Genomic DNA, 57671 nt, shown 5'->3' with positions numbered 1-57671 from the left:
CAGGCGGCGGGAGTTCGCGGCGCACGGCTGGGCCGAGGAGGACGTCCCGGACCCGCAGGACCCGGCGACCCGGGACCGCTCCTGCCTGGACTGGTCCGAGCCGGAGAACGAGCCCCACGCGCGCGTGCTCGCCTGGTACCGAGAACTCATCGCCCTCCGGCACGACCAGGCGGACCTCACGGACCCCGACCTCTCGGACGTCAAGGTCGCCTACGACGAGGAGGGCCGCTGGCTGGCGTTCCGCCGGGGTGACGTCCGGGTGGCCGTGAACCTCGGCAAGGAGACCGCGTCGATCCCCCTCGGCACCGCTCATGTGCGCGTGCTGGCGGCATGGGAGCCGGTCGAAGTGCCGGGCGCGGACGGGCTGTTGAGCCTGCCGGGCGAGTCGTGCGTGGTGCTGACGCAGGAGTGATGCGGTACTGCTGCTTACGCGGTGGTGAGCGCTGACGCGGGAGTGATCCGTGGCGCTCACGCGGCAGGGATCACCGACACTGACGCACGAGTGATCAGTGATGCCGACGGGAGTGTGTGCTGACGCCGGAGCGGTCAGGCCTCGTCCCGTAGCTCCGTGACCCGTTCGAGGAGGATCGCCTCCCACGCGCGGTCCAGCTGGGAGCGCAGCGGCGGCAGCGGGTCGCTGCCGTGTCCCCGGAGGCGGTCGGCGAGGCGGATCAGGGCGTCGCAGCGGGCCAGCCACAGGCCGCGCAGGCAGGGTCGGGCGCCGTATCCGGCGAGGGTCGCCGCGCGGACGGCGGCGGGGGCGCCGACGGCGCGGGCGAGACCGGCGATGTCCTCCGCGGGGTCGCCGGCCAAGGCGTCGGCCCAGCCGAGGACGCCGCGTACGCGCCCGTCGGCGCTCACCACGAGACGATCCCCGGTAAGGCCGTGGTGGACGAGAACGGCGGCCCCGGACTGCGCCCCGAGCTGGACGGCGGCGGGCTCGGTGAGCTGGTGGAGCCGCGCGGCGTCGAACTCGTCGGCCGCGCCCAGCTGTTCGGCGGCCCGTGCGGCGGCGGCCCGCAGCCCCTCCAGGGAACGGGGCGCGGCACGGGGGACCCCGAGGGCCTCGGCCTGGCGTACGGGCACTTCGCGCAGCCCTGTGAGCAGCCCCGCCAGATCGGCCTCCCCCACGGCGGAGACGTCGTGCCGCTCGCCGGAGCCGCCGGGAATCAGGGTGTCGAGCGTGTATGTCAGACCGCTCGCCCACTCGCCGTGCGCGATGCTCGCCGGGACGGCGACCGGCAGGTGCGGGCGGACCACGTCCCGCAGGCGCAGCTCGCGCCGCTGGCGTACGGAGGCCTCGCGGTCCGGGGCGAGGCGCAGCACATGGCGCGTGCCGACGTACCAGGTGGCGGGCTCCGCGCCCGTGCCGACGGGCCGGATATCGGATCTGCCGCCGTCCGGGAGCAGGGAGCGGACGAGGCGTCGCACGGTGTCCGCGGTGGGTGTCGTTGCCTGGGTCATGGTCGTGCCGTCGCCGTTCGGTGTCCCGGTCTCCGTAGGTCAAAAGGGCTACGGTCAGCATCCTGCCCGGACAGCGGGGGCGACGCGAGCCGGTGAACAGCACTTTCCGGGGCAGCCACCCGACGACGGAATCAGCTCTCCAGCGCCAGCCGCGCCCCCAGAAGCAGCAGTACGCCTCCGGAGACCTGGTCCAGCCTGCGCCGCACCCCTGCACGGGACAGCACCGTCTTCATCCGGCCCACGAACCACACGTACAGGCCGTAGTAGCCGACCTCGAAGACCGCCCAGAGTGCGGCGAGCCCCACCATGGCGGGCAGATGCGGCGCTCCCTCCGGCACGAATTGCGGGAGGAAGGACATGGCGAAGATGGCCGCCTTCGGGTTGGCGAGATTGAGCAGGAGCCCGCCCCGGTAGGAGGACCAGCCGCTCTTCTCGACGGCTTCCGCTCCATCCGCGTCCGCCGCGCCCTTGGCGTGCCGCGCCTGCCACAGCGTCTGCACACCGAAGACGACGAGCACTACGGCGCCGACGATGCGCATCACGTCGTACGCCACTTCCGATGCCGCCAGCAGCGCCGTCAACCCGAACGCCGCGAAGATCCCCCAGAGGAAGACACCGGTTTCGTTGCCGAGCACGGTCAGAAAGCCGGAACGTCTGCTGCGGATCGACTGCTTGATGATCAGTACGGTGCTCGGACCGGGCGAGGCGGCGATGAGCAGACAGGCGCCGAGGAAGGCGAGCAGGGTGCTGAGCATGGGGCCATCGTCGCCTGCGGGCGGGTGCGGGGCCAGTTCTTTTCCCGGGCCTGGCCGGTCGTACGGGCGCAGTGACTTTGACGGTGGTTTGGGCGGTCTTCGGCGGCCGTACACCGCGCTGTCGGCCGTCCGACAGGCTCCCTTCACCGTCAGCCGCGAGTCCTCCCAAACCCCTTGTGGCAGTGGCATCTACGCGCAGAGACTACGGGAGTTCACGCGTCCCCCTCCTCCTCCGGAGCCCCGATGAACCACCCCAGACCGCAACGTCCACCGTTCTCGCGCCGTGCCGCCCTCGCCGGTCTCGCCTCAGCCGCGCTGGCCGGTACGACGGCGCTCAGTGCGGACGCGTCCGCCGCGTCCGCGGGCTCGAACCGACGGACCGTCCGTTTCGCCACGTTCAACGCCTCGCTGAACCGCGGCACTCAGGGCGCCCTCGTCGCGGATCTGTCCACGCCGGACAATCAGCAGGCGCGGAACGCCGCCGAGACGATTCAGCGTGTCGACCCCGACGTTCTGCTGATCAACGAGTTCGACCACGACGAGGACGGCGCGGCGGCCCGGCTGTTCCTGCGCAACTACCTGGCCGTCGGCCAGAACGGGGCGAAGCCGGTCCGTTATCCGTTCAGCTTCACCGCACCCGTGAACACGGGTGCGGCCTCCGGCGTGGACCTCGACGGCAAGAACGGTGCCGTCACCACGCCGGGGTCCGATGCGTACGGGCAGGACGCGTTCGGGTACGGCTGGTTTCCGGGGCAGTACGGGATGCTCGTGCTCTCCAAGTACCCGATCGATGTCCGGGCGGCCCGTACGTTCCAGCACTTCCTGTGGAAGGACATGCCCGGGAACGTCATGCCGCCGGGTTACTACAGCGAGGCGGCCCGGGCGATTTTCCGGCTCTCCTCAAAGAGCCACTGGGATCTGCCGGTCCGGCTCGGCCCCGGCCGGTCCTCCACCGTCCACTTCCTCGTCTCGCATCCGACTCCGCCCACCTTCGACGGCCCGGAGGACCGTAACGGCCGTCGCAACCACGATGAGATCCGCCTCTGGGCGGACTACATCGGCGGTCGCCGCCGCAGCGCGTACCTCTACGACGACAAGGGCGTACGGGGCGGTCTGCGGCCCGGGGCGCGGTTTGTGATCGCCGGTGATCTGAACGCCGACCCGCACGACGGTGACAGCTACGACAAGGCCGTACTTCAACTCCTCGACCACAAGGCGGTCAACCTGCCCGCCACGCCTCCCGCTGCCGCAGGCGGCGAAGAGGCGGCCCGCCTCCAGGGCGGCGCCAACACCTCCCACACCGGCAACCCGGCTTACGACACCTCCGACTTCAACGACAACGCCCCCGGCAACCTCCGCGTCGACCACGTCATCCCGTCCCGCGGCCTCGTCCCGGTCGGGAACGGCATCTTCTGGCCGACGTCGGACGATCCGCTGTACCGGTTGGTCGGCGGCGGCACGACGGTGCCGACGTCGGACCACCGGCTGGTGTGGCAGGACGTACGGCTGGGCTGAGGGCAGAGGGCGAGACACGGCACGGGCGGGCGTTGCAGAGGCGGCTCGAGACCGCCCTGCAACGGCAACGGCAACGGCCGTACGTGTCAGTGCTGTTGAGGCTTCTGTGGCGTCGCCTCACTCGGGCGTACGACCACGTACCCCTCACCCTGCAGCACCAGCTGCACCGCCTCCCCCGAGCCGCCGCGCAGCATCGAGCCGATGGACTGCGAACGGTGCAGGGACGTCTGGAGGTTGGCGGTCCAGCCGACGATCGCGTCCGTGTCGACGTACACCGGGTACTGCGGCGAGACCGGGATGACCAGCGGATTGCCCTCGCAGACGAGGCCGAGCCTGCCCTGCCCGGTGAAGACGCTGTTGAACAGGCCGCCGCCGGTCATGCCCGCGCCCTTCACGGTCTTGATCTCGTACTGCAGGGAGGCGTCGAAGCACAGGACGTTGCGCCCGTTGACGGTGAAGACGTCACCCGGGTCGATGTCCACGATGAAACAGTTCTGTGCCTCCTGCGCGAACCAGGCCTCTCCCTGCCCGCGGACCGCCATGAGCGCCAGCCCCTCCCCGGTGACGGCGCGCTTGAGCATGCCGCCGACTCCCTGGCCCTTGCGCTCGAACTGCAGGTTTCCCCGGTAGGCGATCATCGCCCCCTGTCGCGCGAGCATTTCGCCGTTGATCATGTATCGGATCGACTTGGCGTTCTGCACGCTCATGCCCACGGTGGTGGCGGGCTGCACCATGTACTCGCTGGAAAACAGATCACCCTTCATTCGGGCATCGTGTCCCGGACGTGCACGTTCCGCCAAGAGTTATTGCCACGACGCGCCGCAGGAACGCAGACGTACACGCACCGCGTGAACGAAGGGCGGGGCGGCCGACGCCCGCTCGCGTCGGCCGCCCCTGTGGGGGGTGGCGGTCTGTGGCTGCCAGAAGGTCAGCAGCAGGTCGTCATGAGGCCCTTCAGAAGGTCAGCTTCCAGCTGTTGAGCCTGCCGGTGTCGGCGGAGGCGACGTCCTGGACGCGGAGCTTCCACGTGCCGTTGGCGGTCTCGCTGGAGGCGTTGACCGTGTAGGTGGTCTTGACGTCGTCGGCCGAGTCCGAGCCGCTGGACTTGAGGCGGTACGCCGTCCCGTCCGGGGCGATGAGGTCGAGTACCAGGTCACCGCGGTAGGTGTGGGTGATGTCGACGCCGACCTGGAGGGCCGAGGGCGCGGTGCCCGTGCGGCCGGTGACGGCGATCGGGGACTCCACGGCCGAGCCGTTGTCCGGGATGGAGAGGGCCGAGGTGCTGGTGAAGGTGGTGCCCCCCGTGGAGCCGCCGGTCCCGCTCACCGCCTGCACCGTCTTGGCCGCGTCCGCCAGACCCGCACCACAGCCGCCCGAGCAAGTACCGGGCAGAGCACGCGAGTTGGTCTTGATCGCGGACTCGATCTGGGCCGGGGTCAGCGAGGACTTCGCCGACTTGGCCAGCGCCGCGAGGCCCGCGACGTGCGGGGCGGCCATGCTGGTGCCCTGGTAGTAGGCGTACGACTCCGAAGACGGGCCCTGCGCACCGGAGTTCAGCGTGGACAGGATGCCGTTGGCGGTGGTGGTCCTGGTCTCGCCGCCGGGGGCCGCGATGTCCACGGTCGAGCCGAAGTTGGAGTAGTAGGTCCGGGAGCCGGCGCGGTTGAGCGCGGCCACGGAGATGACGTTGTTGCAGCTCGCCGGCGAGTAGTTGGCCGCGTTGGCGTTGCTGTTGCCCGCCGCGACGACGACCGTGGTGCCGCGGTTCACGGCGTTGTTGATCGCGGTCTGGGTGGCGCTGGTGCAGGCGCCGCCACCGCCGAGGCTCATGTTGATGACCTTGGCGACGTTGGTGTTGGCGGGCACGCCGGAGACGGTGCCGCCGGAGGCCCAGGTGATGGCGTCGATGATGTCGGAGTCGTAGCCGCCGCACTTGCCGAGGACGCGCACCGGGGAGATCTTCGCGTTGTACGCGATGCCGGCGACGCCCTTGCCGTTGTTGGTGGCGGCGGCGATGGTGCCGGCGACGTGGGTGCCGTGCCAGGAGGAGGTGCTGCCCTCGGCCTGGTCGCACTCGCCGTCCGCGTACCAGTCGCCCGGGTCGGCCGGGTTGCTGTCACGTCCGTTGCCGTCGACCGCGACGGCGGGGTCGGCGATGAAGTCGTAGCCGCCGACGATGTTCGCGGCGAGGTCGGAGTGGGTGACGTAGCCGGTGTCGATCACGGCGACGGTGACGCCACTGCCCGTGCTGGTGTCCCAGGCGCCGGGCACGCGCATGCCCGCGGTGGACTCGAACAGGTCCCACTGCTTGCTGTACTCGGTGTCGTTCGGGTCCGCGAGGGGCTTGTTGAGGCGGTCCGGTACGACGTACGCGACCTGCGGGTCGGCCTGGTACTCGGCGACGACGTCGGCGACCGCGGCCTTGCTGAGCTTCTTGCCCAGGTCGACGAGCGCGGCGCCGGTGCCGAGGCGGCGCTGGAAGTCGAGGTTCTCGCCCGCGTCCTTGCCCTTGGCCTCGGCGTCTTCGGCGGCGTCCTTGTTCGACTTGGCCTCACTGGCGCCGGACTTGTAGCCGACGATCAGCCGCTCGGCGGGGGCGGCCACGGCGGAGGCGGCGGCCGTGGTCTGCTCGGCGGCGGCAGCCTTGGTCTGCCCGGTGGGGACGGCGGCGGCCGAGGTGGCGGTGCCTGCCAGCAGCGTCGCGGATATCGCGGTGACGGATATCAGCGTCCGTCTCGCGGAGCGTGAAGTACGCAAGAGTGTGTGCCTTTCGGGGGCCGGCTCCGGGGCGAGCGCCCAGCGCGACGCGACGGAGCAGCGTTCGAATCGCTTCGTCGTCGAAGCGGCGGGGGGTGCGATCGAAAACACGGGTGCGATCGGAAAGACGCGGTGGCCGGCCAGGCGCGAGCGACCCTTATGGGGGTGACCCATGAGTCAGCTGTGTTCGAACAATAGGCGGGGCTGTGATTCTCCGGATACGGGGAAAACCCTCGATCCCCGCTGGGGATCCCCCTGCGGGCCGCCCGGTTGAGGACCGGAAGACACCGCTTTCCGCCCCTCGGTCCGCTCTCGTCCCGTCGCGGCGTTCTCGGAGCGGCCGGTGCGGTCGGTCTCGGCGCCTTGTTCACGGCGTGTGGCGGTGAAGGAGTCGAAGGCCGTGACTGCGTCACAGCGAACCGGTGCCTGTGTCAGGCGTCGGCTGAAGCGAGGAACTGGGTGGCGGCGAGTTCGGCGTAGAGCGGATCGGCGGCCACGAGTTCGCGATGGGTGCCGACGGCCCGTACCTCACCCGCGTCCATGACGACGATGCGGTCGGCCATGGTGACCGTGGACAGCCGGTGCGCGACGACCAACACCGTGGTCGTACGGGCGACATCGGCGACGGTGTCGCGCAGCGCTGCTTCGTTGACCGCGTCGAGCTGGCTGGTGGCCTCGTCGAGCAGCAGCAGCCGGGGTCGTCTCAGCAGAGCGCGGGCTATGGCGACCCGCTGACGCTCGCCACCGGAGAGCTTGGTGCCGCGGTGACCGACAAGGGTGCCCATGCCGTTCGGCAGCCGGTCGACGAGACCGTCGAGACGAGTGGTCTTCAGCGCGCGGAGCAGATCGTCCTCCCCGGCGTCGGGATTGCCGAGCAGGAGGTTGTCGCGGAGGCTGCCGGAGAGAACGGGCGCGTCCTGCTCCACATACCCGATGGCGGACCGGAGCCTGGACACATCCCAGTCCGCGAGGTCCTGGCCGTCCAGTGTGATCAGGCCCTCTCCAGGGTCGTAGAACCGCTCGATGAGGGAGAAGACGGTGGTCTTGCCCGCGCCGGACGGCCCGACGAAGGCGGTCATGCCGCGCGGCGGGACGGTGAAGGTCACTCCGTGGTGGACGTACGGCAGGTCGTCGGCGTACCGGAAGCGGACGTTCTCGAAGGCGACCGCGGCGGGTTCGGCGCCGGGCAGGGACAGCGGCGCGGGTGCGCTCGCCGGCTCGGCGGGCAGCCGCCGGGCCTCCTCGATCCGGGCCAGGGCCGCCGCACCGGTCTGGTACTGCGCGACGGCGCCGACGACCTGCTGGATCGGCGACATGAGATAGAAGACGAACAGCAAGAAGGCGACCAGCGTGCCGATGTCGATGGCACCCGTCGCGACCCGCGCCCCGCCGACCGCGAGCACGGTGATGAACGCGACCTGAATCGACAGACCGGCCGTGTTCCCGGCCAGCGCCGACCACTTGGCGGCCTTCACGCTCTGCCGCCACGACTCCTGGGCGGCGGCATGCACGGCCTGCTCCTCCCGGTGCTCGGCCCCGGACGCCTTGACGGTACGCAGCGCGCCCAGGATCCGCTCCAGTGCGGCACCCATCGCACCGACCGCGTTCTGCGCCTGCCTGCTGGCCCGGTTGATGCGGGGCACGATCACCCCGATCACCACGCTCGCGCCGATCACCACGCCCAGGGTGACGGCGAACAGCACCGGGTCGACCAGACCCATCATCACGAGCGTGGCGAGCAGGGTCAGTCCGCCCGTACCGATGCCGACCAGCGAATCCGTGGTGACCTCGCGCAGCAGTGTGGTGTCGGAGGTGATCCGGGCCATCAGATCGCCGGGTTCGCTGCGGTCGACGGCGGAGATACGCAGCCGCAGCAGATGCGACACCAGCGCGCGCCGCGCCCCGAGCACCACGGATTCGGCGGTGTACCGCAGTACGTAGCCACCGAGCGCGCCGATCGCGGCGTTGGCGATCACGAGTGCGGACATCGCCAGCAACGCTCCGGTGATGGCCCGGTCGTGCTGCAGGTCGTCGATCAAGCCGCGGGCCACCAACGGCAGTGCGAGCCCGGTGGCGCCGGTCATCAACGACAGCACTGCCCCGCCGAGCAGCGCCCAGCGGTGCGGCCGCACATAGCCGAGCAGCAGCTGCCACGGCGGCACGGCGGGCGGGACGGACGGCTCGGAATCCGGCACGGCGCTCCCCCGTCTTGCATTGATGACACCCTGACGTGGGTGGAACTGTAGCCGTACGCTGGTCGCCACTGACAAGACGATTTACGACGTACGACGAACTCGACGGCAGCTGGTGGCGATCGGGAGGTCACGGGGGTGGAAGGGCGCAGCCCTGCACGGGTTCGCAATGAGTTGGTGGCCGAAGTCGTCGACGTATTGCAGGAGTCGGCCACGGTCCGGCATGGGAGCAGTGTCGAGTTATGGGTGAGCATGCTGGGCCAGGAACTGGCCACGCCGGTGGAGCCGTTACGGAACGAGGCGCTGCGTCCGTGGCTGCTGCGTCTGGTGGAGAGCTGCACTCAGATCTCTGACGGCTTGTCATGTCTGGTGCGCTGCCTGAGATATGTCGAGCAGCAGTCCGTCGCCATCGCCTCGTTGCGACGTCTGGTGGACGAGTGGGAGGCGGTGGATTTCTTCGACGGCGCGGACCTGCATCCACTGCGGCCGGTGCTGCGCGAGATGCGGTCGTCGGCGGGGCTCGCGGCGATGGTGCGGCGGGCCAGCCGGTCGCGTATCCAGGAGTTGCCCGAGTGGTGCGACACGGGCTGGGCTGTCTTCCTGCGGCTGGCCGGGGACAATTCGGCCGCGAACGAACTGCCGGTGAGCATGGCGTTCCTGGCGCTGGCCGCCGATCAGCTCGTGGAGGACGGGCAGGCGGAGTCGGCGGAACTGCTGCGCCGCTGGAACCGTGGGCAGGCCCGCGCGTGGGGGCTGGAGGACAAGATGGCGGACTGGCAGCGCGGTGGCGTCGTCCAGGCGCCGCCCTCCCTGGTGCCGGCCTATCTGATGATCCAGTTCGAGCCCGATGGTGTGGACCGCGACCGTTACTACCTCTCCCACTGGCGGCAGTCGGACGCGGAAGGCTGGCATCCCGTTCCGGGCGAGACGCTGCACCTGCACCGCGACGAACTTCCCGGCGAGGTCGAGCAGCTCATCGAGCAGACCGAGGAGCGATGGGCGGACCTGAGGCAACCGGTCGTCCTCGAGTTCATCCTCCCGTGGGAATTGCTGGGCGAGCCGGTGGAGTGGTGGCACAAGGAGTCGTCCTCGCCGTCTCCGACACCGCTGGTGATGGACTACGCCGTCCTGGTCCGTAGCTTCGAGCGGCTGCGCAAGGCGGCCTGGCACCGGCCCTGGCACAAGAAGTGGCGTCACCTCAAGGAGAAGCCGGCGGACAGCCACTCGTACTGGAACCGTCCCGGCCGGTCGCACTTCCACCTTGAGCTGGAGTTGAAGGAGGACGAGCACGCGGTGTGTCTGGTGCTCAGCCAGCCACCGGGCACCGAATCGCCGACCGGCCAGCAGGAGTACATGGCGGCTCTGCGCGCCGGCATACCGGCGATGATCTGGCATCGCGGCGACTGCGACGACCCTGCTTTCAAGGAGGCGGTCGCCGACATCGTGCAGGACAGGGGGCTGGCCGGCCTGGTGGAGCGGGCCGGAAAATGGCGCAAGGAAGCTCTGGCGGTGGGGCCCGAGGGCTGGGACAACCACGTGGGGCGCCATCTCGCGATCCTGGTCGACGACCCGGAGCGCAGACCCGGTGCCCCCGGACCGGACCGTGCGCCGGTGAAGCCTTGAACGGCCGGCACGGACGCACATCCGCGGCCCGCGCACACGGCGAAGGAGGGGTCACGCCGTGAACCAGCATGCCTCCACTGCCGCACATGTGTTCCACCCGGACGCCGTGACCCCAGGCATGCCGGGCATGCTTTTGCGCACGCCTCGCATGAGCCCCCGCACGCACTTGCCCGGAGAGCGGACGCACTGCGAGGCTTTGCCTGTGGACGTCACGCATGCCCGCGGTCTGCGGGACTCCGCGAAACTCTCACCGTCACTTCGACGCTTTGAGAGCACCCATGCACGATGACGACGGGCAGCGGCCGGCACCGGCCACAAGGGCACGGCGGGAAGCCGCACACGTCCTGAGCAGGCTCGGCCGGCCGAGCGGACAGGAGCCCGCGGAGGCGGTCCTCGTCATCGACACCCACCTGACGATGAAGCTGTGGGACCGAGCCGTCGAGGAGCTGGCCGGTGAGCTGGATCGTACGGAGGGCTTCTCCCAGGTGCGGGTGGTGCGCCTGTTGGGGACGGACGAGACCGATCCGGCGCAGGTGCGTCTGGAGGAACCGCTCGGCGACGCCGTTCGGGTACGCCGCTTGGTACTGGTGCTGACCGACGGGCTGGCCGCCGGATGGAGATCGGGCGCGGTACTGCCCCTGCTGCGCGCATGGGGGCGAACGTGCTCCGTCGCCGTGGTCCACATGCTGCCGCAGCAGCTGTGGTTCCGTACGGGGCTCGACGTCTCCCGCGTGCGGATCCGCGCCCCGCGTGCCTGGGCGGCCAACAGCGAGTTGGACTGGGAACCGCGCGTCGCGCCGGTGGAGTTACCCGACACGAGTGAGCGCGACACCGAGGGGGACGACGCCGATGCCGTCGTCGTACCGGTCCTCGCGCTGACCAACAGCTGGGCGGCGGCCCTGACGCGCCTGGTCTCGGGGCAGGAGCCGCACTGGCTGGACCTGTCCGTCATTCAGGCCAGGGAGTGGAAGCGCAGGCCCGACGCCGCGCGCGCCCTCCCCTGGGCGGAGTACGTTCCCGACCCGCAGAGCACGGTGCCCGCGGCGGAACGTGTCTCGGACTTCCGGGCGGGCGCCTCCCCCACGGCGTTCACGCTCGCGACCCGGCTGTCCGCCGCGCCGTTGAGCCTTCCCGTCATCCACCGGATCGTGGAGACGACTCCGGGCGCGGGCCCGGTTCATGTGTCGGAACTGCTGATGAGTGGTCTGGTCCGGCCCGGCCGGGTGTGGGGCGAGGGCCCGGCGGATGTGGCGTTCACATTTGCTCCGGACATCCGCGAGGAACTCCTGGCACTGGGGCGTCGGAGTGACACCGCGCGGATTCTGCGTGACGTACGCGCGCTGCTGGCAGGGGACCAGGAGGAGGAAGCCGCCTCGCCTCTTCCGCCACCCGCCGAACCGCTGGACACCTTGGCGATGCCGCGCGTGAACAGTCGCAATATCGCATTCCTGCGCGTGGAGCTCGCTGCTCTGCGGGCGTTGAACGGTCGCTATGCGCAGCGTGCCGCCATGTTGGCCAGGGTGCTGCACTGGCACGATCGGCGATACGCGGTCAGCCTGGAGAAAACACCACATATTTCGACGGGCCCCGCACCGTCCGGGTCGGGGGCAGCTGAACACGGTGCTCCCCCCATTTCTCGTAACGTTTCTGAAGGAGCATCGGAGATGTCGACTAGGCCCCAGGGAACGGTGGAGGGGGACCGCACATCACAACCGCGCGTCTGGGGAAATCTGCCGCCCCGGAACCCCAATTTCACCGGCCGCATGGCGTTGCTGGAACAGCTTGACGAGCGTCTGCGGGAAGGCACGACCACGGTTCTGCCGGAAGCGATTCACGGTATGGGCGGTGTCGGCAAAACGCAGCTCGCCATCGAGTACGCGTATCGCCACCAGTCGGAGTACGACATCGTCTGGTGGATTCCGGCGGAACGGCCCGGTCAGATCGGGCAGGCACTGGTGGAGCTTGCCGGGCGCCTGGGTCTGGAGACCAGCACCGAAGCCAACATCGCCGGTCCCGCGGTCCGCGAGGCGCTGCGCGAGGGGCAGCCCTTCTCCCGCTGGCTGCTCATCTTCGACAATGCCGACAGTCCGGAGCAGGTACGTCACTATTTCCCCACCGGCGGCAACGGAACGATCCTTGTCACCTCCCGTAACCGACGGTGGGGGCTGGTCGGCGGATCCCTCGAAGTGGATGTGTTCACCCGCGAGGAGAGCAAGGAACTGCTGCGCCGCTCCGGGCCGCTCCTCGAGGACGACGAGGCCGATCGGCTGGCCGAGGCGCTGGGAGACCTGCCTCTGGCTCTGGAACAGGCTGCCGCCTGGCGGGCGGAGACGGGAATGCCCGCCTCCGAATATCTGCGGCTGTTCGAGAGCAAGCGCACCGAACTCCTCGAAGTGGCCCCGCCGCCGGACTACCAACTACCTGTCGCCGCGGCGTGGAATGTCTCCCTCGACCATCTGGAAACGCGCAGCCCGTCAGCCCTGCGGCTGTTGCAACTGTGCTCCTATTTCGCCCCGGACCCGATCTCCCGGTCCATCTTCTCGGGCCTCGGGAACAGCAGCATTTTCCCCGAGCTGGACGCGACGCTGAACGATCCGATGAGGCTCGCCCGGGCGATAAGGGAGGTGAACCGCTACTCCCTGGCGCGGATCGACCATCGCACGAATTCCATTGAGATGCACCGCCTGGTGCAACTGGTGCTGAACAACCGCATGACCCCCGAGGAGCAGTCCCGCATGCGCCATGGCGCCCACACCCTGCTGGCCGCCGCCGACCCGAAAAGTCCGACCAGTCCTGCCAGTTGGCCACGGTACGCGGAGCTCTACGGTCACGTCATCGCCTCCGACGCGATCAAGTCCGACCAGCCATGGGTGCGTCAGCTGGTCATGAATATCGCCAATTACCTCTACTACTGGGGCGACCACGGGGTGTCGCTCGACTTCTCCGAGCAGGCCTGGGAATCCTGGCGCACCATTTTCGGCGAGGAGGACCAGCAGACACTTCTCATGGGGCACTGGCTCTGCTTCGTGTACCTGATCGTGGGCCGCTTCGACGACGCGGCGAGGCTGGTGGCGCAGCTCAGGGAGATCTACGTGCGGACCGCCCCCGCCGACGGCGAGGACGCCCGAGAGGACGCCCTGGACGCGATGAACCTCGAAGCCGCCGTACGCCGCGCCGAAGGCAGGTTCGCCGCCGGGGCCGAGCTGGACGAGATCGCGTACGAGCGGGCCCGCAGGGCCTTCGGGGAGGACGACCCCAGCACCCTCAACACCGCCCACAACCTCGGGGTGAGCCTGCGTCTGACCGGTGATTTCCGCCGGGCCCTGGAGCTGGACCAGCACACGCTGGCACTCAAGCTGCGGGTGTTCGGCCGCGACGATCAGCGGACTCTGATCACCGAGAACTCCGTCGCCATCGACGTGCGGGAGATGGGGGACTACGTCGGTGCGCGGGCGCTCCAGGAAGCCGCACTGGATGCGTTCCGCGATGTCTTCGGCAGCGGAAACCCCGCCACCATCGATGTGATGCGCCAGCTCAGCGAAGCCTGCCGCAAGGCGGGCGACCACGCCCGCTCTCTCGAACTGGCCACGGAGGCCTACGGAAGGTTCACCCGGCGCTACGGCGACGCCCACCCCCAGTCTCTGTCCGCCGCGCTGGCCCTGTCGGTGGCCCTGCGCCAGAACGGCGACCTGCAGGCGGCCCGCGCACGAGGCGTCAACGCGTGCAAGGACTACCGCGAGGTCTACGATCCGAACCATCCGCATGTCCTCGCCTCGGACGTCAACCTCGCGGTCACCCTTCGGCTGCTCGGCCAGCCGGAGGAGGCGCACCGCCTGGACGAGACCGCTCTCGCATCCCTCACCGAGCGGCTCGGCACGGCTCATCCCACCACCCTCAACTGTGCGATCAACCTCGCCAGTGATCTCGCCGCTCTCGGCAACCATGCCGAGGCCCGCACCCGGGGCGAGACGACGCTGCCGCTGTGCCTGTCCACCTTCGGCCCGGACCACCCGACCACGTTGGCGTGCTCGTTGAACCTGGCGATGGACCTCATCGCCGTCGGTGCCGAGGAAGAGGGCACCGCACTGCGCCGGGACACTCTGGAGCGGATGGAGCAGGTTCTCGACGCCCCGCGGCTGCGAGCCGACCCGGGCACCGCACACCCGGCCACGCTGCAGGCCAAGGAAGGACAGCGGGCCAACTGCGACATCGACCCGCTGAGGCTGTGAAGGCCCCGGCCCTAGCCCTGGCCGCCCAGCCACTCCGCGAGGCGTACGGGGTCCGGGGCCCGGCCCGTGGCGGCCTCGATCGCCTCGTGCACGGCACGGGCCCGCTCCGGAAAGCTGAGCAGTAGGCGGGAGGCGGCATTCCGGACCTGCCCCTCACCGGCAAGTGCGCGCCCCAGACCGACCCAGGCCGCCACGGGTGCGCCCTTGCCGGAGAGCTGCGCGACGAAGGCGGCTCGGGCTCCGGCCCGGTCGTCGTGGGCCAGCAGGACGTCCGCCACGGTGACGCCCTCGACACCAGCGGTGGCTCCGGAGCCCTGGGCGGCAGCCTGCCCCCGGGCCCCGTCGGGCTCGCTGAGGCGATGCCGGATCAGGACGGCCGCGCTGTCCAGGAAGCGGACCTCACTGTCCGGCACCAGTTCGGGCTCGGCGGCGAGGCCGGCCGGCGCCCGGTCATCGCCCCGCTGCCAGGCCCGCACGGCCTCCTCCACGGCTTCGGCGGGAGGCCGCAGATGGTGCGCGCGCCAGCGGGCCCGGTGGTCGGCTGCCGCTTCCCGGGCCAGCTCCGACTCGGCGTCCGGCACCGGGTCGGCCAGCCACAGGGCGCACTGCTCGCGCAGCCCCTCGATCACGTGCCGCCCCAAGGGCGTCAGCCGTTCGTGACCGCGCACCAGATTCAGCGTGGACCACACCTGCGCACGCCACAGGGCGAACTCGAAATGCGCCGGCGAAGCCTGGGCGGCACCAGCGGCGTACCGGTGCACGCGCCAGAAACGGGTGACCCCCGTGAAGGCGTAGATCCCCTGCAGCAAGCCGCTCAGCGGGCGAGGATCATCCCGCCAAGGGGCGTAGAACAGCTCCTCCGGATCCTGCGCGGCCTGCGGGGCCTGGGCGTTGATCAGCGGTTGCAGGTGGATCAGGCCGCCCAGCTTGGTGTGCTGGAACTCGTGCACCAGCGTGGCGGCGAGTTGCGGCACGTCGTCCGGACAGGACGCTGTGACACCGCCGAACGCGTCCCCGGCCGTCTCACTGTGCGGCCGGAACCTTTCCCTCGCCGGCGTGGGAACCAGCGACAGCAACCCTCGCCGCATCCCCTCGGCGCTCTCCGGCTCGTCCCGCAGCAGGATCTCCCACGCCTCGGCGAGCATGCCGTCCCATGCCCCGGCCTCGGCGGCGGACAGGAGCCGCGGCCCGCTCGGACGGGGGAACGTCCGGTAGGGGTCCAGTTCGTCGAGGGGCAGGCGCTTAGGACGTTCTCCGGTCTCCAGTACGACGCGGCGTACCGCATGCCAGTCAGGGCTGTTCGCCTCCGCGTCCCGCGGGACCAGCACCTGGCCGCTCTCGGCGCTTATTCTCAACTCCCCTTGCCGCGCCTCGACTTGGGCCACGCTCCACGGCGCACGCGCGGGCAGCACCGCGCACCCCAGCGTCGGCAGCGGCACCAGGCCACGGCGCACCGGCACGGCCAACGAGAAGTCCAGACCGGCCCGGGCTCCGGCTGCGGCGGCCAGCGCCGACAGGTGCCCGAGCACCACCCACAGGGGAGCGTCCTCCGAGACCTTGCCTCGCATCTGACGCAGCGCGAGGGACACCCACATGCCCGTGGGCGGGGACATCAGGACGTCATCGAACACCGCCGGTGCCTGCCGCTGGACGCGTTCGAGGAGGGACCAGGCATCCCGGTGCGACAGCGCCGTCCCGGACGCCTGCGGTGGATCGCCTTCGGAAACGCCCTCATCGAGGGCCCTCAGAAGCAGCAGCCGGCGGCTGCGCTCGGCGGCCAGTATCTCCGCGACCGCGGCGGCGTCGCCCTCGCCTCGGGCAAGGGTCTGTAAGCTCACCGCCGACAGCCGGTGGAAAGGCAGGTCCGCCCGGGCCGCGGACTCATCCGGCATGGGTACTCTCCAGCACCGAGCCGATCCGCTCAGTCGAAACGTGACGGGTTGTGCCCCGACTCCGTGATGGACTGAGTGTTGTCGATGTGGTGCAGCAGCCGCTCCAGCGACTCGGCGATGGCCGTGTTGTCCATGGAGCGCAGCGCTTCAAGAGAAACCCCCGAGAGATCTACGAGACCGGACTCGACGGCAGGCAACGATCGCTCCACGGCTGCCAAGTCCCCTCCCGTAATTCCATGTCCGCGCGGTCCGTGCCCTCATCATGATGACCCAGCAGGGCTCAAGCCGAAACCCCGCGACCAGGCCGCCCCGCGAGATCGAGTCAGCCAAATCGCCGGGCCAGTCGGGCCGCCTCATGGTCGACTCGGGCCACTTCGGAGGACGGCCCCTCCAGCAGACGTACGGCCTCCAGGAGCTGATCGAGCGTGCCCGGATAGCGCAGACAGGTGCGCACGATCCCGTAGACGTCCATCCTCAGCCGGGGATCCCTCGGGCTGTTCGCCGCGATCTCCGCGCTGATGCTGTCGAGCAGCAGGGCCATGCTGTTCGCGTTGCGCAGCGAGGGAAGCGCCACCAAGGCGTCCACGAGGTCCGTGAGTTCTAGCAGCGGCACGTCGGGAGGCATACCGGTCAGACGGGTCAGACGGGTCCCACCTGCGACCGGCCCGGAATGTACGGGGTCTGCCGCAGACCCGAGCCGCTCACGCGCCGGCAGGCCGGCGTACCGGTGGAACCGCTCCAACTCGGCGGCGGACAGCACGTCGTACCAGTGCTCGACGCGGCTGGCAGCCAGCCTCCCCAGGCCGTCCGAGCGGTGATGGGCGCTCACCACTCCGATCACGGCACCGTCGCACCACACCACGGCACCCGACATTCCCTCCCAGGGGGAGCGCTCCGGTTCGCTGTCATCTCGTGGGGCGGCGACGGCGAGTTCAAGGGTGCCCTCGCGGCGGTTGGACAGTACGGAGACCGTTCCCGTGACGTGGCAGGAGTCCCGGTACTGGCTGGGAGCGCCGTCGTCGAGGAGGCGCATGCTGTCCTGCCGCAGTTTGAACCGGGGGAAGCCCACCGCGCTGAAGGGCAGCACCACGTCGGCATCGGGCACCGCGGCATAGCGAGGCTGCTCGGTGCCGCCGGGCGCGGGCGGCGCGCCCGTGATCTCGAGCAGTGCGACATCGGCGGCCTCGGCGAAGAGCACGACGTGGGCGTCGGCGGTCCACTCCCCCGGCCGGTCGGCGTCGACGCGCACCCGCACCGACGTCGCCGGCCCCTCCACCACGTGCGCCGCCGTCAGCACGCACCGCTCCGCCACCCGGTAGCCGGACCCACGCCGCCCGGACCGTCCACCGGGCCTGCTCACGAGTACTTCGGCGACCCGCACCGCCGCCAAACCCTGTGCGCTTGCCTGTGCCTGAGCTGACATCGGGCCGGCTCAGCGCTCGCGTTCCGCTTGTTCGCCGCTCACCCGTGGCCGCGCCCCGGAATCACGAAGGCGAGGCTCCAGGGTCAACGTGACCCGATGGGTGGTGCTGTTCCCCGTATGGCCGACGGCGCCGGCCTCCACGACCCAGAAGCGAACCCTGCCCTCCGCCGTACCGGACCGCTCCACGACGAACTCCGCCTCGAGCTCGACAGAGCCCAGCTCGAAGCGCAGCTCCTCGTCGCGCGCGGCGGACATGGCGGCGGTGAGTTCCGTACGCAACTGGGCGATCATTTCCGCGAGTTCAATCACATGCCCCCTTTACCCCCGGCGTGATCCCAGCACGCGTGGGGAGACAGCGAGGCATGGCACGACCCGGATGGCCTTTACGTCAAGGACGGATCGGCCGCATGGGCGTCGGCCGATCCGTCCTGGGGCTCTGGTACCGCCGGTGGTGTCGTCGCCTCCGTGGCCTCCGTCGCCTCCGTCGGCAGTTCGGCCCAGACGATGCGGCCGGACCCGTGGGGTGCGTCCCTGACGCCCCAGTCGCTGCTCAGCATGCCGACGAGCAGAAGCCCGCGGCCACCTTGGTCGTCGGGCTTCGGCTGTCTGCACGCGGGGAGCGTACGGCTGCGGTTCTGGTCCTCGACCTCGACATGGAGCCGGTCCCCGGCGGTGCGGAGTCTGCACACGATCAGGTCGCTCTCCGTGTGCGTGAGCGCGTTGGTGACCAGCTCGGAGGTCACCAGTACGGCGTTGTCGCAGGTCTCGCGGCTGATTGCCCATTCGCTCAGCAGCAGCCGCACGTTCCTGCGGGCCTCGGCCACCGAGACGGGGACGGCGGGCAGGCCGAACACGCCTGCCTTGTGGAGGAGTTGGTCACCGGAAAGTCGGCCCAGGGACTGAGGGAAGGAGGGCGAAACCATCGCCGTACGCCTTTCGTCTGCAGAGCACAACACTCCTGGTTGCGACCCTTGATCCCCCAACTGGGCTGCACAGCCCCTTCGTTCATCGGACTGGGGCCGTACGACCACTGTGACACCTGCCAACAACGTCCCGCAACCAGCAAGTTGAAAATTGCAATTTGTAGGGCGCAGGCCGCCCCAGTCGCCGATGATCGTGACAGACTGCAATGCGTTGGCCCGGACTACGGGTGAGGAGGTAAGGCGTGACCTCGGAAACCGACTGGGGCGGCGCGCCTTCCGTCCTGCGCATGATCCTCGGCAGGCAGCTCGAGGAGCTGCGCAGTCGGGCCGGTCTGACGTACGAGCAGGCGGCCACGGCGATCGGGGTGAGCCACTCCACGATCCGCCGGATGGAGTCCGCCAAGGTGGCCCGGCTCAGGCTCGCGGACGCCGAGAAGCTGCTCCAGGTCTATGGCGTGAAGGACCAGCAGGAGATCGACACCTTCCTGAAGTCGGTCCGCGAGGCCAACAAGCGCGGCTGGTGGCACACCTACCGTGACGTACTGCCCGACTGGTTCGCCGCGTATCTGAGCCTGGAACAGGCGGCGTTGCAGATCCGGGCGTACGAGGCGCAGTTCGTGCACGGACTGCTCCAGACCGAGGCCTACGCGCGCGCTCTGCTCGGCGCCGGCAATCCGCACGCTTCGGAGGAGGCCACCGAGCGCCGGGTCGCGCTGCGTATGCAGCGCCAGGAACTGCTGTCCCGTCCGAACCCGCCCCGTGTGTGGATCGTGATGGACGAGACGGTGCTGAGGTGGCCGGTCGGAGGACCCGAGGTGATGCGCGCCCAGGTCGACCACCTGATCACGCTGAACGCGCTGCCCCATGTGACCGTACAGATCATGCCGTTCAGCAACGGTCCGCATCCGGCGATGCGGGCCGGCGCCTTCCATCTCTTCCGGTTCAGGGCCAGGGAGTTGCCCGACATCGTGTATCTCAGCGGCCTGGTGGGCGCTGTGTATCTCGACAAGGCCGACGACGTCCTGGTCTATCGCGAGGCCCTGGACCGGCTGGGCGCGCAGTCGACGCCCGCCAGCAGGACCGAGGCTCTCCTCGGTGCGATACGCAAGGAGCTCTGACGTGTACTACCACCACATACACAACGGCATGCCGGCCCGTGATCTCGGCGCGCAGGACTGGCACAAGCCGTGGAGCGACGACGCGGGCGGCGCCTGCGTCGAAGTGAAGAAGCTGGGCGACGGAAGGGTGGCGGTGCGTCAGTCCACCGACCCGGGCGGCCCGGCGCTGGTCTTCACCGACCGCGAGATCACGAGCTTCCTGACGGGCGTGAAGGCGGGCGACGCCGACTTCCTGTTCTGATCAACTCCGGGCCCTGAAACGCCCCTGTCTGAAGGACCCGTCTCAAACACCTCCGTCTGAAACACCTCTCTGAAACACCCTTGTTGACCTACGACTTGACAGGAGGGGCCGCGTTGTCCGACAACGGATGGCCTGCCGACCGAATCGACACCGAGAGCGCGCACTCCGCGCGTATCTACGACTACATCCTCGGCGGAAAGGACTATTACCCCGCCGACAAGGAAGCCGGCGACGCCATGTCGCGGGAGTGGCCCGCCCTGCCGGTCCATATGCGGGCCAACCGCGATTGGATGAACCGTGCCGTGCGCTGGCTGGCCAAGGAGGCCGGGATACGCCAGTTCCTCGACATCGGCACGGGCATCCCCACCTCCCCCAACCTCCACGAGATCGCCCAGTCGGTGGCCCCCGAGTCCCGCGTCGTCTACGTGGACAACGACCCCATCGTCCTCACCCTCTCCCAGGGCCTGCTGGCCAGCGCGCCCGAGGGCAGGACGTCGTACATCGAGGCCGACTTCCAGCACCCGGAGGCCATCCTCGACTCCGCCGAGTTCCGCGAGACCCTCGACCTGTCCAAGCCGGTCGCGCTCACCGTCATCGCAATCGTCCACTTCGTCCTCGACGAGGACGGCGCGGTCGGCATCGTCCGCCGCCTCCTCGAACCACTCCCCTCCGGCAGCTACCTCGCGATGTCCATCGGCACCGCCGAGTTCGCACCCGAGGAGGTGGGCCGCGTCGCACGCGAGTACGCGGCGCGCAACATGCCCATGCGGCTGCGTACATTCCCGGAGGCCGAGGAATTCTTCGAGGGCCTCGAACTGGTGGAGCCGGGGATCACGCAGGTCCACAAGTGGCATCCGGACGGCAGCGATTCGGAGCCCATCCGGGACGAGGACATCGCTATGTACGGGGCGGTGGCTCGTAAGCCCTGAGCTACGTCCGGCCCTGACTGCAGGCACCGTTGAATGTTCCATTCAGCATCTCTAGCATCACTTGGTGGGTCCATTCACCCACTGAGGAGATCCCGTGCTCTTAGCCACTCGTGTCAGAGGTAGGAGACGGACGCGGCGACCGGCAATGCTGGTCGCCGCGCTGCTGACGGCCGTGGGGGTGACGGCCCCGCCGTCGTCGTCGGCGGCGGAGCTGCCGCCGAGCGCCGTTCCCAAGGTGTGGCCGACTCCCCAGAACATCAAGGCCGGTTCGGGTCGACTCACCGTGCCCGACCGGGTCGTGGAGGTCGTCGGTCCCCGGACCGACCCGTCGGCACGACGGCTCGTCGAGGCCGTTCTGCGCGACGCCGGAGCCGACAAGATCATCACCGCGAGCGCCGGGGACAAGCCCCCCGCCGCCGGGCTCACGGTCTACGTGGGCGGCCCGGACGAGAGCAACGCCACCGGGAAGGCGCTGAAACGCCTGGGCGCCGAGCCGCCGACAGGCCTGGCTTCGGGCGGTTACGTCCTGGCGTCCGGGCGCAAGGACGGACGGGCCCTCGTCGCCCTGTCCGGCGTCGACACCACCGGCACGTTCTACGCGGCCCAGACCCTGCGCCAGCTCGTCACCAAGACGCGCGGATCGCGTTCCGTACTCCCCGAAGTGGCCGTGCGGGACTGGCCGGCAGCCGCGCTGCGCGGGGTCATCGAGGGTTTCTACGGGACGCCCTGGTCGCACGCCGAGCGGCTGAACCAGCTGGACTTCTACGGTCGTACGAAGCAGAACGTCTACGTCTACTCGCCCAAGGACGACCCGTACCTGCGGGCGAAGTGGCGCGACGCCTACCCGTCCGCCGAACTGGCCCGGATCGAGGAGCTGGTGGACCGGGCCGACGCCAACCACGTCCGCTTCACGTACGCCCTGTCGCCGGGACTGTCGGTCTGCTACTCCTCGGACGCCGACATCAAGGCCCTCACCGCCAAGTTCGACTCGCTGTACGACGTCGGCGTGCGCTCCTTCGCGATCCCGCTCGACGACATCAGCTACACGAAGTGGAACTGCGACGCCGACGAGAAGGAGTTCGGCACCGGTGGCGGCGCGGCGGGCACCGCCCAGGCCCATCTGCTCAACAAGGTGTGGCAGGACTTCTCCGCCGACCACTCCGGCCTGCAACCGCTGGAAATGGTCCCCACCGAGTACTCCGACCTCGCCGACTCCCCCTACAAGAAGGCGCTGCGGGAGAAGCTCGACCCCTCCGTGGTGGTGGAGTGGACCGGCGTCGGCGTGATCGCGCCGAGCATCACCGCCGACCAGGTCGAGCAGGCCCGCAAGGTGTACGGCCACCCGATCCTGATCTGGGACAACTACCCGGTCAACGACTACGTCACCAGCCGCCTGCTCCTCGGCCCCTACACCGGCCGCGAACCCGCAGTGGCGGCGGCGGCAACCGGAGTGACCGCCAACCCCATGGTCCAGGGCGAGGCGAGCCGGATCGCCCTGTTCACCTCCGCCGACTACCTCTGGAACCCGGACGCCTACGACTCCCGTAAGTCCTTCCTCGCCTCCGTCCGCGACCTCGGCGGGCCCGCAGCGGCGAAATGGCTGCGGATCTTCGCCGAGAACAACTACTCCTCCCAGCTCGACGCGACCGAATCGCCCACGCTCACCCCGCTCATCGACGCCTTCCGCAAGGCGTACGAGCAGGACAGCGGCCTCGACCAGGCCGCCGAGGCGCTCAGGGCGTACTTCTCCGACATGGCCGCCACGCCCCGCGAACTGCGCGCCCGGCTCGACAACTCCGGCTTCCTGACGGAGACATCCGCCTGGCTGGACAAGCTCGGCCACTACGGCAGGGCGGGACAGACGGCCGTGGACCTGCTCCTGGCGAACAAGCGGGGCGACACCGACGCGGTCGCCACGTACTGGAAGAAGCTCAGGGCCGAGCGCAAGGAGCTGGACGCGATTCCCCAGCAGGTCTCGCCGGGAGTGATGGACCAGTTCCTCTACACGACGGTGATCGAGAACGCGCCCGACCCTGGCGTCGACATCTCCTTCGATCCCGGTTCCCTCGCCTTGAAGCCCGGCACGACCGCGACGGTGACCCTGGCTCTGACCGACAAGCGGTCCACGTCCGCCCGGACGGTCTCCTGGAAGCTCGACGTACCCGACGGCGTAACCGCCTCACCCGACGAGGGCAACCTGACCGTCCCCGCCGGAGGCAGCGCCTCCACCACCGTCACCTTCACGGCGCGAGACGGCGCCGCAGACGGGGTCCGCTCCGTCGTGGCGACGGGCTCGGCGGACGGCACGGCCGTCCTGGACCGGGCGATCCCGGTCCAGGTCGGCAACGGCACGGGCACGCCGCGGGCGCTGACGGCCAACTTCAGCAGCGCTTCCGTGAGCTCGATCGACCTGGACTCCGGGAAGAGCACCAACATCTCGGTGGGCAACAACCCGGGTGAGGTGATCCTCAGCGCGGACGGGCGTACCGCCTACGCCGCCAACCAGGGCTCGAACTCGGTCAGCGTCATCGATGTGGCGCGCGGCACGGTCACCGCCACGGTCGCCGTGGGCCGCGTCCCCGCCGGGCTCGCGCTCACGCCGGACGGCGGCACGCTCTGGGTCGCCAACTATTCCGACAACACGGTCCAGCCGGTGGACACCGCCGACCTCAAGGCGGGCACCCCCGTCCCGGTCGGCTCCGGCCCGGAGAACATGGCGGTCACGCCTGACGGCAGGACGCTGTACGTGGCCGACATCCACGACAACACCGTGACACCGGTCGACCTGGCTGGCCAGAAGGCCGGCGCTCCCATCCCGGTCGGCCCCCGCCCCTTCAACGTGGTGGCCGCACCCGACGGCAAGACGGTGTACGTGTCCAACTCCGGTGGTTCGACGGTCACTCCGATCGACACGGCCACCAACGACACCGAGCCGACGCTCCTGGTCTCCGGCCAGGCCTACGGTCTCGCCCTGTCCCCCGACGGACGGACTCTGTGGGTCAGCCCCAGTACTGGCGACACCGTCACCCCCGTGGACACGGTCACCGGCATCCCCGGCACCACGATCAAGGTCGGCAGGTCCGCCTTCGACGTCGCCCTGGACTGGAACGGAGCCAAGGCCTACGTCACCACCGCCGACGGAAACGTCCTGGTACCGGTCGACACCTCGTCGGGCACCACCGGGTCGCCTCTGGCCACCGGCGCCTATCCGCTCGCGGTGGCGCTCACACCCGTACCTGTGGAGTAGCGGGCGTCAGCCCTCGGAGCCGCCGGGGACGCTGGCCGAGACGTAGACCAGCGGGCGTCGGCCGGCGGTCTCGCGAGCCTCGCCATCGACGGCCCGAGTCAACCTCAAGAGTTCCAGGTTCGGGCTGACACGCTCTCCCCCTAGCTTGGCCGAGGACAGAAATGACAATCCTCAACGGGGAGTGACCTGATGAGCAAGCTTCATCGTCTGGCCGGAGCCGCAGCTGCATCTGCGATCATGATCGGAACCCTGGCAGCGTCGCCTGCTGCTGCCGTCACCCCGCCCGAACTACCTGTCGCCGTCCAGGGCGCATGCAGCGGCACGGCCACCGACAGGGTCTCGGTCGTCGTCGACAAGGGGTACATCAGGACCCATTACTACAAGTCTTCCTCCGTCGTGAAGACCGTGAACCGGGGTGCATCCTTGGCTTTCTTCGAGGGCGTCAGGAACAGCTACGGAAATGAGTGGTTCAAGGTTCAGTACTCTGACCGCACCAACGACTGGTGTGGCTGGATCTACACAGGTTCCGTCTGGTGGGAGGACTGAGCTGGCCTCAGACGCCATCCGCTTATCGATCATGGGGTGGTCTGGTCGAACAGCGTTCCTGATCGGGTGATCACGTGAGAGCCGGCGCATGGCAGCAGGGCCTCTTGGTAGCTCGGGGGTGCGAACCAAACCAAGCACCAGGAGGCCCTGCTGTCTCAGCCTTTCGCGCTCGCGTGCGTGGAGTCCAACTCGCCTTCCCGGTCGTGTGACTGTCTCGCTATCGACGCGGTCCGCTATGTGGCCGACAATGGCGTCAAGTGGGCCAACCTGCCCGCGGGCTTCCCGCCGTATCGGCGCGTGCACCTGATGTAGGCGGACGGCGGTTATGCCGGGCCAGTCATCCGCTGCGTGACCGTCCCCCGCGCGTAGCGCCGTCCGGTGTCGATGCCGCCCCGGCGAGGGCGGTGCGCTTCCGGACCACCGTCCTGCGATGCGGGCAGGAGCAAGTCCTTCAGTTCCAGCTGGGTTCGGCGGGCACGCGGCAGCGCACCTGCTTCCCGATTGCCGAGCGCCGTACGTGCCATCCCGGTGCGAGCAGGTCGACCAGCCCGAGCCCACGCCCGGTCTCCGCCTCCGCGCTGTCGAGCGGTGTCGCCCGGCGCCTGGGCAGGGTGCAGGGTTCCGGGTCATGGACGTTCACCGCGACGACGCCGTGCGACGTCGCGTACACCTCGACCACTAGCGGCACGTAATCGCCGTACGCACGCACCGAGTTGCCCACGAGTTCGGAGAGGACGAGTTGCGCGGAGTCGACGGCGCCGACCTCCACGCCCTGTGCCAGCAGTTCGGTACTCGTCAATTGCCGTACTTGGCACAGGTTTTGAGGCGAGGCGCAGATGTGTGCGGTGAAGCCGTGGGGGCGGGAGCGCAGGTAGAAGCCGGGGATCGTTCGTGCAGGGGGTGCGGCGGCTGTGGCGGCGTCGAGGAGCGTGGTGAGGGGAGGAGTGGGGTGCATGGCGTTGGCCTCCTTGGCGGGCGGTTGGAACTGCCCCAGCTTCAGCCACACGTGAGACTTTCTCCCTCAGGTAGAAAATTTCCAACCCAAATGAGTGAAGTTCTCGCGACGGTGTGCGATCTCCTCACGAGCGTTGCCAGACTCCGCACATGCCCAACTCACCACTCGTACCGACCGTTCGACGCCGCCGACTGGGCGCGAGCCTGCGGCGCCTTCGTAATGAAGCGGGGATGACGCTCGACGCCGCTGCCGGAGCGATGGGCTGGAGGGCACCGAAGCTCTCGAAGATCGAGGGTGCCACCCAGTCAATCAGGCCCGCAGACGTGAGTTCCCTGCTGACCGTCTACGGCGTGAACGACACCAGGGTCAGGGACGCTCTGGGCGCCCTGGCACGGGACGCCGGGAAGAAGGGCTGGTGGCAGACGTACAGCGCGATCGTCTCTCCCACCTACGCCGACTACATCTCCCTCGAAACGGATGCCGAGACGATCTGCGCGTGGTCCCCGCTGGTTGTGCCGGGCCTGTTGCAGACAGCCGCCTACGCGCGCGAGACGATCGCCGGCGTGACCACATCACGCACGCCGGAGGAGGTCACCGCTCTGGCGGAGGTACGAATGGCCCGGCAGTCCGTACTCTCCCGTCCGGGTACGGCTCCGGAGCTGTGGGCCATCGTCCACGAGGCAGCACTGCACCAGCGCTTCGCCGTGCGTCCCCCGACCATGCGTGAGCAACTCCAGCGGCTCCTCGACGTGGCGGACATGCCGAACGTCACCGTCCAGTTGATGCCGCTGAACTCCACCGCGCACCCTGGCGTGGTGGGCGGCTTCACCCTGACCGGATTTCCCCAACCCATGCCATCTGTAGTGCTCTTGGAAAACCTCAGCGGCGCGACGTACGTTGAGGGCGACGACGCGACGCCCTTCGCCAAGGCCTTCGAACGCATCCGTGCGACGGCGCTTCCCGTGGAGGACTCGCTCGCGAGGATCGCCGAGTTGGAAGAGGGCCACCGGAAGTGACCGACCCCAGGGCTACGCTGTACGCATGTGACCTCACCGGGGCGATATGGCGCAAGGCATCCGCCAGCGGCGCGGAGCATGACTGTGTCGAGATCGCCGACAACATCCCCGCCCTCGTGCCGGTCCGCGACAGCAAGCGCCCCACCGGGCCAGTGATCACCTTCACCGCCTACGCCTGGCGCACTTTCATCGCCCACCTGGACTGAACCCCACGACGCCAGAGGTCAGCTAGCGGTACGCCGGATGCGCCCCGCGTAATGCTTCTCCAGTTCCAGGTTGCTCTCGAAGCCGCCGGGGACGTTGGCCGAGACGTACACCGGTGGGCGGCGGCCGGCGGTGAGTAGGAGCGAGGTCGCCTCGGCGACGGCCATCTGGACCAGCATCACGCCGGTGAGTGTGGACAGGGCGCATACGGCGCCGCCGTCGGGGAGTTCGAGGAGTGCGTCGCCGGGCGGGGCCGCGTTGTCGAGGACGACGTCGGCCAGGTCGGCGAGTTTCTTGCCGCTGGGGTGGGCGGCGGGGACGGCTCGCGTGTGGGCGACCGAGGTGATGGCCAGGAGGCGGTGGCCTTGTTCCTTGGCGTGCAGTGCCATCTCCACGATCACGTTGTTCACGCCGGAGTTGGAGATGATGACGAAGAGGTCCTCGGGGCGTGGGGCGGCGAGGTCGTAAATCCGCCGGGCGACACCGGGCTTGCGCTCCAGAAGCGGGTCGGCGAGGACGCCGGCGTCCTCGCCGCCGTACAGGACGAGGTCGGCGATGCTCAGCCGGTTGGTGGGCACCAGGCCGCCGGCGCGGCCCGCGACCTCCAGGACGATGGCCTGCGAGTGCCCCGTACCGAAGGCCTGGATGACGCCGTCCGCGCGCACGCAGTCGGCGATCAGCTCCGCGGCGCGCCGCACCTCGCCGCGCGCGGACCCGGTGATGCGGTCGAGGACGGCCAGGCTCTCGCGCGCGAAGCCGTCGGCGCTCACGGAGCCGGCGTTCACGGAGTCGCCGTTCACGGACTCGACAGACACGGGGTGCTCCCCACCGGTGGATTGAACCACCATCGCGTACATCCATACGTGAATGAATAAAACACACGGGGCGATCGTCGGGCAACATCCACTCCCGCGCCCACCACCCGCCCTGCACCCGACCCGCACCCGTCCCGCACCCGCCGGGTCCCTCCGGTTCTGAATTTCAATCAGGGAGTTATACGGTGGCTGTCACATTCTCGGCAGCCAGTACCAAGGAGATCGGATGCCCGCGACGGACGTCACCTCACTCATCCGCACCGAGCTGCCCCGGCTGGCCGGCTCCCTGCGGAAGGTGGGCGAGCTGATCCTGGAGGATCCGGCGGGCGTCACGCACTGCTCGGCCGCCGAGCTGGGCCGCAGGACCGGGACGTCCCAGGCGACGGTGACCCGTTTCTGCCGGGCCATCGGGCTCGACTCGTACCAGCATCTGCTGATCGAGCTGGCCCAGGAACGGGGGCGCGGCGAGGTCTCCGACTGGGGCAGCGCCGAGATCGGCCCGGACATCTCCCCGGACGACGACCTCGAACGGGTGGTCCAGGTCGTGGGCAGTGCCGACCTGCGCGCGGTGCAGCAGACCATCGACCGGATCGATCTCGACGCGATGGAGCGCGCGGCCCAGGCCGTCGCCCGCGCGCGGCGCATCGACATCTATGGCGTCGGCGGCAGCGGCGCGGTGGCACAGGAGACCGAGACCAGGCTCTTCCGCATCGGCTGCTCGGTGCGCGGCTGGACCGAGGTGCACGCCGCGGCCACCTCCGCGGCCCTGCTCACCCCGGCGGATGTCGCCGTCGGCATCTCGCACTCGGGCGCCACCCGCGAGACCATCGAGCCGTTCGAGCTCGCCAAGGAGCGCGGTGCCACGACGGTGGCGATCACTTCCGATCCGCGCTCGCCGCTCGCCAGGGCCGCCGACATCCGGCTCATTTCCACCTCCACGGAGACCATCTTTCCCGGGCGCACCGGCAGCATCGGCGGTCGGCACTCGGTGCTGGTGCTCATCGACTGCCTGTACGTACGGGTCGCCCAGCTCTCCTACCAGCGGGCGAGCGCTTCGCTGGCCCTGACCGACCACATCACCCCGCGGCATGCGGTGAAGTCCCGCCGCACTCGCTGAGGCGGCCCTTGCACGGGGTCCGCACTGCATGGATGAACCACCAATGACGCGCAGGCATGGTTGTTTGAACCATCCCCCGGTGTCAGGATGTGGCTCCGCCGAGCCCTCTCGTAGGAGACCCATGCGCGTCACCTCTGTCGAGTCGACCGAGCTCTTCGTCGGAACCACCGAGCAGCCGCGCCAAGTGGTCGCCGTCGAGCTGAGCCACCTCCCCGGCCGGACCGTCCGCCTCAGTGTCGAGGGCCCCGGCGTGACCGGCGAGACCGAGGCCACCACTGCCGAGGACGGCACCGTGCGCGCGGAGATCCCCGTGGTCAGCGAGCCCGGGCTCGCCGTCGGCGAGCGTCGCGAGATCACGGTGACCGCCGCCGACGGGGACCAACTCGCCTGCCACACCGGTGAGTTCACCGTCGCCGAGCCCGGCTGGACCATGTTCATGGTCAGCCACTTCCACTACGACCCCGTCTGGTGGAACACCCAGGCCGCGTACACCGAGACCTGGGACGTCGCCGACGACCCCACGACGAGCGGACTGCCGGCCCGTACCTTCGACTCGCGCGGCCAGTCCGGGATGAGCCTGGTGCGGGCCCACTGCGATCTGGCGCGGCGCGATCCGGCGTACACCTTCGTGCTCGCGGAGGTCGACTACCTCAAGCCGTACTGGGACGCCTTCCCGGAGGAGCGCGCCTTTCTGCGCCAACTGATCCGCACCGGTCGCGTCGAGATCATGGGCGGTACGTACAACGAGCCCAACACGAATCTCACCGGCGCCGAGGCGACCGTACGCAACGCGGTGTACGGCGACGGCTTCCAGCGAGCCGTCATGGGCGCATCCCCCGAAACCGCCTGGCAGCTGGACGCCTTCGGGCACGATCCCCAGTTCCCGGGACTGATGGCGGACGCGGGGCTGAGCTCCAGCTCGTGGGCGCGCGGGCCCTTCCACCAGTGGGGGCCGACGCTGTCGGTGTTCGGGGAGGAGCCGAGGGATCCGAACCGGATGCAGTTCCCGGCGGAGTTCTCCTGGATCGCTCCCTCGGGGCGCGGGCTGCTGACCGCGTACATGGTCAACCACTACGGGGCGGGCTGGGCGATCGACAACGCCCCCACCCTCCCCAGGGCCGAGCAGGCCGCGTACAAGCTGTTCAAGGGCCTCAAGCAGGTGGCGCTCACGCGCAATGTGCTGCTTCCGGTCGGCGGGGACTACGCGCCGCCGTGCCGTTGGGTGATGGACATCCACCGGGACTGGAACGCCCGTTACGTCTGGCCCCGCTTCATCAGCGCGATCCCGAGGGACTTCTTCGCAGCCGTTCGCGCGGAGCTCGACGAGGAAGGCCGCAAGGCCTCGCCGCAGACCCGGGACATGAACCCTGTCTACACCGGCAAGGACGTCTCGTACATCGATACCAAGCAGGCACAGCGGTACGGGGAGACGCTGCTCGCCGACGCGGAGGCGTGGGCGACGCTCGCCTCGATGGTCACCGGGCATCCGTATCCGGACGCGGCGCTCGACAAGGCGTGGCGGCAGCTGATCTACGGCGCCCATCACGACGCCGTCACCGGCTCCGAGTCCGACCAGGTCTATATCGATCTGCTGACGGGCTGGCGGGAGTTGTACGACCTGGCCGGGACGGTGCACGCCGACGCGACCGACGCCCTGGCCCGACGGGTCGCACAGCTCCCCGGCGGCACCCCGGACTTGGTTGTCTTCAACTCCGCCAACCGTGAGCGGCGGGACGTGCTCACCGTCGCCGACGCGGGTCTCGTACCGCTCGACGACACGGGTCTGCCACTGCCCGCCGTACGCGACGACGACGGCCAACTCCGCGTGGTCGTACCGCAGGTGCCGGGCATGGGCCTGCGCGCCCTGCCGCTCGCGGAGGGCTCCGTGGCTGGATGGACGCCGGACGAGGGGACGACCATCCGCAACGAGTTCTACGAGGTGACCGTCGATCCGGCGCGCGGCGGGGGCGTGAGCCGGTTGCGCGCAATGACGGAGGGTGGCCGCGACCTGCTGCGCGCCGGGGACATCGGCAACGAGCTGGTCGTGCAGGAGGAGTACCCGAGGCACCCGCGTTTCGGCGAGGGCCCCTGGCATCTCACGCCGACCGGCACGACCGTCGCCCGCAGCAGCGAGGTGACCGCCGACGTGCGGGTCGAGCACTCCCCCGCCGGATCCCGCATCACCGTCACCGCGGACCTCGGCCTCTTCCGCTACACCCAGCGGCTGTGCCTCTGGAAGGGGATCGCGCGACTCGACGTGTCGACCACCATCGACGGTTACGACGGGGCCGACCGGCTCATCCGGGTGCGGTGGCCGTCGGACGTGCGGGGCGGGCTGCCGGTGCACGAGGTGGCGGACGCGGTGATCGGGCGCGGGTTCGGATTCGTGGACGTCGACAGCGAACGGTTTCCGTGGACCTTGGACAATCCGGCGAACACCTGGTTCGGGCTCGGCTCCACCGCCCGGACCGAACTCCGGGACGACGCGGGCACGTTGCTCGGGCACCGGTCGATCGGCGTCGCCGAGTTGATCTACGGCTCCTGGGAGGAGGCCGGCGAGCTCGGGGCCCCGCTCGCGGCGGCCCTCGTCCGCGCGGGCGTCACGGCGACCTCGACGATCGCGGACGGTCCTCGGTACGGCGACCTGGAGGTCGACTCCAACCTCCCCGACATCCGTATCGCCGTCGGCGCTCCCGACCGCAACGCTGTGGTCTCCGAGGCGCTGGGCTGGGACCCGGCCGCCGGGCGCGAGCTGCGGCGGCAACTGGCCGAGCGGGGTGTGGCGGCGGTGTGGGTCGCGCCGCGCGCGGGGCTGCGCGAGGAGTGGGTGCCGGGTGCGGACCTCCGTGACCTGGAGCGGCTGCCGCTGCTCGTGGTGGCGGGCGCCCGCCCCGAGGACGACGCGAAGGCGGTCGCCGAGCTGGTGACCGACCTGGAGGAGGCGACGGTACGGGCCACCGCGGCGGGCGGTGGCGAGGCCCTGCCACCGGGTGACGCCTGGGACGGCCGCACCTTCGCCGTCCTCAACCGCGGCACGCCGGGCTGCGTGGTGACCTCCTCCGGCGACCTCTACATGTCCCTGATGCGCTCCTGCACCGGCTGGCCCTCGGGCATCTGGATCGACCCGCCCCGCCGCACCGCCCCCGACGGCTCGTCCTTCCAGCTCCAGCGCTGGTCCCACACCTTCGAGTACGCGGTGATGGGCGGCGAGGGCGACTGGCGCGAACTGCAACTCCCGCAGGCGGGCCATGAGTTCAACCATCCGCTCACGGCACGGTTGCGTGCGGCTGCCGACCGGGCAGCGGACGCCCCCGTACTGCCGAGGCGGACGGCTCTGCTGGCGCTTGAGCCGGAGGGCCAAGTACTCCTCGACGCCCTCAAGCCGCTCGGCTCCCCATTGGCGCGGGGCAGCGTGACACCGGCCGATCCGACGCGTGGGATCGCGGTGCGCATGCACGAGGTGTCGGGCCGGCCGGTTCCGGCGCGGGTGCGCGGGCCGCTGCCTTGGACGGGCGGCTCGCGGGCCGACGTTCTGGAGACGCCGGGGGAGCCACTGGTCCCGGAGGACGGTGTCCTCGGTGTCGGGCTGACCGGGTTCGAGGTCGCCACGGTTCTGGCGACACCCGGGGATGGCTGCCCCAGCGCGACGCAGGGGCCCGGGATCGCCGCGTACGAGCCCGCCCAGCCCGTCCCCACCCGGTACTGGCTGCACAACTCGGGCCCCGCGCCGCGTGGGAACATGCCCGTGACCGTGTACGTCTCGCCGAGCACGCTCACCGTAGACGGGCCCGTCACGGCGACCGTGCGGATCGCCTCGGAACTCACCGACGCACCGGTGTCGGGCGACGTGATCCTGCACGTACCGCCAGGCTGGGTCGCCGAACCCGCTCAACTGCCGTACGCGCTGGGCCCCGGCGGATTCACCCTCGCCGAGTGCACGGTGACACCCGCCGCCGATGCCGTTCCCGGCCGACACCGGCTCGCCGCGCGGCTGTCGTACGGCGGGCAGGTGTACGAGGATGCCGTGGCCCTCGATGTGCCGGGCGCGGTTCGGGAGGGCGAGATGGACGGGCGTACCGGTCAAACTCTCGTGTCGCAGTTGGGAGTTGAGTGGATCCGGGTGCGCAGGGGTGAGCGGACGCGAGTTCCGGTGAGCGTGCGCAACACGACCCGTGGTCCGATCAATGGCACCCTGTGGGCCGTTTCCTCGTGGGGCACGTGGCCCGGGGTGGGACCTGGCTGCCAGGGGTTCACGGTCGCGCCCGGGGAGCAGATGGAGTGCGTCATCGAGGTGGATGGCGGGGCGGTGCCGCCGGGCTCGTACTGGCTGCTGGCGAAGGTTGCCTGGCACGGCAACGTCGCCTACACCGAGGCAGTTCCGCTGGATGTGGCCCCGTGACGGGGCACGCACATGCAAATCCGCACATGCGTCCGCCCCTCGGTGCCGCCGCCCTGGTGCACGGCGAACCCCTCGCCGAGGAGCGCGTAGACGCCCTGCTGGAAGCCGTACCGCCGCGTGACCGCGAGGCGCGTCCCGAGGGCCTGGCGCATGCGGAGCGGCAGCGTCGGCGGTGGGCGACGCAGGTGGTCGTCGCGGACGAGCTGGCGCAACGGGCCTGCGCCGAACGGGGACTGACGACTCCTCAGGAAACCAAGCCCCGGCTGCTCGCCGTGGACGAGGCCGACGTCGCCGGACTCGGCAGCATCGTCGCGGTGGTACTCGCCTTCTCCGCCGCAGCCCGCACGCTGCTCGCCCGTCTCACCGACGAGCAGGACATCTCCGAAGCGGCGGTGCGGGACTACTACGACCGCAACCGGGACCGCTTCCTCACCCCGGAGGCCCTCCGGCGAGGGGCCGACCCCTTCGGCGGGGCGGCACCGGCCGACTTCCTGCCGTACGAGCGGGTGCGGGAGGGCATCGCCCGCGAGCTGCGACGGGCGGCGGGCCGGCGGGCCTTCTTCGCCTGGCTCGACGAGGCCCGTACCGGCGTCGTGTACGCCGTCGACCACGAGCACCCGGGCGACCCTTCTCACCCGGACCACGAGCACCGGCACTGACCGGCACCGGGCGTCGGCCCCAAGTACCGGTCCCGACCCCGAGCCGGAACCCAAAAGCAACACGTCGCCCCATTGACCTCCGATGAATTTAGGTCCACATTTTCATCAATCGGAGTCCAAGTTGGTGAATTGAACCAGCGACTGAACCAGCAGAAGCTGGTCGCAGGAGGGCAAAAATGCGCGCAAGAAGACTCACCGGATCCCTGGCCGGCCTCATCGTCCTGTCGCTGGCCGCGGCCGGCTGCGGTCTCTCCGGAGGCTCCGGGGACGGCGAGGCCACCGCCGGCGGCTGCAAGGTCGACAAGGGCAACGTCGGTTCCGGCAAGCTCACCGGGGACGTCAAGGGCAAGATCACCTTCCAGACGACCAACTTGAAGAAAGACTTCGGGACGTTCTTCAACGGGGTGATCAAGGCGTTCGAGAAGGAACACCCCGGCACCTCCGTCAAGTGGGTCGACGACCCGGGCGACGCCAAGTTCACCGAGCGGAACGTCGCCGACGCGCAGGCCTGCACGCTGCCCGACGTGATCAACCTCAACAAGGTCACCGCCACTGCCCTCACCAAGTCCGGCTACCTGCTCAACCTCGACGAGAAGGACCCCGACGCGTCGAAGCCCTTCGTGAAGGCGTTCTGGGACTCGAGCGCCCTGAAGGACGCCTCCGGCTCGGACATCCACACCGTGCTGCCCTGGTACACCGGCGGAATCAACCTGACGTACAACACCGACCTGCTGGAGAAGGCCGGTATCGACCCCAAGAAGCCGCCGACGACCATCTTCGGGCTGTTCGAGGACTACGAGAAGATCGCCAAATCGGCCAAGGGCAAGTACTACGCGACCATGGCCAACCCGATCTGGCGCATCCCGGCCGACTGGCAGCAGATGGACATCAAGGTGTACGCCGCCGACGGCAAGTCCTTCACCTTCGCCGACGACCCCAGGACCACCGAGTGGGTCGCCTGGATGAAGAAGCTGTACCAGGGAGGCGCGATGCCGAAGGACTCGCTGTCGTCCAGCGACGACCCCTCCACGCCCTACGGCAACGGCCAGGTGGCGTACGGGTCGACGAACCCCAGCTTCGTGCGCTTCGTGAAGCAGAACAGCCCGTCGGTCTACGACAAGACCGGCGTCGGCCAGTACCCGTTCGACCAGCTCGGCCACACTTCCGGCGCCCCGCAGTACATCGCGACCGCCGCGACCAGCAAGAATGCCCCCACCGCGCTGGCGTTCGCCAAGTTCCTGACCAACGCGGAGAATCAGCTGGCCTGGTGCAAGGACCCCAACGTCGTGATCTTCCCGACGACCACGGAGTCCCTGGACGACCCGTTCTTCACCACGGTGACCGGAAACGACCCCTTCAGTGAGGCCCGCAAGGTGGTCGCCGAGCAGCTCAAGACCGCCACCGCCGACGAGGTCGTCCTCTCCCCGGCGCAGCAGAACGCGATCGTGGCCCAGGTGCAGCTGGCCATGCAGGGCAAGAAGAGCCCCGAACAGGCGGTCAAGGACGCCCAGGACAAGGCCAACGAGCTGCTTACGCAGGGCAGTTGATGGCAGCGACACAGACCGCGAAGCCGACGGCCGGGCCAGGTGGGGCGAGCAGCGCCGCACCGGGCCCGGCCCCGGGCCGTCTGCGGCGTCTGGGCCGGGCGCTGCGGCCCGGGCCCGCGCCGGGCGCCAACGGCGCCGCCCTGTACCGCCGCTGGTGGCTGCCCTGGGTGTGGGCCCTTCCCGCCATCGCATGCGCGGCGGGCTTCGGCGTGTTTCCCTTCCTCAACACCCTCCTGCTGTCGTTCACCGACGCCAAGCCGCTCGGCGGCGCGGCGAACTTCGTCGGGCTGTCCAACTACACCCGCATGCTCGGCGACGACGACTTCTGGCTGGCGACCCGCAACAGCGTGCTGTACGCGGTGATCGTGGTGCCGCTGATGGTGCTGCTGCCGCTGCTGCTCGCCGTGCTGGTGGAGAAGAAGCTGCCCGGCATCGGGTTCTTCCGGTCCGCCTTCTACACGCCGGTGATCGCCTCCAGCGTGGTCGTCGGACTGAGCTGGCAGTGGCTGCTCAAGGACGAGGGACTGGTCAACACCTGGCTGGAGAAGGGACATCTGATCAGGGAGGCCATCCCCTTCCTGTCCGATCCGTGGCTGATCCTGCTGTCCGCGATGGGCCTGACTCTGTGGAAGGGGCTCGGCTGGTACATGATCTTCTACCTCGCCGCCCTGGGAAACGTCTCGCAGGACCTGCACGAGGCGGCGGCCATGGACGGCGCGGGCGCCGTCCGGCGCTTCTGGCACATCACCGTGCCGGGCGTGCGGCAGACGATGCTGCTGGTCGGCGTGCTGACGGGCATCGGCTCGCTACGGGTGTTCACCGAGATCTACATGCTCGGCAGCCCCACCGGCGGCCCGGGCGGCCAGGCCCGCACCCTGCCCTTCTACATCCGCGACGTCGGGCTCGATCCGCTCAGCGGCAACGCCGGGTACGGCGCCGCGGTCAGCGTCGCTCTGTTCGTACTGACCTTGGGCCTCACACTGCTGGCGCAGCGCCTCACCAGGGGGAATGAGGAATGACCACGAGCACCCCGACCGCCCCGAGCACCCCGGCCGCCCCGCGGCCCGCGCGGCGGCGCTTCCGCTGGCGGGACTACGGACGCCCCCGCGAGCTCGTGGTCCGCTATCTCCTGCTGCTGTTCGTGCTGGCGATCACCGTCGGCCCGCTGCTGTGGCAGTTCCTGGCTTCGCTGAAGGGGACGACGGAGGACGTCTTCGGCGCGAACGCCACCCTCCTGCCCCAGGAGCCGACGCTGCGGGCGTACCAACAGGTTTTCGACCAGGTGCCCGTGGCGACGTACATCAGAAACAGCATGATCGTGGTGGTGCTGTCCCTCGTCAGCCAGCTGCTGTTCTCCACCCTGGCCGGCTACATGCTGTCCAAACCGGCGTGGCGGGGCCGAAAGGCGGTCTGGGTCCTGCTGGTCGCCTCGATGATGTTCCCCTTCGAAGCGATCATGGTGTCCCTCTTTCTCAGCGTGAGGGACCTGGGACTGGTGGACAGCCTGGCGGGCGTATGGCTCCCGGGCTTCGTCGGCGCCATCAATGTCCTCATCATGCGGGCCGCGTTCCTCGCCGTCCCGCGGGAGATCGAGGATTCGGCCATGCTCGACGGGGCGGGAGAGTGGCAGCGTTTCCGGCTTCTGTACCTTCCGAGCGCCTTCGGTGCGATGTCGGTCGTCGCCATCAACACCTTCATCGCCGCCTGGGACGACTTCCTGTGGCCGCTGATCGTGCTGCGCTCCGAGGAGAACTTCACCCTCACGCTGGGACTGGCCCGGCTGCAGACCTCGTCGTTCGGCTACGACCAGCGGGTGGTGATGGCCGGGTCGGTGATCTCCCTGATTCCGGTGCTCGTGCTGTTCGCCATCACGCAACGGTGGTTCTACAAGGGCGTCGCGTCGGGAGCGGTGAAGTTCTGATCCACGCGGAACGGGACGGGTACCGCGGTCAGCGCGGCCCGGGCCGACTCGGCGATCCGGACCTCCAGCGTGCCGGGCAGCACGGCGGTCTCCAGGTCGGCGCCGACCTGGGCCAGTTGGTCGGCGCCGAGGGGGAACGTGACGGTACGGCACTCGCCGGGAGCGAGGTCGAGGGAGCGGAAGGCGCGTAGTTCGAGGGTGCGCGGCCACACGGGGGTGAGCAGCCGCCGTATGTACAGCTGGACGACGGTACGGCCCTGCCGCTCCCCCGTGTTGGTGACGTCGACCTCGACCGTGTGCTGCCCGAGGCGCGGTGGGCCGTACGCGAAGGTCGTGTACGACAGTCCGTGCCCGAAGGAGTACAGCGGCTCGGCGCTGTCGTCCACGTAGGCGCCGTACTCGGTGTCCTTGTGGTTGTAGTAGACGGGGAGTTGGGCCGCCGAGCGCGGGACGGAGACGGGCAGCCGGCCGGCCGGTTCCGCGTGCCCGAGCAGGACCTCGGCGATCGCATCTCCTCCCCACGGGCCCGGATACCAGACGGTGAGCAGTGCCGCCGCGAGGTCCGCCGCCTCCGGGACGGCGTGTGGGCGCCCCTGCACCAGGACCACCACGGCGGGGGTGCCGGTCGCCGAGGCGGCGCGCAACAGCTCGTACTGGGCGTCGCCGAGCCGCAGCCCGGCGAGGTCGACGCCCTCGCCACAGGTCATCTCGGAACCGGTCTGTTGTGCAGCCCCGTTGGCCGCGAAGCCGGTCTCCGGGGTACGGGCACTGCTGCCGCCGAGCACGAGCACGGCCAGGTCCGCGGCGTCGGCGAGGGCGACGGCTTCGGGTATGCCGGAGGTGTCGTCGCCGGTGAGGGCGCAGCCGCGGGCGTGGGTGATCTCCACCCCGGGCGGGGCGAGCCGCCGCAGCCCGTCGAGCACGCTCGTGCCGGTGCCGGGTCGTTGCGGGGCCGTGTAGTCGCCGAGTTGGTGTGCGGTGGTGGCGGCGTGCGGTCCCAGGACGGCGATACGGGTCGCGGTCGAGGGGATCGGGAGGGCGCCGCCATTGTTGTGGAGGAGGGTGACCGCGGCTCGGGCGAGGGCCGTGCTCAGATCCCGGCCGAGGGCTGCGAGGGCTGTGGGAGGGGTTGGCGACTGGTCTGCGGCACAGGGTCGTTCGAAGAGGCCGAGGCGGAACTTCAGGCGGAGGACTCGGGTGACGGCCGCGTCGAGGGTTTCCTCGCGTACGAGACCCCGCTCAACCGCCTCCTCCAGGTGCGTGAAGCCCTCGTCCCACAGGCTCAGGTCCACGCCGGAGTTCAGGGCGAGGGCGCCCGCCGAGACCGGGTCGCCGGTGATCCGGGCCAGCCGGTCCACGGCCAGTCCGTCTGCCATGACCAGCCCTTCGAAGCGCCAGCGGCGGCGGAGCAGGTCGTGCAGCAGGGCGCGGTTGCCGGAGCAGGGCATGCCGTCGGCCTCGTTGTACGCGGCCATGACGGCGGCGGCCCCGGCCCGGACACCGGCGCGGGCGGCGGGGAGGTGGATGTCGTGCAGCTCCCGCGGCCCGAGTTCGGACTCGGCGGAGTTGCGGCCGCCGATGGTGGCGCCCTGGCCGGCGAAGTGCTTCAGCACGACGGGTGCCTTGTCGGGGGCGAAGAGATCCCCGGGGTTCCCTTGCATGCCCCGTACGAGCGCCTCGGTGAGGCGGGACGCGAGGTACGGGTCCTCGCCGAAGCACTCCTCGGTGCGGCCCCAGCGGGGGTCGCGGGCGATGTCCAGTGCGGAGACCAGCGCCAAGTGGCCGCCGCGGTCCCGGAGTTCGGCTGCCGCGTGGGCCGCGGCGTGCTCGTACAGCTCGGGGTCCCACGTGGCGCCGACCGCCAGGTTCACCGGGAAGACGGTGCCGTCCAGTGCCATGTGACCGTGGGGCACCTCCTCGACGAACAGGGCGGGTATGCCGAGCCTGCTTTCGTTGACGACGTGGCGCTGGACCAGGTCGGCGAGCGCGGCGCTGCCCGCGGCGTCGACTCCGGTGGCGTGGTCCACGCCCGACCAGGCGTCGGCGCGCAGCAGGCCGTAGAGGGCGCCGAGCCCGGCGAAGCGCTCGGTTTCGGCGTACAGCGCCTCGGTCAGTTCGAACCCCGCCGGAGTGCGCCGGTAGGCGTTCCAGCCGTACATGCGCTGGTTGAGCTGGCCCACCTTCTCGCGCAGCGTCATTCGGCTGAGGAGGTCGCGGGTGCGGGTTTCTAGGGGGGCGGTGGGATTGCGATAGAGCATGGAGTGGTCGCTTCTCGGTGGGTGGGGGCGGGTCCGTCGTGGCCGGCATACGGCCCAGAGGCCACGTGAAGTCTCTTCACGGCATCCGAATGAGTTCGCTGATGCCCCGCGCCGCCAAGTACTCCCCGTCATCCGCCCGCGCGGCCAGTACCACCGCAGGACGGAGCCCTTCCGTACGTAGCCGCATCCACTCCTCGAAGTACGCGCCACCCGGTCCGGACACGGAACGGGTCGCGGGCGTGCAGTCCAGGATCAACGCGGTGTCGCGCGGCTGCGCCGAGTGTGAGCCGGTGCGCAGCTTCGCCACCGCGTCGGCGAGAGCCGAGGCGATGGGCTTGGCCCGGCCCGTGGAGTCGAAGAGGCCCAGGGTGTACTCCAGTTCCGGGAAGTCGGTCAGGGAGCGGTCCACGTCGTGGGAGCACCACCAGGTCACGCCCCACAGGTCCGTGCAGTCGGCCGCGTTCAGGACGGTCGCGCGGGCGAAATCCGGGGCGTCGGCCGCGGGGATGTGCGGCTCGGGCGCTCCGGTCTCCTGGACCCAGACAGGGCGGGCCGGTTCGCTGGCGTACGCCTTGGCGAGTTCGACTCCGTACTCGGCGAGGTGCAGTACCTGTGGGGAGCGGGGACCGTAGCGGCGTGCGCAGTCGGCCGAGAACACCCAGGGGTGGACGGTGGTCAGGTCGCCCTTGCGGGCGGAGGCCTCGGGGGTGAAGGGGTGATCGTCGCCGTACCAGGCGGCGTCGTATGCGGAGTGGGTGACCAGGCCTTTTGCGCCCAGTCCGGAGCGGGCGGCGGTCAGCAGCGTGTCGAGGTAGTGGTCCACCTGGTCCGGCGTGACCGGGTTGTGTTCGACCAGGTTGTTCAGCTCGTTGCCGAGCTGGAGTCCGAGGAGGTTGGGGCGGTCGGCGAGGGCGCGGCCCAGGACCCTCAGCAGTTCGGCCTGGGCCTCGACGGCTTCGGGGTCGGTGAACACATTGCGGTGGTGCCAGCTGCGGGTCCACTCCGGGTAGAAGTCGAAGCTGGACAGGTGGCCCTGAATGCCGTCCACGAGAACGTCGAGCCCGGCCTCGGCAGCCAGGTCGACCAGGCGCACCAGCTGGTCGACGGCGGCGGTGCGGATGAGCATGCGGTTGGGCTGGAGGAGCGGCCAGAGGTGGAAGATCCGTACGTGGTCGAGGCCCAGACCGGCTATCTGCGCCAGGTCCTCGCGTGCGTGCGCCGGGTGGAAGTCGTGCCAGGAGTGGAACCAGCCACGACGTGGGGTGTAGTTGACGCCGAAGCGGAGTGCGGGCGCGGTGGGAGTGTTGATGGGGACCTCCTCCTGGTCTGGCCCGCCGGAACACGTCAGGCCTCCTCGGGACCTGTCGGCCCTCGTCGGACCTTGTCTCCGGCGAATGTATCAACCACCATGGTCGCCAATGAACAATGATTTGAACCAGGATTTCGTGGTCGGCCTGGACGCGGGCGGCACACGTACGCGCGCCGTTCTGGCGTCCGCACGCGACGGCCGCCCGCGAGGGACGGGCGCGGCAGGACCGGGCAACGCCCTTACCGTCCCCGTACCTCAGCTCACCGACCACCTTGCCGAGGCGATCGCGGAGGCCGTGCCGGAAGAGCTGCGCGGCCGGGTGGTGGCGGTGGCGGGCGGGTTCGCGGGCGCTTCGCGGACCGCCGATGACGAGCCCGGCCGGCTCAACGCCCACTCCGCCCTCACCTCGGCGCTGCGGCGGCTGGGCATCGCCGCCGCATCGGTCGAGATCTACAGCGACATCGAGGCCGCCTTCGCCTCCGCGCCCGGCACCCCCGCTAACGGCCTCGCCCTGGTCGCCGGCACCGGCGCGGTCGCGGCCCGCATCACCGACCGCCGCTGCACCGCTACCGCGGGCGGTGACGGCTGGCTCCTCGGCGACGACGGCAGCGGCTTCTGGATCGGGCGCGAGGCGGTGCGTTCGGCGCTGCGTATGGCGGACGGGCGGGGTGGTTCCACGGTGCTGGCTGCGCTGGTCGGCCGGTCGTTCGGGCTTCCGGCCGACGTGTTGCCGGGCGGTGGTGGGTCTGAGGGGCCTGCCTTCACGTCCCGGGCACAACGCGAGGCGTATCGCATGCGGCTGCTGCCCGCCGTCGTGGCTCAGCCGCCGATCCAACTCGCCGGGCTTGCCCCGCTGGTGAGCGAGGCGGCCCGCGGCGCGGATGCCGTCGCTACGGCCATTCTCCGCGAGGCGGCCGATCAACTGGCCGAGACGGTCCGCGCGTTGGGCTGCCGCCCGGGGGAACGGCTGGTCGCCACCGGCGGGCTGCTCGGCGCGGACGGGCCTCTCACCGAGGCCGTGCAGCGTCGCCTGGAGGAGCTCGGACTGGAGGCCGACCGGGTGACGGACGGCTGCGGTGGCGCTGTGGCGCTGGCCCGGCTGGAGCGGGAGCTCGCTCCGCGGGTTGTGCGGTAGGGCAGCTTCAGGTCCGCGTCGGGTCTTTGGAGGGCCCGGCGCTGCGCGTGCCCGCGGCCGAGCCACTCTCGGCGTGACGAAGTCTCGGAAGTCGGTCGGCCGGCGGGACTCCAGGCCGGCACCGGCGGGTGCTGCGCCACTTTCGCCGGATCGGGACGGCTCCGTCCGAGCCGCCACCTGGGTACGCTCACCTTGAATCCTCCCCCAGCTGAAGCAGGGGGATTCCTGGCTCACGCTGCCTGCGGGTCAGCGACCCGACAGGTCTTCCACGATCAACACCAGCCGGGTTGAAACCAGCCCGGGTTCGTACAGCAAAGCTTGGAGGTGCATGTGCTGTCTTGGCTCTCGATCAGCACGGCGTACGCGCTTGGTTCTCGCAACGCACGGTAGTCAGCTCACCCGACCGTGTGGGCGGTCTTTGGCCCTGAGGGCGAGGACCCCGAGCCTGGGGGAGATCCGCGATCACTACGGCCTCTAGGACCTGCCGGACGTCTGCCTCAAGCGACACCCACCAGCACCTCCGCCACCGCCCGAAGATTCACCCGACCGCGTCCGTACGAGCACACGTCACCGCCGTCCGGCAGCCCCGTCGACACCCGGACCGCGTCCGCCCGCCCGGCCAACAGCGCGTCCCGGAGGGCGAGTTGCCAGGGATGCAGGCCTGCGTCGCACGTGGCGACTACCAGCGGCGCGCCCTCTGCCAGTCGCAATATTCCGGCGGCGAGGCCCACCACATCCGCCGGAGGATCCGTGACCGCCGTCCCCGTGGCCGTGGGGTCGAGGGCGCGTACCTCCGTCAGCAGGTCCTCGCCGCCCCAGTTGAGCGCGGGATGCGGTGGCGGGAAGAGGTCGACGACATGGGATCCCCGTACCGGCGCCGCAGGCACCCGTACCGCCCGCCGTGCCGCCTCCAATCCGGCCCCGACATCCCATCTGGCGACCGCGCCCGAAGCCACCGGCGCCGCATACCGATCGGCCAGCCGCCGGACCCGGCCCGCGGCCTCCTGCACCCGTTCTGCCGGCAGCGCACCGCTGCCCACCGCGTCCAGCACCGCATCCCGGCAACCGGCCGTGACCCCCAAGTCCGGTACCGCGACGATGACTTGATCGGCGCCGGCTGCGAGGGCCAGCCGTGCACCGGCCGCCTCCCCGTACCTGTCCGCGATCGCCTTCATCTCCAGCGCGTCGCTGACCAATACGCCCTCGAAGCCCAGCTCGTCGCGCAGCAGGCCGCTCAGGATGCGGGGGCTCAGCGTGGCCGGGCGGTCGGAATCCAGTGCCGGGAACACGACATGTGCGCTCATCAGCATCGGCACGCCCACAGCGATCGCGGCGCGGAAGGGGGCGAGGTCGAGTTCGTCGTACGTCCGGGGGTCGACCGCCACATCGTGGTGGCTGTCGGTGACGGTGCCCCCGTGGCCCGGGAAGTGCTTGGCGCAGGAGGCGACGCCGCGCGCCTGGGTGGCGGTGATCCAGGCGCGCAGATGCCGGGAGACCAGCTGGGGATCGGCGCCGAAGGAGCGGGTGCGCACGATCGGGTTCAGCGGGTGGTGCTGAAGGTCGGCGACAGGGGCGTACGAGGCCGTGATGCCGAGCGAGGCCAGGTGTCCGGCCAGCGCGTCGGCACACCGGGCGGTGAGCCGGGTGTCGTCCACGACGCCCAGGGCGAAGCAGCCGGGGACTTCGGGTGCGCCCGCACTCACGAGGTGCCCGATGCCGCCGCCCTCGTTGTCGATGGCCACCAGCAGATCGGGCCGGATGCCCCGCAGCGCGTCCGTCAGTTCGCGGGCCTGCTCCGCGTCGCGCACATTGCGGGTGAACAGGATGACCCCGCCGAGGCCGCGGTCGATGAGCCGCTTCAGAGTGTCGGGGACGGTCGTGGTGCCGTCGAATCCGGCGACGAGGCAACGGTGGACGGCCTCGTCGAGGTCGGGAGGGAGGGCCGGACCGGCGTACGTGTGCTCGGTGTGGGTCACTCCCGGAATCCTCTGGTTCACCCAACCGAAAGTCAATAAGGTGGATGGATGGCCGATTCAACGGAAGCACTCAGCACGCAGACGGAAACATCAAACCGCCGCCATATTCATCACATAACTCCCACAAACCTCAAGAATGAATGTTCAATCAGCGCGTGTAACTTGCTCCCATGAACGACCGGAAAGCGGACATCCGCTTGGGATCCCGGCCCGTACGCCTCGCTGACCTGGCAAGTCTCGTACGAGCGCCGGCGGCGCTGAGCGTGCCGGGCGACATCCTCGCGGGGGCCGCCGCCGCGGGGCGCCCGCTGAGCCCCCGGACGGTGGGCACGATGGCCTCCTCCGTCTGCCTCTACTGGGCGGGGATGGCCCTGAACGACTACGCCGACGCCACCGTCGACGCCGTCGAACGCCCCCAGCGCCCCGTCCCCTCCGGCCGAGTCCCACGTCGTACGGCCCTCTCCCTGGCCTGCGGACTGACCGCCGCGGGTCTCGGACTCGCGGCCCTTTCCGGCGGTCGCCGTGGCCTCGGCGTCGCGCTGCCGCTGACGGGGCTGGTCTGGGCGTACGACCTGAAGCTGAAGTCGACGAAGGCCGGGCCTGCCGCGATGGCCGGGGCACGGGCCCTGGACGTGCTCGCGGGCGCGGTGGCGGCCGGTGGGGCGAAGTCCGGGCGGCGTGGGCTCGCGCCCGCGGCCCTGGTCGGGCTGCATACGTACACGCTCACCGCCCTCAGCCGGCACGAGATCTCCGGCGCCCCGGCGCGGCTTCCCGCGGCCACACTCGGAGTGTCGGCCGCGACAGCGCTGGCGGCAGCAGGCACCGCGCCCTCCGGGCCCGGGCGGCACCCTGACGCCCGTACCGCCGCGGTCGCCGCCGCCGGAGCGCTCGGCTACCTCGGAACATACGGACTGGCGCAGGTCAAGGCCGTGCGGGAGCCGTCGGGGGAGAACGTACGGCGGGCGGTGGGGGCCGGGATTCTGGGGCTTGTGCCGTTGCAGACGGCGTTGACCGCGCGGGGCGGATCGCCCGTGGTGGCGGCGGCGTTGGGGGCCGTGCATCCGCTGGCGCGGCGGCTGGCCCGGCGCGTGTCACCGACCTGACCCGAAGGGCGACCTGAAAGCGACCCGAGGAGCGTCACTCATGGATCTGCGATTCGGCTACGGCACCAACGGTTTCACCAACCACCGGCTGAGCGATGTGCTCGCCGTGCTCTCCGACCTCGGCTACGACGGGGTGGCGCTGACGCTCGACCACGGCCACCTGGATCCGTACGCCGAGGATCTGCCGCGTCAAGTCAACGCGCTTGCAGGGGAGTTGGCGTGGTACGGGCTCAGCGCCACGGTCGAGACGGGCGCACCCTATCTGCTCGATCCATGGGGCAGGCACGAGCCGACGCTGATGTCGGAGGGGGCGCAGCGGCGCGTCGATCTGCTGCGGCGGGCGATCTGGATCGCGGCCGACCTGGGTTCGCCCACCGTCCATCTGTGCAGCGGTGCCGCGCCGAAGGGGCTGCCGGAGGAGGACGCCTGGAAGCGACTCACGGCAGGTATGGAGACCGTGTTGCAGACGGCGGAGGCCAATGGCGTCGCCCTCGCCTTCGAGCCGGAGCCGTACATGTTCGTCGACACCGTGGAGCGGTGTCTGGAGCTCGGGAAACGGCTCGGCGGGCATGAGCTGTACGGGATCACGCTGGACATCGGGCACGCGCACTGCGTCGAGGAGATCTCGCTGCCGGAGTGCGTGCAACTGGCCGCACCCCATCTGCTGAACGTGCAGATCGAGGACATGCGGCGCGGTGTCCACCAGCATCTCGAATTCGGTGAAGGCGAGATCGACTTCGTCCCGGTGCTGGCCGCCCTCGGTGAACTCGGGCATCAGGGGCTGGTCTCCGTCGAGATCCAGGGCGGTTCGCTCGACGCCCCCGAAGTGGCCCGACGCTCCATCGAGTTCCTCCGACGGACGGCACTCGAAGCACCGACGGTTCAGAAAGTGCAGTGAGAGCAGAAGGCACAAGAGGCAGTACAAGAAGCGCAAGCAGCACAGAGAGCGCGACCATGATCTCCGGCATACCTGAACTCCCCACGGTGCTCGAACCCGAGGCCCGCGCCTGGCCCGACACCTCCGTCGACCGCGCCCTCGCCGGTCCCACCGCCATCGGCGCCCTCTTTCCCTCCGTCCGCCGCCGCCGCGGTCGGGCCAGGATCGACGACCACTGGACCGTCGAGGACATCACTCCCGTCATCCGAGCCTTCGCGCCCGCCGCCCTCGATGGAGTCTCCTGATCATGCGCATCTTCGATCCCCACATCCACATGACCTCCCGTACGACGGACGACTACGAGGCGATGTTCGCCGCCGGGGTGCGCGCCCTCGTCGAACCGGCCTTCTGGCTGGGCCAGCCCCGTACCTCGCCCGAGAGCTTCTACGACTACTTCGACTCGCTGCTGGGCTGGGAGCCGTACCGCGCCGCGCAGTTCGGCATCCAGCACTTCTGCACGATCGCCCTCAACCCGAAGGAAGCCAACGATCCGCGCTGCGTGCCGGTGCTGGACGAGCTGCCGCGCTATCTCGCCAAGGACCGGGTCGTCGCGGTCGGTGAGATCGGCTACGACTCGATGACCAAGGAGGAGGACGAGGCTCTGGCCCGCCAGCTCCAGCTCGCCGTCGAGCACGAACTCCCGGCCCTCGTCCACACCCCGCACCGCGACAAGGCGGCGGGCACGCGACGGACTCTGGATGTCGTACGGGAGTCGGGGATCGCGCCCGAGCTGGTCGTGCTCGACCATCTCAATGAACTCACCGTCGGCATGGTCCTCGACAGCGGCTGCTGGGCCGGGTTCTCGGTCTATCCGAAGACGAAGATGAGCGAGGAGCGGATGGTGGGGATCCTCCAGGAGCACGGGACCGAGCGGGTGATGGTCAACTCGGCGGCGGACTGGGGGCGCAGCGATCCGCTGAAGACCCGCAAGACCGGTCTGGCGATGCTGGCGGCCGGGTTCGTGGTGGACGAGGTCGACCGAGTGCTGTGGCGCAACCCGGTCGCCTTCTACGGGCAGAGCGGCCGGCTGGACCTCGACCCGGTCCTGGACGAGCCGAAGCCCGACGAGTCCGCGGCCTATCAGGGCAACTCCATCAAGCGCGGCGGAGAGTGAGCGGGCGATGCGCCTGCGCCATCCCGACGGGACGCCCATCCACCTCGCGTACTGCAGCAACGTCCATCAGGCGGAGGACCTGGACGGGGTGCTCGCACAGCTCGCCGCGTACGCCGAACCCGTACGGGAGCGGCTCGGCGTCGACCGGCTCGGCATCGGCCTGTGGCTGGCCCGCGATGTCGTCACCGAACTCGTCGGTGACGAAAGGGCGTTGGCGCGGCTGAAGGACGAGCTGAGCCTGCGGGGACTGGAGACCGTCACCCTGAACGCCTTCCCGTACGCCGGTTTCCATCGCAAGGTCGTCAAGAAGGACGTCTACCTTCCCGACTGGACGCACAAGGCCCGCCTCGACTACACCCTCGACTGCGCCCGCGTCCTCACCGCCCTCCTCCCGGACGACGCCCGCCGCGGCAGCGTCTCCACGCTTCCGCTCGCCTGGCGCACGCCCTGGCCGGCCGAACGATCCAACATCGCCCGCCGCGCCCTGGACCGGCTGGCCGAGGGCCTCGCCGCGATCGAACGCGAAACCGGCCGTCCGGTCCGCGTCGGCTTCGAGCCGGAGCCGGGGTGCGTGGTGGAGACGACCACGCAGGCGGTACGGGAACTGGGCGGCCTGGACCCGGAACGGCTCGGCATCTGCCTGGACGCCTGCCATCTCGCGGTCCAGTTCGAGGACCCGGGTGCCGCACTGGCGCGGCTGGCCGCCGCCGGGCTGCCGGTGGTCAAGCTCCAGGCGTCCTGCGCGGTGGAGGCGGACGATCCGGCGGATCCGGCTGCTCGGGCCGCGCTGGGGCGGCTTGCGGAGCCGCGGTTTCTGCATCAGACGCGTACGAGGGTTGCGGCGCAGGGCAGTTGGGGAACCTCCAACGTGTCCGGCGAAAGCCCGTACCCCGGCGTGGCGGGGCTGCGGATCCCGCGCCAGAGGGAGGCCACGGCGGACGAGCAGGGAGGCGGGATCCGGCATATCTGCGGGCTCGACGGGCCGACCGGCCCCGTCGATTCCGGGTGCGCCCGTCCCGGCGTCAGGCAGGACGCGCCCCACGCGCCGGGCGAGAGCCCTGTCCGCAGCATGCATCAGTCCGGTGCCCCGGTGGGCGGGCGGGCCGGCGGATCTCCCGCCGACCCGAGTCCCGTCGGCCGGCCCGGCGACCCGACAGGCCCCGCCGGCCCGGGGCATGCCCGTCGCTCGGGCGGGCAGCGCGTGCCGGGCGAGGGCCCGGTCCTCGGTGTCGACGATCTCCCCGATGCCCTGGCCGGCGGGCTTCCCGCCGACCGAGGCGCCTGGCGGGTGCACTTTCATGCCCCGCTGCATGCCGAGCCCGAAGCCCCGCTCCGTACGACCGCTCCCCAGCTCACCGCCGTACTCTCCGGACTTCTCGGTGGTCCGGTCGCCGCCTGTGACCATATAGAGGTGGAGACCTACACCTGGTCCGTGCTGCCCCGGCCGCCGGCCGACCTGGCCGGGGGCATCGCCGCCGAACTCGCCTGGGCCAGAGACCGGTTGACGGGGCTCGGCCTGAAGGAGGAAACGTCATGACCGACCGGCTCGTCGTGCTCGACATCGTGGGGCTCACCCCGACGCTGCTGCGCCATATGCCCGCCGTCGCCGCCCTCGGTGAACGGGGGTTCCAGGCCACGCTCGGTACCACCCTGCCCGCGGTGACCTGCACCGCCCAGTCCACCTTCCTCACCGGGGAACCGCCGAGCACCCACGGCGCGGTCGCCAACGGCTGGTACTTCCGCGACCTCGGCGAAGTCCTGCTGTGGCGGCAGCACAACGCGCTCGTCGGCGGCGAGAAGATCTGGGAGACGGCCAGGAAGAGCGACCCCGACTACAAGGTCGCGAACATCTGCTGGTGGTACGCCATGGGGGCGGACGTCGACTTAACCGTCACGCCGCGGCCCGTCTACTACTCCGACGGCCGCAAGGAACCCGACTGCTACACCTGGCCGCCCTCCCTGCACGACGAACTCACCGAGCGGCTCGGCCCGTTCCCCCTCTTCACCTACTGGGGGCCGAACGCGGGCATGCCCTCCACCCAGTGGATCCTCGGCGCCGCCCGGCAGGTCTTCGACGAGCACCGCCCGGACCTGACCCTCGTCTACATCCCGCAGATGGACTACGAGCCCCAGCGGTCCGGCCCGGACTCCCCCGAGACCGCCCGCGCCGCCCGCCAACTCGACGAGGCGCTCCGCCCGTTGATCGACCACTTCCTCGCCGAAGGCGCCACCGTCGTGGCACTCAGCGAGTACGGCATCACCCCGGTCTCCCGCCCCGTCGACATCAACCGCGCCCTGCGCCGTGCCGGACTGCTGGACGTGTACACGCAGGACGGCATGGAGTACCTGGACCCCTGGACCTCACGCGCGTTCGCCGTCGCCGATCACCAGGTGGCGCATGTGTACGTAAGGGACCCGGCCGACACTCCGGCCGTCGCGAAGATCGTCGGCGAACTGGGCGGTGTGGAGCGGGTGCTGGATGCCGAGGGCAAGGTGGCGTACGGCCTCGATCACGAGCGGTCCGGCGAGCTGGTCGCCGTCGCCGATTCCGATGCCTGGTTCACGTACTACTACTGGCTGGACGACGAGCGCGCCCCGGACTTCGCCCGCCAGGTGGAGATCCATCGCAAGCCCGGCTACGACCCCGCCGAGCTGCTGTACGACGAGACCGTCCCGGCGGTGAAGCTGAAGGCCGTGGGCCAGATCGCCCGGAAGAAGCTCGGGTTCCGCTACCGGATACAGACCGTCCCGCTGGACCCGTCGGGGGTGCGCGGCAGCCACGGCCGGCTGCCGGAGGATCCGGACCACGGGCCCGTACTGCTGTGTTCGGAGCCGGGTCCTGCGCGTACGGAGTTCGCGGCCACGGACGTCAAGCCGCTGCTGCTGCGGCTCGCGGGGCTTGAGCAAGGGGAACTTGAGCAAGAGGGACTTCCGCAAGAAGAAGAGAAGCAAGAAGGGCACGCCGAATGACCTCCCCTCTGGGGCGAGAACAGCCCTTGGCTGATCACCCGTCATGAGGACGCCCGCGCGGTGCCTGCCGATCCGTCCTTTCACGTACCACGCCCGGTGAGTAAGGTCCAGACCTAGCGAGCCGTACATCGGATCTATCCTCGACGCGTCCGACATGTTGACGCCCTTATCCGCCAGCTTCTACGTTGCCTCGAGAGATAGCTCCGATGTATTTCCCGAGGAGTGACATGAACCCATCAAGACGTACGGTCCTTGCCGCCGGAGGCTTACTCGCGGGGGGCGCCGCCTGGGCGATGACCCCGTCGGTGTCCTCCGCCGTGGCCGCGTCACCCACGGACGGCTGGGAGAAGACCTCGTTCACGTACGGCATGCAGAAGCCGTGGAATCTCAGCCTGAGCGAGCGTTACAGCAACAGCGGTGGTGTGCACCGGATGTGGGTGTACGACACCGACGAGCCCATGTCGCAGGGCAGTTCCACGGACCCGCGCACCGAGATGCGCTGGAGGCAGGAGTACACGTCCGGGCAGCACATGTGGGACGCCGATGTGTATCTCCCGTCCGGTACGAACGGCGCGACCTTTGTGCAGATCCTCCGGGTGATCCACCCCGAGGGCACCCCCGCCACGGACTTCATGCTCAACGCGTACAGCGCGAGCGGCGGCACGGTACGGGCGTACGACCGTACGGTCCTGAAGACCAACGCGTACAACACCTGGTTCAACGTCAAGCTGGAGCACAACGCTTCCAGCCGCAGCGTCAAGGTCTACTTCGACGACGAGTTGGTGCTGACGACCCAGGACCGCGGCCCGGCCACCCGCCACTTCAAGAACGGCGTCTACCACCACGGCAGCGGTCGCGCCGAGGCGCGCTTCCGCAACATCACGTACTGGACGCGGTGAGCCATGCGGAGACGAAGGGCACTCACCGCGCTCGGCGGACTCGGCCTCGCCGGTGCCACCGCCGCGCTCCTGCCGGGACGGGCGGACGCCGCCGACGAGGTCTACTTCCAGAATCGCGGCAGCGTCGAGGGCTGGGACCACGCCTACACACAGAAGGACGGCGTGATCGAGACCGTCGACTCGCCCACGTACAAAGGCGCTCACGCTCTCGCGGCGACGCAGACGTACATCGACGAGACCGGGGGCTACCACTCCGAAGTGATCAAGCGCGGCGCGCAGAGCGTCGGTGAGGACCGGTACTACGGCCAGGCGATCCGTCTCGCCTCCGACTGGACGTTCCATGACCAGAACGTCACCTTCCAGCAGTGGTCGCCCGAAGACCCCGAAGGACCCTGGCTGTTGATGTTCGTCATCGGGTCCACGATCCGGTTCGGCGGCTCCGGCGGCATCAAGGGGACGGCCGGGTCGATCAGTGGCCTGCGGGGCACCTGGATCAGGGTCGTCACCCGGCTGAAGCTCGCCGGCGACGGCCAGGGCGCCTTCGAGGTGTGGCTGAACGGCACGAAGACGGTGAGCCGCACCGGCATCACCGTACTGCCGTCCACCTCACGGACGATCCGCTGGTCCAACGGGATCTACTGCACGGCCTGGCGCGACGGCACGCCCAGCGGCCCGCGCACGCTGACGGTCCTGCACGACAGCCACCGGATCGCCTCGACGTACGCGCTGGCCGAACCGGCCGGCTGGGCCTGACGCCGCTCCCCATCACCTCTCCCCTTGGAGGCACCCGCATGACCTCTCGCAGAGCAGTGCTCGGCTCGGCGCTGGCCGGCACAACTCTTGCCGCTCTTCCGGAAGCTGCCCAGGCCGCTGATTCCTCCAGTGTCATCGGTCCGGAGGGCCATCGCTGGAAGCTCCGTAACCGTATGGAGTCGGACGGTGCGTGGGCCGACTTCCTGCGGAAGCAGGATCTGGTGTGGCGCAGGCTGCCCACGCTGTGGCACGAAGGGCCGTTCCTCGGCGACGGCCGGCTGGGCAGCATGGTCTACCGGGACCCGGAGACGAAGGGCATTCGCTTCACCGTGCAGCACGGTGAAGTGCAGGATCACCGGCCCGAGTTCGGCAGTGGCTGGGGGACGTGCCGGCTGCCCGTGGGGCATCTGACGCTCGACCCGGTCGGCACCATCAGTGCGGTCGACTGGCGGTTGAGTCTGTGGAACGCCGAGCTCACCGGGACGATCAGCACCGACAAGGGCACCCTGACGCTCTCCGCGCTCATCCATGACGGGATCCTCGCCGCGCGCGTGACGGCCGAAGGCGACGAGGAGGTGCGCTGGACGTTCCACCCCGAGGAGGCCGTCAGTCCCCGGAAGATCAGCGAGGCGCCGCCGGCCGGGTACGTCGCCAACCCGCCGTGGACCACACGGACTTCGGGCGACATCGAGCAGGTCCTCCAGCCGCTCCTCGGCGGCGGCCAGACGGCGACGGCCTACCGCCGCTCAGGCGACACGCTCCTGCTCGGCGTCGCCCACAGCTACCCCTCCGACACCCGCGCCGGGGAGGTCTCGCTGCGGAAGGTCCAGCGCGCCGCTCCGTACGGCGTGGTCCGCGCGCTTCACACCCGCTGGTGGCACGCCTTCTACCGCAAGAGCTTCGTCTCGATCCCCGACGAGCGCCTGCAGAGCTTCCACTGGATCCAGCTCTACAAGGTCGCGTCCGCCAGCCGCGCCGACGGCCCCGTGATGGCCACCTGCGGGCCCTGGCTGGAGCCCACACCCTGGCCCGCCGTGTGGTGGAACCTCAATGTGCAGCTGGAGTACTGGCTCATTCACGGCTCCAACCATCTGGAACTCGACTCGCTCGCCACCACCCTGAGGCAGAACCAGCAACAGCTGATCGCGAACGTGCCCGCCGCGTACCGTTCGGACAGCGCCGGAGTCGGCCGCAGTTCCGACATGTTCGCCAACCGCAGTGCCCCCACCCCGGGCAGTGGCGGTGAGTCGGGCAATTTGACCTGGGCGCTGCACAACGTATGGCTGAGCTACCGCCACACCATGGACGAGGCGTTGCTGCGCGACACGGTGTTCCCGCTGCTGCGCCGCGCGATCAACTACTACCTGCACTTCCTCCAGCCGGACAGCGACGGCAAGCTGCACCTGCCGTCGACGCTGTCGCCGGAGTATCCCGTCGTACCGCCGAAGGACACCAACTACGATCTGGCGCTGATCCGTTGGGGATGCACCACGCTCCTGGAGGCGGCCGAGCGACTGGGGGTCGACGATCCGCTGAAGCCGCGCTGGCAGGAGGTGCTGGCGAAGCTGACGCCGTATCCGGTGGACGAGAACGGCTTCATGATCGGTGCGGACACCCCGTACGCCCAGTCCCACCGCCACTACTCCCACCTGCTGATGGTGTACCCGCTGTATCTCGTCAACTGGGAGCAGCCGGAGCAGCGCGAGCTGATCGAGAAGTCGGTCGTCCACTGGCACGCGGTGACCGGATCCCACCGCGGCTACAGCTATACGGGCGCCGCGTCGATGTACGCGATGATGGGCCGCGGCTCCACGGCGCTGGAGTATCTGAAGAAGTTCTTCGACCCCAGCACGCGGTATCCGTGCCGGGCCAACACCCACTACACCGAGGCCGGTCCGGTCATCGAGACACCGCTGTCGGCGTCGCAGTCGCTGCACGACATGCTCTGCCAGAGCTGGGGCGGTGTCGTACGGATCTTCCCCGCCGTTCCGGATTCCTGGGCCGATGCCACGCTGCACGACTTCCGCACGCAGGGGGCCTTCCTGGTCAGCGCGGTCCGCAAGGGCGGGGTCACCCGTTTCGTACGCGTACGGAGCCTGGCGGGTGAGCGGCTCGAGATTCGGCACGGTCTGACGGGCGGGCCGGTGACCGCGGTGCTCGACGACGGCAGCCGGGCGCGCACGCATACGACGGACGACGGCACCCTGGTGATCGAGCTGGCCAAGGGCCGGGAGGTGCTGTTGTACGCCGGTGCACGCCCCGAACTCGACATCGCTCCGGTGGCCCTGAGCGAGCCGGGCGAGCCGTGGGGTCTGCCGTAGCACATCTTTATCGGTGCGGGTCACCGATCGGGCGCGCCCGGCCGGTGACCCGCACCCGTGGATCCGTCGGGTCGATGTCCACGAGCAGTTCGCTGGGGCGTCCCATGTCCTCGCCCTGGCGGAGCGTGAGGGTCATCGGCTCGCGGACCAGGCCAAGGGTTCGCAGATAGCCGCCGAAGGCGGCGGCCGCCGCTCCCGTCGCGGGGTCCTCCACCACGCCCCCGACCGGGAAGGGGTCGCGGGCGTGGAAGAGGTCGTCCGCCTCGCGCCAGACCAGTTGGAGAGTGGTCCAGCCGTGTTGTCGCATCACGTCGGCGAGGCCGTCGAAGTCGTACGCGAGATCCGCCAGCCGGGCGCGGGAGGCGACGGCGAGCACGAGGTGCTCGGCCCCGCCGAAGGCCACGTGCGGCGGCAGTTCCGGGTCCAGGTCGCCCTCGGTCCAGCGCAGCGCGGCGAGCGCCGGGGCGGTCTCGTCCGGGGTGGCCGGGCGGGAGCGGGCGGGGACGCTGGTGAGGGTGGCGCGCACCGTCCCGTCGGGGTCGGCGGCCGTGGACACCGGGATCTCTCCGGCCGGGGTGTCGAAGACCAACTCCCCGGGCCCGTTCCGCTCGGCAAGCGCCACGGCGGTCGCCACGGTGGCGTGCCCACAGAACGGAACCTCGACGAGAGGGCTGAAGTACCGCACTCGAAAGCGGCGTTCGGCATCATCCCGCGCCATGACGAACGCCGTCTCCGAGTAACCGACCTCGGCGGCAAGGGCCAGCATCCGGCTGGGGTCGAGCCCGGCGGCGTCCAGAACGATCCCGGCGGGGTTGCCACCGTCATCGGCGGACCCCTCCGGGGTGAAGGCGGAGTAGCGCAGAACGTCGGTGCTGGTTTCGGGACTCATGGCTGCACGCTCCCACGAGCCGGCGCGCTTGAGAAACGAGTTGTCGGCGACGAGTCGGCGGGACTGTATATCGGTGAACGCAACCGTCGTGCGGACGCCGTCCGCCTGATCAGCCCGCGGTCACCAACGGACAGCTGTGGACGAGGAGTCAGGAGACGGTCACCCACCGCTTCCACACCGCCTCATCACCAAGCTTTTAAGTCTCTCACGGTGCGTACGGGCGCTGGTACGGATAGCATCCTGCGCACCCCTTGTGTGATGTCGGACACGCGGCCACCCACCGCCTTCGTCTCACCACCTCGCCTCCCCGTCACCCCATACCGCTCATAGCTCACAGTTCTTCGCTCCTCGCCCTAGGACGACGATGTCTCCACGGACAGGTCCCCGCCGTCTCGGCTCCATACGTCTCTCCCTGATCCTTCTGGCGTTGGTCCCCAGCGTCACCCTCGCCGCGATGTGGGGGGTGACGACGACGCAGATGTTCTCCGAGGGGCTACGGCTGCGGGCCCAGACGGAGCTGAGCAGGTCGACCGGCGCCATGGGCACCGACGCGACGCTCGCGCTGCAGCGGGAACGGAGCCTGTCGGCCGCCTGGCTGGCCACGCCCGGTAGCTCCAGGGCCCTCCTGGACAAGCAGCGGGAACGTACGGACGCACAGGTCGCCAAACTGATCGGCCGGTCGGAAGCAATCGACAAGGCGCCCGAGCGGATAGGGGACCGGCTGTACTCGGTCATCGCCGCCGCAGGAAGCCTGGAGTTCTACCGGAGCCAGGTCGACGGCCGCACCGACATCGCCCAGCAGTCGCTGGACCAGTACACCGCGATCATCGACGACCAGATCCACGCCTTCCAGGAGCTCTCCAAGGTCGACGACGGCGACCTCACCTCGCAGGCCGAACCGCTCGTCGCGCTGGAACACGCCGCGGAACTGGTCTCCCAGGAGAACACGCTGCTCACCCTGGCCTGGCCGTCCGGCCGGCTGGACGAGGAGTCGCACGCCGCCTTCGTCCAGTTGGTGAACACCCGGCGCTGGCTCGTCTCGGACCAGATCGTCCACTCCGAGAGCGGCACGGCGAAGACACAGACCGAGCGCATCCTCCAGGGATCGGCCTGGAAGGACCTGGAGGCCGTCGAGGCCCAGGTGCTCCAGGCCCGTACGACCGGCCGCGGCGAAGCCCGGAAGATCAACCTGCCGGACGCGCGGGACCAGTGGAACAACGCGATGGGCCAACTCACGGTCCAGTACCCGAATCTGATCCAGCGGCAGACCACGGAACTGCTCGACCGCAGCAGTGACGAAGCCCATGCACTGCTGGTCAAGGCCGCCGCCCTGAGCGCCGGCGGACTCGTGGCCCTGCTGCTGTGCGTCGTACTGTCCTGGCGCATCACCCGCTCCCTGTTCCGGCGGCTGCGCGGCCTGCGGATGGCCACCCTCAGCCTCGCCCAGGAGCGGCTGCCCGACGTGGTCGCACGGCTCGACCGTGGCGAGAAGGTGGACGCGGACTCCGCCGCGCCCCCGCTGGACTACGGCCGGGACGAACTCGGCCAGGTGGCGCAGGCGTTCAACACCGCCCAGCGCACGGCCGTTCACACCGCGGTGGAGCTCGCCGACACCCGGCGCGGCTTCCAGAAGGTGATCCTGGGGATCGCCCGGCAGAGCCAGAACCTGGTCAATCTCCAGCTCAGCAAGCTCGATTCGCTGGAACGCGAACACCAGGACCCGCACATCCTCAAGGGCCTGTACGAACTCGACTCCAACGCGAGCCAGCTCCGCCGCTACGAGGAGAACCTCGTCATCATCAGCGGCGAACGGCCGGGCCGCAGCTGGGCCGAACCGGTCGCGCTGATCGACATCCTGCGCAGCGCCGTCGGCGAGGTCGCCGAGTACAAGCGCGTGGAGGTGCGCACCGACGAGGAGGTGTACCTCGCCCCGCCCGCGGTGGCGGACGTCATCCATCTGCTGGCCGAACTCATCGACAACGCGACCGCTTACTCGCCCGCTCCCAGCCCGGTCGAAGTACGGGCCGCGATGGTGGCCAAGGGCCTGGCCATCGAGGTCGAGGACCGCGGTCTCGGGATGTCGGAGGACGACTACGAGGCATTCAACGCCCAGTTGGCAGTGGAGCCGCAGTTCGACGTGGTGGCGCTGGCCGACGATCTCCGGCTCGGCATGTTCGTGATCGCCCGGCTCGCCACGCGGCACGGCATCGCCGTCACGCTGCGGTCCTCTCCGTACGGCGGAACGACCGCGATCGTGCTCGTGCCGCACGACATCGTGGTGCGGGAGGGCCCCACGGCCGATACGGATGCCGCCGGCTGGGGCTCAGCGGCCGCTTCGGCGTATGAAGCGGACGTCCCGGCCCAAGGGGGCCAGGAAACCCGGCCCCCCCGGGAGGCCCAGGAGGACGTCGAGCCGGTCCCGGCTCTCGCGGAAAGCACGGCCGGCACGCCCGGACGAGGCTCGACTGGCCCGGACTCGACCAGACCGGACTCGACCAGACCGGACTCGACCGGACCAGG

42 protein-coding genes and 2 pseudogenes (1 of these 44 only partly in view) are annotated in these 57671 nt (G+C 69.9%); 28 read left to right on the top strand and 16 right to left on the bottom strand.

The features are described 5' to 3' along the window. A protein-coding gene (gene treZ / locus ACGFNK_RS36470; RefSeq protein ID WP_393422946.1) for a malto-oligosyltrehalose trehalohydrolase crosses the window boundary here: on the top strand, positions 1-412 show its 3' portion. Its footprint begins 1334 nt before the window's first position; 412 of the gene's 1746 nt are visible here — the last part of the coding sequence; its start codon lies off the left edge, out of view; its stop codon occupies positions 410-412. A gap of 134 nt (positions 413-546) precedes the next feature. Here the strand turns inward: treZ and ACGFNK_RS36465 are convergent, their stop codons facing one another. Next, positions 547-1464 (bottom strand): aminoglycoside phosphotransferase family protein, encoded by a 918-nt coding sequence (locus ACGFNK_RS36465; RefSeq protein WP_393422944.1) that lies wholly within the window; start codon positions 1462-1464, stop codon positions 547-549. Between the two features lie 131 nt (positions 1465-1595). Further along, positions 1596-2219: a LysE family translocator gene (locus ACGFNK_RS36460; protein WP_393422942.1), complete on the bottom strand. Its 624-nt coding sequence runs from the start codon at positions 2217-2219 to the stop codon at positions 1596-1598. 243 nt (positions 2220-2462) lie between these two features. Here ACGFNK_RS36460 and ACGFNK_RS36455 point away from each other — a divergent pair, with 243 nt between their 5' ends. Next, positions 2463-3734 (top strand): endonuclease/exonuclease/phosphatase family protein, encoded by a 1272-nt coding sequence (locus tag ACGFNK_RS36455; protein ID WP_393422940.1) that lies wholly within the window; start codon positions 2463-2465, stop codon positions 3732-3734. An 86-nt stretch (positions 3735-3820) separates the two neighbouring features. Here ACGFNK_RS36455 and ACGFNK_RS36450 read toward each other — a convergent pair whose 3' ends face one another. The 3 genes from ACGFNK_RS36450 to ACGFNK_RS36440 form a co-directional block, all read right to left on the bottom strand. Continuing rightward, positions 3821-4498 carry an AIM24 family protein gene (locus ACGFNK_RS36450; protein ID WP_386345212.1) on the bottom strand — a complete coding sequence of 226 codons (678 nt, stop codon included), beginning with the start codon at positions 4496-4498 and terminating at the stop codon, positions 3821-3823. Between the two features lie 190 nt (positions 4499-4688). Continuing rightward, complete coding sequence (locus tag ACGFNK_RS36445) at positions 4689-6491, bottom strand: S8 family serine peptidase (RefSeq protein ID WP_393422938.1); 1803 nt, start codon at positions 6489-6491, stop codon at positions 4689-4691. 431 nt (positions 6492-6922) lie between these two features. Beyond that, complete coding sequence (locus tag ACGFNK_RS36440; protein WP_393422936.1) at positions 6923-8686, bottom strand: ABC transporter ATP-binding protein; 1764 nt, start codon at positions 8684-8686, stop codon at positions 6923-6925. A gap of 174 nt (positions 8687-8860) precedes the next feature. On the opposite strand from ACGFNK_RS36440, the gene ACGFNK_RS36435 reads away from it, so the two are divergent. Next, entirely contained in the window at positions 8861-10306 is a 1446-nt protein-coding gene (locus tag ACGFNK_RS36435) for a hypothetical protein (RefSeq protein WP_393422934.1), read from the top strand. A gap of 278 nt (positions 10307-10584) precedes the next feature. Next, on the top strand, positions 10585-14535 hold the full coding sequence (gene fxsT / locus ACGFNK_RS36430; protein ID WP_393422932.1) for an FxSxx-COOH system tetratricopeptide repeat protein: 3951 nt from the start codon (positions 10585-10587) through the stop codon (positions 14533-14535). An 11-nt stretch (positions 14536-14546) separates the two neighbouring features. On the opposite strand, the gene ACGFNK_RS36425 is transcribed toward fxsT, so the two are convergent. From ACGFNK_RS36425 to ACGFNK_RS36405, 5 genes are all read right to left on the bottom strand, one after another. Continuing rightward, positions 14547-16427: an HEXXH motif domain-containing protein gene (locus tag ACGFNK_RS36425; RefSeq protein ID WP_393422930.1), complete on the bottom strand. Its 1881-nt coding sequence runs from the start codon at positions 16425-16427 to the stop codon at positions 14547-14549. A gap of 29 nt (positions 16428-16456) precedes the next feature. Beyond that, positions 16457-16624 (bottom strand): hypothetical protein, encoded by a 168-nt coding sequence (locus tag ACGFNK_RS36420; protein ID WP_393422929.1) that lies wholly within the window; start codon positions 16622-16624, stop codon positions 16457-16459. A 125-nt stretch (positions 16625-16749) separates the two neighbouring features. Beyond that, positions 16750-17850, bottom strand: a complete 1101-nt coding sequence (locus ACGFNK_RS36415) for a trypsin-like peptidase domain-containing protein (protein ID WP_393422927.1) — start codon at positions 17848-17850, stop codon at positions 16750-16752. A gap of 9 nt (positions 17851-17859) precedes the next feature. Then, positions 17860-18159: a trypco2 family protein gene (locus tag ACGFNK_RS36410; RefSeq protein ID WP_393422925.1), complete on the bottom strand. Its 300-nt coding sequence runs from the start codon at positions 18157-18159 to the stop codon at positions 17860-17862. A gap of 74 nt (positions 18160-18233) precedes the next feature. Next, positions 18234-18773, bottom strand: coding sequence for an ATP-binding protein (locus ACGFNK_RS36405; RefSeq protein WP_393422923.1), 540 nt, complete (start codon positions 18771-18773; stop codon positions 18234-18236). A gap of 242 nt (positions 18774-19015) precedes the next feature. Here ACGFNK_RS36405 and ACGFNK_RS36400 point away from each other — a divergent pair, with 242 nt between their 5' ends. The 5 genes from ACGFNK_RS36400 (at position 19016) to ACGFNK_RS36380 (ending at position 24854) form a co-directional block, all read left to right on the top strand. Then, entirely contained in the window at positions 19016-19891 is an 876-nt protein-coding gene (locus tag ACGFNK_RS36400) for a helix-turn-helix domain-containing protein (protein ID WP_393422921.1), read from the top strand. Between the two features lie 28 nt (positions 19892-19919). Further along, positions 19920-20132, top strand: a complete 213-nt coding sequence (locus ACGFNK_RS36395) for a DUF397 domain-containing protein (protein WP_388677593.1) — start codon at positions 19920-19922, stop codon at positions 20130-20132. A gap of 113 nt (positions 20133-20245) precedes the next feature. Further along, positions 20246-21061 (top strand): SAM-dependent methyltransferase, encoded by an 816-nt coding sequence (locus ACGFNK_RS36390; RefSeq protein WP_393422919.1) that lies wholly within the window; start codon positions 20246-20248, stop codon positions 21059-21061. Between the two features lie 145 nt (positions 21062-21206). Next, positions 21207-24308 (top strand): beta-N-acetylglucosaminidase domain-containing protein, encoded by a 3102-nt coding sequence (locus ACGFNK_RS36385; RefSeq protein ID WP_393422917.1) that lies wholly within the window; start codon positions 21207-21209, stop codon positions 24306-24308. Positions 24309-24497: 189 nt separating this feature from the next. Beyond that, positions 24498-24854, top strand: a complete 357-nt coding sequence (locus tag ACGFNK_RS36380) for a hypothetical protein (RefSeq protein ID WP_393422916.1) — start codon at positions 24498-24500, stop codon at positions 24852-24854. Positions 24855-25305: 451 nt separating this feature from the next. On the opposite strand, the gene ACGFNK_RS36375 is transcribed toward ACGFNK_RS36380, so the two are convergent. Then, positions 25306-25860, bottom strand: coding sequence for an ATP-binding protein (locus ACGFNK_RS36375; RefSeq protein ID WP_393422914.1), 555 nt, complete (start codon positions 25858-25860; stop codon positions 25306-25308). A gap of 98 nt (positions 25861-25958) precedes the next feature. Here ACGFNK_RS36375 and ACGFNK_RS36370 point away from each other — a divergent pair, with 98 nt between their 5' ends. Beyond that, entirely contained in the window at positions 25959-26825 is an 867-nt protein-coding gene (locus tag ACGFNK_RS36370) for a helix-turn-helix domain-containing protein (RefSeq protein WP_393422912.1), read from the top strand. Continuing rightward, entirely contained in the window at positions 26822-27031 is a 210-nt protein-coding gene (locus tag ACGFNK_RS36365) for a DUF397 domain-containing protein (protein WP_393422910.1), read from the top strand. The genes ACGFNK_RS36370 and ACGFNK_RS36365 overlap by 4 nt, the downstream gene beginning before the upstream one ends. An 18-nt stretch (positions 27032-27049) precedes the next feature. Here ACGFNK_RS36365 and ACGFNK_RS36360 read toward each other — a convergent pair whose 3' ends face one another. Continuing rightward, positions 27050-27814 (bottom strand): sugar isomerase domain-containing protein, encoded by a 765-nt coding sequence (locus tag ACGFNK_RS36360; protein WP_393423004.1) that lies wholly within the window; start codon positions 27812-27814, stop codon positions 27050-27052. Positions 27815-28070: 256 nt separating this feature from the next. On the opposite strand from ACGFNK_RS36360, the gene ACGFNK_RS36355 reads away from it, so the two are divergent. The 6 genes from ACGFNK_RS36355 (at position 28071) to ACGFNK_RS36330 (ending at position 37487) form a co-directional block, all read left to right on the top strand. Then, entirely contained in the window at positions 28071-28961 is an 891-nt protein-coding gene (locus ACGFNK_RS36355) for a MurR/RpiR family transcriptional regulator (RefSeq protein ID WP_393422908.1), read from the top strand. 121 nt (positions 28962-29082) lie between these two features. Then, positions 29083-33360 (top strand): NEW3 domain-containing protein, encoded by a 4278-nt coding sequence (locus tag ACGFNK_RS36350; protein WP_393422906.1) that lies wholly within the window; start codon positions 29083-29085, stop codon positions 33358-33360. Between the two features lie 26 nt (positions 33361-33386). Continuing rightward, positions 33387-34019 (top strand): peptidyl-prolyl cis-trans isomerase, encoded by a 633-nt coding sequence (locus ACGFNK_RS36345; protein ID WP_393422904.1) that lies wholly within the window; start codon positions 33387-33389, stop codon positions 34017-34019. A 176-nt stretch (positions 34020-34195) separates the two neighbouring features. Further along, positions 34196-35566 (top strand): extracellular solute-binding protein, encoded by a 1371-nt coding sequence (locus tag ACGFNK_RS36340; RefSeq protein WP_393422902.1) that lies wholly within the window; start codon positions 34196-34198, stop codon positions 35564-35566. After that, positions 35566-36585 carry a carbohydrate ABC transporter permease gene (locus ACGFNK_RS36335; protein WP_386345177.1) on the top strand — a complete coding sequence of 340 codons (1020 nt, stop codon included), beginning with the start codon at positions 35566-35568 and terminating at the stop codon, positions 36583-36585. Before ACGFNK_RS36340 ends, ACGFNK_RS36335 begins: the two co-directional genes overlap by 1 nt. Continuing rightward, positions 36582-37487, top strand: coding sequence for a carbohydrate ABC transporter permease (locus tag ACGFNK_RS36330; RefSeq protein WP_393422900.1), 906 nt, complete (start codon positions 36582-36584; stop codon positions 37485-37487). Before ACGFNK_RS36335 ends, ACGFNK_RS36330 begins: the two co-directional genes overlap by 4 nt. Here ACGFNK_RS36330 and ACGFNK_RS36325 read toward each other — a convergent pair. Both ACGFNK_RS36325 and ACGFNK_RS36320 read right to left on the bottom strand, forming a co-directional pair. After that, positions 37451-39745: a glycoside hydrolase family 3 N-terminal domain-containing protein gene (locus ACGFNK_RS36325; RefSeq protein WP_393422898.1), complete on the bottom strand. Its 2295-nt coding sequence runs from the start codon at positions 39743-39745 to the stop codon at positions 37451-37453. The genes ACGFNK_RS36330 and ACGFNK_RS36325 overlap by 37 nt on opposite strands. Positions 39746-39821: 76 nt before the next feature. Further along, the gene (locus ACGFNK_RS36320) at positions 39822-41054 is read right to left on the bottom strand and encodes a glycosyl hydrolase (RefSeq protein ID WP_393423002.1); all 1233 of its coding nucleotides are present in this window, start codon (positions 41052-41054) and stop codon (positions 39822-39824) included. Between the two features lie 109 nt (positions 41055-41163). Between ACGFNK_RS36320 and ACGFNK_RS36315 the strand changes: the two genes are divergently transcribed. After that, on the top strand, positions 41164-42189 hold the full coding sequence (locus ACGFNK_RS36315) for an N-acetylglucosamine kinase (protein WP_393422896.1): 1026 nt from the start codon (positions 41164-41166) through the stop codon (positions 42187-42189). 497 nt (positions 42190-42686) lie between these two features. On the opposite strand, the gene ACGFNK_RS36310 is transcribed toward ACGFNK_RS36315, so the two are convergent. After that, a complete protein-coding gene (locus tag ACGFNK_RS36310) occupies positions 42687-44165 on the bottom strand; it encodes a glycoside hydrolase family 3 N-terminal domain-containing protein (protein WP_393422894.1) in 1479 nt (492 codons plus the stop codon). 170 nt (positions 44166-44335) lie between these two features. On the opposite strand from ACGFNK_RS36310, the gene ACGFNK_RS36305 reads away from it, so the two are divergent. From ACGFNK_RS36305 to ACGFNK_RS36265, 9 genes and pseudogenes are all read left to right on the top strand, one after another. Beyond that, entirely contained in the window at positions 44336-45268 is a 933-nt protein-coding gene (locus tag ACGFNK_RS36305) for an SCO3242 family prenyltransferase (RefSeq protein WP_393422892.1), read from the top strand. Positions 45269-45308: 40 nt separating this feature from the next. After that, positions 45309-46166 (top strand): sugar phosphate isomerase/epimerase family protein, encoded by an 858-nt coding sequence (locus ACGFNK_RS36300; RefSeq protein WP_393422890.1) that lies wholly within the window; start codon positions 45309-45311, stop codon positions 46164-46166. 56 nt (positions 46167-46222) lie between these two features. Continuing rightward, positions 46223-46450, top strand: coding sequence for a hypothetical protein (locus ACGFNK_RS36295; protein WP_393422888.1), 228 nt, complete (start codon positions 46223-46225; stop codon positions 46448-46450). Between the two features lie 2 nt (positions 46451-46452). Further along, on the top strand, positions 46453-47319 hold the full coding sequence (locus tag ACGFNK_RS36290) for a TatD family hydrolase (protein WP_393422886.1): 867 nt from the start codon (positions 46453-46455) through the stop codon (positions 47317-47319). Between the two features lie 7 nt (positions 47320-47326). Further along, positions 47327-48172, top strand: a pseudogene (eboE, locus tag ACGFNK_RS36285) (metabolite traffic protein EboE); the annotation flags it as partial. Positions 48173-48852: 680 nt separating this feature from the next. After that, a complete protein-coding gene (locus ACGFNK_RS36280) occupies positions 48853-50289 on the top strand; it encodes an alkaline phosphatase family protein (RefSeq protein ID WP_393422884.1) in 1437 nt (478 codons plus the stop codon). Positions 50290-50516: 227 nt separating this feature from the next. Next, a complete protein-coding gene (locus ACGFNK_RS36275) occupies positions 50517-51188 on the top strand; it encodes a cinnamyl alcohol dehydrogenase (protein WP_386345163.1) in 672 nt (223 codons plus the stop codon). A gap of 3 nt (positions 51189-51191) precedes the next feature. Next, on the top strand, positions 51192-51941 hold the full coding sequence (locus tag ACGFNK_RS36270; RefSeq protein WP_393422882.1) for a polysaccharide lyase: 750 nt from the start codon (positions 51192-51194) through the stop codon (positions 51939-51941). Between the two features lie 38 nt (positions 51942-51979). Continuing rightward, entirely contained in the window at positions 51980-54262 is a 2283-nt protein-coding gene (locus ACGFNK_RS36265) for a glycoside hydrolase family 95-like protein (RefSeq protein ID WP_393422880.1), read from the top strand. A 7-nt stretch (positions 54263-54269) separates the two neighbouring features. On the opposite strand, the gene ACGFNK_RS36260 is transcribed toward ACGFNK_RS36265, so the two are convergent. Then, positions 54270-55151, bottom strand: coding sequence for a PhzF family phenazine biosynthesis isomerase (locus ACGFNK_RS36260; RefSeq protein ID WP_386345158.1), 882 nt, complete (start codon positions 55149-55151; stop codon positions 54270-54272). A gap of 364 nt (positions 55152-55515) precedes the next feature. On the opposite strand from ACGFNK_RS36260, the pseudogene ACGFNK_RS36255 reads away from it, so the two are divergent. Then, positions 55516-57469, top strand: a pseudogene (locus ACGFNK_RS36255) (nitrate- and nitrite sensing domain-containing protein); the annotation flags it as partial. Between the last annotated feature and the right edge of the window lie 202 nt (positions 57470-57671).

The sequence above is a fragment of the Streptomyces sp. NPDC048825 genome, assembly GCF_043198355.1.
Taxonomy (GTDB): Bacteria; Actinomycetota; Actinomycetes; order Streptomycetales; family Streptomycetaceae; genus Streptomyces; species Streptomyces xiangluensis.
This window is presented reverse-complemented; position numbering and strand designations above follow the sequence as displayed.

What these genes read in the sequence shown, in the direction of transcription:
- ACGFNK_RS36325 (WP_393422898.1), bottom strand. Translation starts at nt 39,745, where the DNA reads ATGCTCTATCGCAATCCCACCGCCCCCCTAGAAACCCGCACCCGCGAC.
- fxsT (WP_393422932.1), top strand. Translation starts at nt 10,585, where the DNA reads ATGCACGATGACGACGGGCAGCGGCCGGCACCGGCCACAAGGGCACGG.
- ACGFNK_RS36415 (WP_393422927.1), bottom strand. Translation starts at nt 17,850, where the DNA reads ATGTCAGCTCAGGCACAGGCAAGCGCACAGGGTTTGGCGGCGGTGCGG.
- ACGFNK_RS36290 (WP_393422886.1), top strand. Translation starts at nt 46,453, where the DNA reads ATGCGCATCTTCGATCCCCACATCCACATGACCTCCCGTACGACGGAC.
- ACGFNK_RS36305 (WP_393422892.1), top strand. Translation starts at nt 44,336, where the DNA reads ATGAACGACCGGAAAGCGGACATCCGCTTGGGATCCCGGCCCGTACGC.
- ACGFNK_RS36425 (WP_393422930.1), bottom strand. Translation starts at nt 16,427, where the DNA reads ATGCCGGATGAGTCCGCGGCCCGGGCGGACCTGCCTTTCCACCGGCTG.
- ACGFNK_RS36345 (WP_393422904.1), top strand. Translation starts at nt 33,387, where the DNA reads ATGCGTCCGCCCCTCGGTGCCGCCGCCCTGGTGCACGGCGAACCCCTC.
- ACGFNK_RS36300 (WP_393422890.1), top strand. Translation starts at nt 45,309, where the DNA reads ATGGATCTGCGATTCGGCTACGGCACCAACGGTTTCACCAACCACCGG.
- ACGFNK_RS36350 (WP_393422906.1), top strand. Translation starts at nt 29,083, where the DNA reads ATGCGCGTCACCTCTGTCGAGTCGACCGAGCTCTTCGTCGGAACCACC.
- ACGFNK_RS36260 (WP_386345158.1), bottom strand. Translation starts at nt 55,151, where the DNA reads ATGAGTCCCGAAACCAGCACCGACGTTCTGCGCTACTCCGCCTTCACC.
- ACGFNK_RS36450 (WP_386345212.1), bottom strand. Translation starts at nt 4,498, where the DNA reads ATGAAGGGTGATCTGTTTTCCAGCGAGTACATGGTGCAGCCCGCCACC.
- ACGFNK_RS36280 (WP_393422884.1), top strand. Translation starts at nt 48,853, where the DNA reads ATGACCGACCGGCTCGTCGTGCTCGACATCGTGGGGCTCACCCCGACG.
- ACGFNK_RS36395 (WP_388677593.1), top strand. Translation starts at nt 19,920, where the DNA reads ATGCCGGCCCGTGATCTCGGCGCGCAGGACTGGCACAAGCCGTGGAGC.
- ACGFNK_RS36330 (WP_393422900.1), top strand. Translation starts at nt 36,582, where the DNA reads ATGACCACGAGCACCCCGACCGCCCCGAGCACCCCGGCCGCCCCGCGG.
- ACGFNK_RS36335 (WP_386345177.1), top strand. Translation starts at nt 35,566, where the DNA reads ATGGCAGCGACACAGACCGCGAAGCCGACGGCCGGGCCAGGTGGGGCG.
- ACGFNK_RS36315 (WP_393422896.1), top strand. Translation starts at nt 41,164, where the DNA reads ATGAACAATGATTTGAACCAGGATTTCGTGGTCGGCCTGGACGCGGGC.
- ACGFNK_RS36380 (WP_393422916.1), top strand. Translation starts at nt 24,498, where the DNA reads ATGAGCAAGCTTCATCGTCTGGCCGGAGCCGCAGCTGCATCTGCGATC.
- ACGFNK_RS36465 (WP_393422944.1), bottom strand. Translation starts at nt 1,464, where the DNA reads ATGACCCAGGCAACGACACCCACCGCGGACACCGTGCGACGCCTCGTC.
- ACGFNK_RS36385 (WP_393422917.1), top strand. Translation starts at nt 21,207, where the DNA reads ATGCTGGTCGCCGCGCTGCTGACGGCCGTGGGGGTGACGGCCCCGCCG.
- ACGFNK_RS36455 (WP_393422940.1), top strand. Translation starts at nt 2,463, where the DNA reads ATGAACCACCCCAGACCGCAACGTCCACCGTTCTCGCGCCGTGCCGCC.
- ACGFNK_RS36265 (WP_393422880.1), top strand. Translation starts at nt 51,980, where the DNA reads ATGACCTCTCGCAGAGCAGTGCTCGGCTCGGCGCTGGCCGGCACAACT.
- ACGFNK_RS36405 (WP_393422923.1), bottom strand. Translation starts at nt 18,773, where the DNA reads ATGGTTTCGCCCTCCTTCCCTCAGTCCCTGGGCCGACTTTCCGGTGAC.
- ACGFNK_RS36275 (WP_386345163.1), top strand. Translation starts at nt 50,517, where the DNA reads ATGAACCCATCAAGACGTACGGTCCTTGCCGCCGGAGGCTTACTCGCG.
- ACGFNK_RS36460 (WP_393422942.1), bottom strand. Translation starts at nt 2,219, where the DNA reads ATGCTCAGCACCCTGCTCGCCTTCCTCGGCGCCTGTCTGCTCATCGCC.
- ACGFNK_RS36355 (WP_393422908.1), top strand. Translation starts at nt 28,071, where the DNA reads ATGCCCGCGACGGACGTCACCTCACTCATCCGCACCGAGCTGCCCCGG.
- ACGFNK_RS36340 (WP_393422902.1), top strand. Translation starts at nt 34,196, where the DNA reads ATGCGCGCAAGAAGACTCACCGGATCCCTGGCCGGCCTCATCGTCCTG.
- ACGFNK_RS36295 (WP_393422888.1), top strand. Translation starts at nt 46,223, where the DNA reads ATGATCTCCGGCATACCTGAACTCCCCACGGTGCTCGAACCCGAGGCC.
- ACGFNK_RS36370 (WP_393422912.1), top strand. Translation starts at nt 25,959, where the DNA reads ATGCCCAACTCACCACTCGTACCGACCGTTCGACGCCGCCGACTGGGC.
- ACGFNK_RS36270 (WP_393422882.1), top strand. Translation starts at nt 51,192, where the DNA reads ATGCGGAGACGAAGGGCACTCACCGCGCTCGGCGGACTCGGCCTCGCC.